We start from the raw sequence: 57,671 nt of genomic DNA on the forward strand, positions 1-57,671 counted from the left end.
TGGGCGTCGGAGATCGGGATGCCGATCACCTGCACCGGCGCGAGCCAGGGAGGGAACGCCCCGGCGTAGTGCTCGACCAGCACGCCGAAGAACCGTTCGATCGACCCGAACAGCGCCCTGTGGATCATGACCGGGCGCTGGCGCGCCCCGTCCGCCCCCTGGTACTCCAGCTCGAACCGCTCGGGCAGGTTGAAGTCGAGCTGGATGGTGGACATCTGCCAGGAGCGGCCGATGGCGTCCCGCACCTGCACCGAGATCTTGGGGCCGTAGAAGGCGGCGCCCCCGGGGTCGAGCACCAGCTCGAGCTTCTCGGACTCGGCGACCTCGCGCAGCGTCTGGGTGGCCTCCTCCCAGTCTTCGTCGGTGCCGACGAACTTGACCGGGTCCTTGGTGGACAGCTCGAGGTAGAAGTCCTCCAGGCCGTAGTCGCGCAGCAGCTCGAGCACAAAACGCAGCAGCGAGGTCAGCTCGTCGCGCATCTGCTCGCGGGTGCAGTAGATGTGCGCGTCGTCCTGGGTCAGGCCGCGCACGCGGGTGAGGCCGTGCACCACGCCGGACTTCTCGTACCGGTAGACCGTGCCGAACTCGAACAGCCGCAGCGGCAGCTCGCGGTAGGACCGCCCGCGCGCCCTGAAGATCAGGTTGTGCATCGGGCAGTTCATCGGCTTGAGGTAGTAGCGCGCGCCCTCCAGCTCCATGGGAGGGAACATGCCGTCGGCGTACCAGTCGAGGTGGCCGGAGACCTGGTAGAGGTGCTCCTTGGTGATGTGCGGGGTGTTGACGAAGGAGTACCCGGCCTCCTCGTGCCGCTTGCGGGAGTAGTCCTCCATGAGCTTGCGGATCACCCCGCCCTTGGGGTGGAACACCGGCAGGCCCGAGCCGAGCTCGGGCGGGAAGGAGAACAGGTCGAGCTCGGCGCCGAGCTTGCGGTGGTCGCGCTTCTCGGCCTCCTCCAGCAGGCGGAGGTATTCATCCTGCCGGTCACGCGACTCCCAGGCGGTGCCGTAGATGCGCTGGAGCTGCGGGTTCTTCTCGCTGCCCCGCCAGTAGGCGCCGCCGGAGCGCATCAGCTTGAACGCCGGGATGGACCGGGTGGAGGGCACGTGCGGCCCGCGGCACAGGTCCTTCCAGCAGAGCTCGCCGGACTTGGGGTCGAGGTTGTCGTAGATGGTGAGCTGGCCGCCGCCCACCTCGACGCTCTCCTCCTCGCCGGCGCCGCCCTTGAGGCCGATGAGCTCGAGCTTGTAGGGCTCGGCGGCGAGCTCCTCGCGCGCGGCCTCGTCGCTGACGGCGCGCCTGGCGAAGGTCTGGCCCTGCTTGACGATCTCGCGCATGCGCTTCTCGACGCGCTTGAGGTCGTCGGGGGTGAAGGGCTGCTCGACGTCGAAGTCGTAGTAGAAGCCGTTCTCGACGGGCGGGCCGATGCCGAGCCGGGCGCCGGGGAAGATCTCCTGGACGGCCTGGGCCATGACGTGCGCGGTGGAGTGGCGCACGATCGCCCGGCCCTCCTCGCTGTCGATGGCGATGGGCTCGACGACGTCGCCGTCGGCGACCTCGGCGGCGAGGTCGCGCGGCTCGCCGTTGATCTTGGCGGCGACGACCGACCGGCCGTCGGCCGCGAGCGCCTCTCCGGCCGTCGTGCCGCCCGCCACCACACGCTCGGCTCCGGCGAGGGTGATGCGTATTTCGAGGGCGGCAGACACGGTTGCTCCAAGGAGATGGGTGGGCGCGGGCACTCCGCTTGTCGTGCCCGATGCTACCGGGAAACCGGTCGGCGTTATCGCGCTCCCTACGCCTTGCTGCGGCGGTCCTCGGCCGGTTGCAGGCCGAGCGCGGTGAGCTGCGCGCGGGTGCCGCGGAAGACGTTGCGGTCGATCGGGCCGTGCGCGTACTGGTGGATCGCCCAGCGGTCCCACGGCGGCGGCACGACGGGGTGGCCCTTGGGATGACTGGGCGCGGCGATCCACAGCGGGTAGTCCTCAAGACCCGCGCAGTAGCCCTTCTTGGCGAAGGACAGGAAGGTGTAGATGAGCGGCCGCACCCCGGTGACGATGTTCACCACGTGGCACCAGCGCCGGGCGAAGGCGGCCACCCGCTGGGGCGGCAGGTGCCCGGAGTGCTCCAGGTCCAGGGCGATCAGGTCGCCGCGCCGCAGGCCGCCCGCCGCGTCGACCACGTCCAGGAAGTGGCGCACCTGGTCCTCGGCGTCGCCCTTCGGGTGGGCGAAGTGGTAGGCGCCGCAGACCAGCCAGTTCTCCCGCATGGCCGCCCAGTTGCGGGCGAACCACTTGTCGGTGAAGCCGGTGCCCTCGGTCGCCTTGGCGAATCCGAAGTCGACGCCGTCGCCGGCGTGCCCCGCCCAGTTGACGGCGCCCTGCCAGTTGGACACATCGATGCCGTGCAGCATGAAGCCTTCCCACATCCCCCGAACTCGCCCCCGGGGGATTGTAGTGAGGACACCCCCGCGGAGGCGGCCGGACACGCCCGGGGCGGCGTCCCGGCGCGCGGGCGGGTGAGAGATGGTGGAGGTAGGACACTGGAAGGAGGCCCCCATGCAGGTCAAGCAGTGGACAGTGGAGATCTACATAACCGAGGACGACAACGACGACCGCACCGTCGCGCGGGCCGTCCTGATGAACCGCGCCGGTATGCGGCGCGAGGGAGTCGGGTACGCCCGGCGCAACCCGGTCGACCGGCCCGTCCCGGAGATCGGCGACGAGCTGGCCGTGGGGCGCGCTCTGGCGGACCTGTCGGCCAAGCTGACCGAGGACGCCGCCGAGGACGTCGCCCAGATGGCGGGGCAGTCCCGGCGCGTGTGAGCGCCACCACGGGTGGAGCGTGACGGTCCGCGACGCGGGGCGGAGGGGCGGCGCGTCGGCCGTCCGCCCCTCGCGAGGCGAACGTCACGCGCATTCGGGACCTACGACCGTGACCCCGGCGCGCTTCGGGGAGTCGGATGGAACTGATGGTCCCGCGAACTATCCAGGGAGGTTCTCATGTCCATACAGACGCGAAGCACGTCCAGGGGCCTGGTACCCGACCTGCTGGACTGGCTGGAGGCGCCCTTCACCGGAGGCGGCCGCCCCTACACCGCGGGCCAGATGGTCCGGTTCGAGGACACCGTGCGGGACGGCCACTACATCGTGCGCGCCGAGCTGCCCGGCATCGACCCCGAGCAGGACGTCGAGGTGGTGGTGTCCAACGGGATGCTGACCATCCACGGCGAGCGCAAGGAGGAGCGGTCCGAGCCGCACCGCACGGAGTTCCGGTACGGGGAGTTCAGCCGGTCGGTCCCGCTGCCGGCCAATGCCGGGGAGCAGGACGTCAAGGCCGTCTACCACGACGGCATCCTGGAGGTGGACATCCCGCTGGCGGAGGAGAGGCAGCAGAGCAAGCGCGTGCCGGTGGAGAAGGCCGACTAGCGCCGGACGCTCCGGACCCGGCCCGCGGGGACACGGGCCGGGCCCGGAGCGGTAGTCCGGGCCGCGCGCGGGAGAGGTCACTGGGGTCGCCTTATGATTCGCGTGTTCCTGCTGGACGACCATGAAGTGGTCCGCCGGGGGGTCGCCGCCCTGCTGTCGGCCGAGGGCGACATGGAGATCGTCGGAGAGGCCGGCACGGCGGAGCAGGCCGTGGCGCGCATCCCGGCGCTCAGGCCGGACGTGGCGGTGCTGGATGTGCGGCTGCCCGACGGCAACGGCGTGGAGGTCTGCCGCGAGGTGCGCGCGAGGACGCCCGGGCTGGCCTGCCTGATGCTGACCTCCTTCGCCGACGACGACGCCCTGTTCGACGCCGTCATGGCGGGCGCGGCCGGTTACGTGCTCAAGCAGATCCACGGGTCCGACCTGGTCGGCGCGGTGCGGACGGTGGCGGCCGGCCAGTCGCTGCTGGATCCGGAGAGCACCGCGTCGATGCTGCGCCGCCTGCGCGAGCAGGCCGCCAGGAAGAGCCCGCTGGCGGCGCTCACCGGCCAGGAGCGTCACATCCTGGAGCTCATCGGGGAGGGGCTGACCAACCGGCAGATCGGCGAGCGGCTGTTCCTGGCCGAGAAGACGGTCAAGAACTACGTCTCCAACCTGCTGGCCAAGCTGGACATGCAGCGGCGCACGCAGGCCGCGGCGCTCGCGGCGCAGCTCAAGGCCGGCCGCCGCGACTGACCCCGCCCCCGCCGTCCGGCAGGTCACGGGCGGCCGGGGCCGCCTGGGACGGAGTGGCGTGGCGCCAGGCCATGCGCGCGCCCGGCGGGGAGGCGCCGAGGACGGGAGGGCTCTGGAGGGCGAAGATGGCCGAGCGGATGCGCCGGATGGTGCCGTCCAGCTCGTCGATGGCGTGCCGCACCCTCGTGCGTGCCTCGGGCCGGTCGAGCAGGCGCATCGCGCCCATCAGCGTCATGGCCACCCCGAACAGCCGCTGGATGACGACGTCGTGCAGGTCCTTGGCGATCCGGTCGCGGTCCTCCAGCAGCAGCAGCCGCTCGGCGTCCGCGCGGGCCTCGGCCAGTTCCAGGGCGAGCGACGCCTGCCCGGCGAAGGAGTGCAGCATGCGCACGTGGGGCCCGCCGAAGGGCGGCCGGCCGGGGCGCCTGCCGAGCGACAGCACCCCGCGCACCGCGCCGGCGGCGCCCAGCGGCACGGCGACGGCCGGGCCCGCGCGCGAGCGCTCGCACACCAGGGCGGGGATCGCCGTCTCCGCCAGGTCGGCGACGACGACCGGCTCGCCGGAGGTGTAGGCGCGGCCCGGCAGCGAGTCGGCGACCGCGACCTCCGCGGGGCTGACCCGCCCGGCCGGCACGCCGTCGGCGACGGTGACGCGCAGCCGTTCCCCGCCGGCGCAGGGCAGCAGCACCACCGCGACGTCGGCGCCGGACATCTCCCGCGCCCGCCGGGCCACCAGCGCGAGCACCTCGGCCGAGCCGGCCCCCGACAGCAGGCGGGTGGTGACCTCCGAGGACGCCTGGAGCCAGATCTCGCGGCCGCGGGTCTCCTCGTACAGGCGGGCGTTCTCGATGGCGACGCCCGCCGCGGCGGCGAGGGCGACCACGACCGCCTCGTCGTCCTCCCCGAAGTCGCCTCCCCCGCGCTTCTCGGTCAGGTAGAGGTTGCCGAAGACCTTCTCGCGCACCCTGATCGGCACGCCGAGGAAACCGCCCATGGGCGGGTGGCCGGGCGGGAAGCCGGAGGACTCGGGGTGCTCGGCGATGCGGTGCAGCCGGAGCGTGCGCGGCTCCTTGATCAGCAGGCCGAGCAGGCCCAGCCCGTGCGGCCAGTGCTCGACGCGGGCGATCTCCTCCTCGCTCAGCCCGACCGGGATGAACTGCACCAAGGTGTTCTCCTCGCCGATCACGCCGAGGGCGCCGTAGGTGGCGTCCACCAGGGTCGTGGCCGTCTCGACGATGCGACGCAGGACGGTCTGCAGGTCCAGGTCGCCGCCCACGGAGACGACCGCGTCCAGCAGCGCGTGGACCCGGTCACGGGTGGCGAGCACGGTCTCCAGCCGGGCCCGCAGCTCCGACAGCACCTCGTCCAGCCGCGTGTGCGGCATGAGGGAGCGCGGTGGGACGTCCGCCATACCAGGAGTGTCCCCATCGCGACCGCTCCGCGAATCCGGATAAAAGGGATATTCGACATATTTACCTATTAATGACGCCTCCGCCCGGCCGTGATCCGGCCGTCTCCCGGGGATGGACCACGGCGACCGGGCAGCGGGCGTGCCGCAGCACCTCGTAGCCGACCGAGTAGCCCGCCGAGCCGCCGAAGCCCGCGCCCGTCGCGTCGCCGTGCGCGCCGGAGCCCACGACCACCAGATCGGCCCGCCGGGAGGCGTCCGACAGCGCCGTGACCGGATGCCCCCGCATGGGGCGCAACCGGGCGGTGACCCCCGGGCACCGCTCCCGCCACATCGCCAGGCGCAGCCGCACCTCCCGCGTCACCTCGCCCATCGCCTCGGCCAGGCCGCCGGCGCAGGCGGTCGCGTACGGGGAGAACGGCGGCGCGCTCCAGGCGTAGAGCACGCACACGCGCGCGCACCGCCGGGCCGCCTCGCCGAGCGCGTACTCCATGGCGGCCTCCGACACCGGCGACCCGTCGTAGCCGACGACGATCTCGCCATGACGCCGCCCGGGCGAGCGGTTGACCACGACCACCGGCGCCATGGCGTGCCAGGCGACATCGCGGCCCACCGAGCCGAGCACCGCCCCCACGAAGCCGCCGGGCCCCCCGCCGCCCAGGATCAGCTCGTCGGCGTCCTCGGCCTCGGTGCACAGCCGCTCGGCGGCGGCGCCGGTGAGCAGGGTCGCGCTCACCTGCAGGCCGGGCGCGTAGCCGCGCACCCAGTCGACGGTGGCCGCCAGCACGGCCCGCCAGTACGCCGTCAGCGCGTCGGGCAGCCACGGCGCGGACCGGTAGGGGTAGTCCATCGACCAGGGCTCGCGCACGTGCACGACGCGCAGCCGGGCTCCTCTGCGCACCGCGTCGTCCGCCGCCCATTCCACCGCGGCCGCCGCGGAGTGGGAACCGTCGACGCCGACCACGATCTGTCCCGCCATGGCGCACCTCCCCCTCGCCTACCACCCTCACACGGCGGACCACCCCACCGGCGCGCGCCCTCCCCCGGGGCACGCGCAGGCTCGACCGGCCGTCGCGACGACGCGCCTTCCCGAGCACGGCACCCCTCACAAGCTCGGCGAGACCTCGCGGGGGGAGTCCGCTCACAGGTACAGCGGGGGCACGGTGATCAGGTCGTCGCCGGCGAAGGCGAGCCGGTCGTCGACCTCGATCACGCCGTCCACCGCGTGCACGGCCTGCACCACCAGCGGGATCTGCGAGCGCCTCGGGACCGTCCCCGTCAGCGCCACCAGCCCGTGCTCGACGAGGATCGACAGGGTTCGCGGCTCGACGCCGGCCTCGCGCACGGCCTCCTCGACGTCGTCGAGCACCTCCGCGGGCGGCCGGACGAAGATCTTGAGCAGGTCGGCCTGGTGCACGGTGCCGACGATCTTGCCGGTGACGCGGTCCACGACGGGAAGCTGCCTGATCCGGTGCTCGTGCATGAGGCGGGCCGCCTCCCGGACCGGCGTCACCTCGGTCACGGTGATCGCGGGCGTGCTCATCACCTGGGCCGCCGTGCCTCCGGCGGCCTTCGGGCGCTCGCGGCCCCGCCCGCGGCCCTCGAGGACCGCTTCGACGCGCTCGGCGCCGATCTCCCGCAGCAGCAGATCGTCCGCCGACACCACTCCGACCGGCCGGCGCCCGGAGTCGACGACGGCCACGGCGCCGACCTTGAAGCGGCGCATCGTCTCCACCAGGTCGGCGAAGCAGGTGTCCGGCCTCACCGCGATGGCGACCCTGCCCATGACGTCGCCGACATTCACGACCATGACCGCCTCCCCTGTCCAGCGCCCTGATATCGATCGTCCCGCCGGCCGTGAAGAGCTGTCAGCGGCGAAGGTCCCCAGGTCAGCGGGACCTTCGGCTCGCCCGCGCCCGCGAAGGCAAGGCCACGGTCCGGCACGGGCTCAGCGGGGTCGCAGGGGGAGGACGGCGTGGACGCGGAAGCCGCCGCCGGGGCGGGGACCGGCGGCAAGGGTGCCGCGGAACAGCCCCACCCGCTCGCGGACGCCGGCCAGCCCCCGGCCCTCGGACGCCTCCGCCGCGTCAGGCGGGCGTGGGCGTCCTTCGGGCGGGCCCTGGTCGGAGATCTCCACCGACAGCTCGCCCGGCCGGTAGGCGAGCACGACCACCGCGCGGGTGGGCCCGGCGTGCTTGATCGCGTTGGTCAGCGCCTCCTGGACGATGCGGTACGCGGAGACCTCCAGCCCGGCCGGCAGGGGCACCGGCTCGCCCTCGGTGGCGACGGTCACGGCCAGCCCCCCGGCCCGCGCGCGCTCGGCGAGCTCCTCCAGACCGGCGAGGCTCGGCTGCGGGACCAGGCCGGGCGCCTCGCCCGCTCCCAGCAGCCGCAGCATGCGCTGCAGTTCCTCGACGGCGCCGCGGCCGATCCGCTCGACGAGCGCGAGCGCCTCGGACGCCCGCGGGTGCGTCCCCCGGAGCGTCATCCGCACGCCGCCGGCCTGCATGACCATGACGCTGACGCTGTGGGCGACCGGGTCGTGCAGTTCCAGGGCCATGCGGGCCCGCTCCCGCGCGGCCGCCTCCCCGGGGACGGCGTCCTGCGGGAGGGGCTCCTGACAGATGCGGGGGCTCGGGACACCGGAGTCGCCGATGCGGGCGAGCGGGGCTTGGCGCCGGGACATGGCCGCAGCGTACGGGGCGCCTGTACGGGCGCCATCCTCCGATCACCCGACCCCGTCTCCCCCGCGAGGCGGACGCGCCGCACACCCAACGCACGACCACCGCACACCAACAGCTATCGCGGCATGTCGTCGGACCCAGGGCATCAAGGGAGCCACACTTGGCGATGACGCTTGCTTCCAACGGGGAATCGAGCTAACCTACAACTCAAGTCAGAGGTTTCACTCGACGCCGGTATTCAGAGGAGGTTCCGGAGATGCTGTTGACGTCGATCGATCCCTTCGTTCAGGAAGTAGAGCGCCAGTTCGACCACCTGACCCGCGGCAGCCTCGGCTGGGGGGAGGGAAGCGCCCGCGGAGTCATGCCCCTCGACGGCATCCGCCGCAAGGATGACGTGCTGCTCCGCTTCGACCTGCCCGGCATCGACCCCGACTCCATCGAGGTCACCGTCGACCGCGGCGTGCTGAGCGTCAGCGCCGGCCGCGCGGAGGAGCTCTCCGAGGACGACCGCCCGTTCGTCCGCGAACGCCCGATGGGCACCTTCACCCGCCGCGTGTACCTGTCCGAGCACCTCGACAGCGAGGCCGTGGATGCCGCCTACCACAACGGCGTGCTGCAGGTCCGCATCCCCGTCCTGGAGCGGGCCAGGCCGCGGAAGGTCGAGATCCAGCACGGGGACGCCAAGGCGATCCGCGCCTGATCCGTCACCCCCGAGAGACGATGGGCCGGTGCCGCGAGAGCGGCGCCGGCCCGACGCGCCTGGAGGCGCCCATGACCCGGCTTCCCATCGACGACCACCACGCGCCGCTGTACTCCTTGGGGCAGGTGGCCGACATGCTCGAGGTCCAGCAGTCCTTCCTGCGCCGCCTGGACGAGTTCGAGGTCGTCCGCCCCCAGCGCTCCTCCGGCGGCCAGCGCCGCTACTCGCGCGCCGACATCAACCGCGTGCAGTACGTGGCCGAGCTGTCCGGCGAGGGCATGACCCTGGTCGCGATCCGCCGGATCCTGGAGCTCGAACACCAGGTGAAGGCGCTCAAGGCCGAGCTCGCGGCCACCCGCCGCCTGCTGCCCCCGGCCACCGGCGATTAGGCCCATGGGCGGAAGACCGCGCGCACGCACCCGTCCTTCTTGTTCTTGAACAGGTCGTAGCCGTGCGGCCCGTGCTCCAGCGGCATGGTGTGGGTCGCCATGTGGGCCGTGCGCAACTCGCCGTTGCTCACCATGTCGAGCAGTCTCGGGATGTAGCGCTGTCCGTGCTGCTGGGCGCCCCTGACGGTCAGGCCCTTGTTCATCATCGCGCCGAGCGGGAACTTGTCGACCAGGCCCGCGAAGACGCCGAGCACGAACACCGAGCCGCCCTTGCGGCAGGCGTAGATGGCCTCGCGCACCGCGGCCGGACGGTCCAGCGTGAGGCCCGCGCGCTGCTTCACCCGGTCGTACAGGCGTTTCGGCCCGGCGCTGTCGGCCTCCAGCCCGACGGCCTCGATGCAGACGTCCGGGCCCCTGCCGCCGGAGCGCTCCTTGAGCTCGGCGATCACGTCGGTGCGGGTGTAGTCCAGGGTCTCGGCGCCCACGTGGCGCTCGGTCATGGTCATGCGCTCGGGGTGGCGGTCGATGGCGATCACCCGCTCGGCGCCCAGGAGCATCGCCGCGCGGGCCGCCATCTGGCCGACGGCGCCGCAGCCCCACACCGCGACCACGTCGCCGGGCTTGACCCCGCCGAGGTCGGCGCCCATCCAGCCCGTGGGCGCCGCGTCCGAGCAGAACAGGGCGTCCATGTCGCTCACGCCGTCGGGCACGGCGAAGGCGCCGTGGTCGGCGAAGGGGACGCGGACGTACTGGGCGTGGCTGCCCTTGAACCCGCCGGTGGCGTGGGAGTAGCCGTAGATGCCCGCGGACGGCTGCCCCCACAGCATGTCGGTCAGGCCGGGATCGGGGTTGGAGTTGTCGCAGGCCGACCACAGACCGTTCTCGCAGTTCCAGCAGCGGCCGCAGCCGATGATCGAACACACCACGACCCGGTCGCCGACCTTGTGCCGGCGCACCTCGGTGCCGACCTCGACGACCTCGCCGAGGAACTCGTGCCCGATCACGTCGCCCGCGCGCATCGCCGGGATGTAGCCGCCCAGCAGGTGCAGGTCGGAACCGCAGGTCGTGGTGAGGCCGACCTTGACGATGGCGTCCTGGGCGTTGAGGATCCTGGGGTCGGGGACGCGCTCCACCGACAGCTCGTTCACGCCCTGCCAGCACAGTGCCTTCACAGCCGCCCCTCCCCGCCCGCGCGCTGCACGGCGAGATCCAGAATCTTCCCTGCGGGAGTGGGCCGCGTGCTCGGCGGCGCGTCCGGCAGCAGCACCTCCCCCGTCTCCATCAGGCACTTGGACTCCCGCAGCGCCCTTCGCACCGCCTGGCGCGGATCCTCGCCGCCGAGCCGGGCGAGCACCTGCGTGGCGCCGGTGGGCACCCCCGCGAGCGGGCGGGCGCCGAGTTCGGTGCCGCGGCCTCCGGGCGCCTCGCGCACCCGCACCTCCACGGTGTCGCCCAACCTCGCCAGCGGCTCGGGGAGCCGGCCCTCCGCCAGCACCTCCTCCGGCCGGCGGTTGATGGTGACCATCAGCCAGCGGGCGGCCTCCCGCCGCGTCCTGGCCCTGCTCCGGCGCGAGGAGCGCCACCGCATCACGCCCAGACCGATGCCGCCGAGCGACACCGCCCCCAGAACCGCACGTTTCATTGCCCTCTCCCCCTTGATGGACAACTGCTCCCATGGCTACCCGCTCGCACCGGGCGCTATCTCGGCGCCGGCGGCACTTGGGGAGGAGTTGACGACCCGCTGATCGCGTCGTGGCCCCGCGTGCATCGCGTCGTGGCCCCGCGTGCGGGCGGCCCTCGGCCACCATGCCCTCGGCCACCATGCCCCCGTTCAGCGCGTCCGGCGGGCGGTCCAGGGGCGCGGAGGCCATGCTCCTATGACTTATAGGAGCGGAAAGGTACGACAAACCGCCATACGCGGGTACGTGGAGCCGCTAAGCATCCACGGGCATTCACCGGCACGACGACCGGTCAATAGGCTCGCCGGAGGGCATTGCATATCGCGATCGCATGTAACGCGGCGGATTGGGCGCGGGACGGCGGCGAATGTCCGGAAGCGGACAGCGGACGCCGCCGGGCCGCCGCGATAGGCTCCGCGCCGGAAAATGCCCGGGCAATCGCCCCGGCCGCGGCGGGCATTCCCATTACGGCCGGTGAGACGGCATGCGGTCGGACAGGACCCTCCCGGCGGGTTCGGGCCGGCCGCGGAGTAGGCGGGTGAGAGCGTCGTGACGGCAGACGCTATCGCAAGATGGTGACGTCGGTAAGGCGGATGCGTCAAGTCGTCATGTCCCGGCCGGATCGGTTCGGATTGACATGGCCGAGGGCCGGCATACCCGGCGCCCGGGCGCGGCAAGGCGCACACGGCGGTTGTCGCGCGGCGATCCCGCGACCTCTCGCACCTGTTAAGCGTCGGTTACGGGTGGAAAGCCGCCTTGCCGGCGGCGTGCTGCCTGCCCATGATTTCCGGGGACTCCTCCAGAGCCGGGCGGCGGCACGGGTAACACGTAACGACGGTAAGGAATAGTGCTCATTGTGACAAAGTGACTGAAGTCAGCACTACCCTTCCGCGAATGGCGACCCGAGCACGCTCGGCGGGGCCGCCCCTGGACGCGCACCGACCAGCGCCGCGGATCCGCAGGTCAACCCCGTCGTCCACGAGGACGGCGGAGGCCGGGCGGGGCCGTCCTCCCCACTGGGACGGCCTCTGCCCGCTGCGAGCACGGCGGCCGCAAACGCGGTCCGCGTGCGGCGACCCGCGCGGCGGATCACATGCTCGCCGGGCGACTAAACCGGGCGGGACGGCTTAATCAATCACTGAGCCTGTTCGTACTGTGCCACGATGTGCGAGGCGATGCGGCCACGCTCGCTGACGTTCAGGCCATGCGCCTTGGCCCAAGCGCGGATCTCGGAGCTTTTGTCGCGAGAGGGACGCTGAGAGCCGCCACGCTTGCGCCCCCGGGCGGGAGCGCTCTCAGCCCGGCGCGCGCTGGACACGAAAGGCGAAAGAGCCTCGCGGAGATTCCTGGCGTTTTTGTCGTTCAGATCGATCTCGTAGCTGGTGCCGTCAATCGCGAAGGACACCGTCTCTTTTGCTTCGCCACCTTCCAGGTCGTCGATGAGAAGCGTCTGGATCTGTGTCGCCATCTTCCACTCCTTTCACAGGGCATAGTTTGACCCCTCAAGAATATACCCGATTTCCGCCGCCTCCCACGTGTGGAACAGGGCGGCGCATTGGCCGGCTCTTGGGGCTAAGTTAGCGCGGTTTCCGGCCCGCCCTCGGTTTACCACGTCGATCAGCGCGTCATCGGCCCGGAACGACGCCACATCGGCCACCAAACTGGTGTCAGCACCACTTAATTAGGCGATGGTAGATAGTGTCGACTACACAATCACCCGGGCCGCCTCCCGCGTCCGGCGCGGTGGCCTCCCGCGTCGTCCCGGCGTCGTCCCGCGTCGTCGTGCGTCGTAGTGCGTCGTCCCGGTCGCCACGCGGCCCGCGAAGGCCGCGGCCGGCGGGCCACCGTGCGGGCCACCATGGCGGGGACACCGGCGTCCGCAGGAGGCGAGCGGCCGTACAGTTGCCTGCATGGGCATGGTCAAGACCGTAGGATTGGTGCTGCACCCGCAGCGGGACTCCAAAGAGGCCATCGACACCATCATCGAGTGGGCCCGCACCAGGAGCGTCACCGTGCTCGGCCTGCCCGACGAGGTGGGCCGCATCGACTGCAGTGCCGTGCGGGTCGACGCCGCCACGCTCGTCGAGCGCGCCGACCTGCTGGTGAGCCTGGGCGGCGACGGCACGATGCTGCGCACCATGCGGCTGGCCTCTGAGCGCATCACCCCGGTCCTCGGCGTCAACCTGGGCAAGCTGGGCTTCCTCGCCGAGATCGACGTCGAGGAGCTGCCGCCGGCGCTGTCGGCCATCGACAACCACCGCTTCACCGTCGAGCCGCGCATGGCCGTCCGGGCGTCCATGCCCGACGGCGAGACGGTCACCGCGTTCAACGACATCGCCCTGGTGCGCATCCCCGGCGAGGGGCTGTCGGCGGTGTCGATCTCGGTTGGGGGCCAGCCCTTCGTCCGGTACGCCTCCGACGCCGTCATCGTGGCCACCTCGACCGGTTCGACGGCCTACAACTTCTCCGCCGGCGGCCCGCTGGTCTCGCCTCTGGTCGAGGGGTTCCTCGTGGTCCCGGCCGCGGCCCACTCCTCATTCAACCGGGCCCTGGTGCTGTCGGCCGACGAGGAGGTCACCCTGGAGCTGCTGCCCTCCAGCGGGCAGCTCGCCGTCGAGGTGGACGGCTCGGTCGGCGCGCGGCTGTCTCCCGGCGACCGCCTCACCGTGACGGCGGTGCGCTGCGCGGGCCGCGTGGTCCGCCTCGGCACCACCACCTTCTACGAGCGGGCCCGCCGCAAGCTGCGGGTCAGCGGCAGCGCCGAGGTCGACTGACGCACCGGCGGGCCGTCAGTAGGCGGCGTGGTCGGCGATGTCGACCTTCGAGCGGTCGGGAAGCAGCAGAGTCGCGGTGAATCCGACGACCGCCCCCGCGATCATGAACAGCGCGATCGCCTGCCAGCCGAAGTCGTGCAGCAGCCAGGTCGCCACCAGCGGCGCCGGGCCTCCCGCGATGAGCGAGGAGAGCTGGTACCCCAGACCGGCGCCGCCGTACCGCAGGCCGGTCGGGAAGCTCTCGGCGATCATCGCGGCCTGCGGGCCGTACTCCATGGAGTGCTGGATCTGCACGATCATGATGGTCAGGAACACCACGACCGGGATGGCCGTGTTGAGCGCCATGAAGTACGGGAACGCCACGACCGCGAGCACCACCGCCCCCGTCGCGTACACCTTGCGCCGGCCGACCCGGTCGCTCAGGTGGCCGAAGGCGGGGATGGCCGCCAGCTCCAGCGCCGCCGCGCAGGTCACCGCCGCCAGCGCGAACCCGCTGGACAGGCCGACCTCCTTGACGACATAGGTGAGCGCGAAGGTGGTGAAGATGTAGAACGGCAACTGCTCGGAGGCCCGGGCGAGCGCGCTCAGCACGACCTCCTTGGGGTGCCGGGTCAGCACCTCGGCGATCGGCAGCCGCGCCACCTGGCGCCGCTCGATCACCTGGGCGAACAGCGGCGTCTCCATGACGCGCAGGCGCACCCACAGGCCGACGGCGACCAGCAGGATGCTCGCCAGGAAGGGCACCCGCCAGCCCCACTCGACGAAGGCGTCGCCGGCGGTGGTCGCCAGCAGGGACATCATGCCCGTTCCGAGGATGAGGCCGATCGGGACGCCGGTCTGCGGCCAGCTCGCCATCAGCCCGCGGCGCCTCTGATCGCCCCATTCCATGGACAGCAGCACCGAGCCGCTCCACTCGCCGCCGACCGCGATGCCCTGCAGGACGCGCAGCACCACCAGCAGCACCGGCGCCGCGACGCCGATGGACGCGGTGCCGGGGAGCACGCCGATCAGGGCGCTGGACACCCCCATCAGGGCGAGGGTGACGATGAGCGTCGCCTTGCGGCCGATGCGGTCGCCCCAGTGCCCGAAGATCGCCGCTCCGACGGGCCGGGCGGCGAAGCCCACCGCGTAGGTGGCGAAGGAGGAGAGTGTCCCGGCGTACTCGCTGGACTGGGGGAAGAAGACCTGCGGGAAGACCACCGCGGCGGCCGTCCCGTACAGGAAGAAGTCGTACCACTCGATGGCGGTGCCGACGACGCCGGCGAAGGCGGCCTTGCGCCGCTGTGACCGCATGTCCTCGGCGTGGAGATCGCTGTCCAGGGGCACCTGATCCTCCTCAGGAGCGGAGATGGTGACTGCGATCTTCACTCCGCGCCGCCGCCGTCCGCAAGGGCCCCTGTGATGTGGTTCACATCCGGTCCGCTCACCTGGCCCGGCGATCCGGCCGTCCGGCTCCCGCCGATAGGGTCGGTGCCATGGACGGCTCGCCGGTCCCCTGGGACACCCTCGGCGTGATCTCCGCGGGCGGGGTGATCGGCGCGCTCGCCCGGTTCGGGCTCGGCGCCGCCTTCCCGCGACCGCCCGGCGGGTTCCCGTGGACGACCTTCGCCATCAATGTGGCCGGATGCCTGCTGATCGGCGTGCTGATGACCACGATCGCCGAGGCGGGCCAGGTGCACCGCCTGCTGCGCCCCTTCCTCGGGGTCGGCGTCCTCGGCGGGTTCACCACCTTCTCGGGGTACATCGTGGACATCGGCCGCGCGACCGCCGCCGGAGCGCCCGGCGTCGCGCTCGCCTACCTGGCGGGGACGGTGCTGTGCGCCGTGCCCGCCGTGTACGCGGGCGCCGTGCTCACCCGCGCGGCGCTGCGGCTGCTCCGCACGGGGCGGTCATGACCAGAGACGGGGCCGGCATGGCGGACATGGTGAAGACGGCGAAGCTCCAGGGCCCCGCCCTCCGGCTGTCGGTCTTCGTCGGCGAGTCCGACCAGTGGCACCACCGGCCGCTGTACCACGAGATCGTCCGCCGCGCCCACGAGGCGGGGCTCGCCGGGGCGAGCGTCGTGCGCGGCATCGAGGGCTTCGGCGCGACCTCGCGCATCCACACCTCCCGCATCCTGTCGCTGTCGGAGGACCTGCCCGTCGTGGTCATCATCGTGGACGCCGAGGAGCGCGTCCGCGCCTTCTTGCCCCGCCTGGACGAGCTGGTGACCGAGGGGCTGGTCGTCCTGGACCAGGTCGAGGTGATCCGCTCCACCGCCCGGCCCGGCGGGACCGCGCCGTGAGTGTGCTGCTGGTGATCCTCGGCGCGGCGCTGGGCGCCCCGCTGCGCTACCTGACCGACCGCTTCGTGCAGGCACGGCACGACGCGGCCTTCCCCTGGGGCACCTTCACCGTGAACGTCTGCGGCTCGGCGCTGCTCGGCTTCCTCGTGGCGCTGCCCGCGGGCGACGGGGTGATGGCGTTGCTGGGCACCGGGTTCTGCGGCGCGCTGACCACGTACTCGACCTTCGGCTACGAGACGCTCCGCCTGGTCCAGAACGGCGCACGGCTGCTGTCGGCGCTGAACGTCGCCCTGAGCGTGGCGGCCGGGCTGGCCTCCGCCGGCTGCGGCGCGCTGCTGGCCCGCCTCATCGCCGGCTGACCGCCGCGCCGCCCGCCCGCCGCGAGCGCCCCGAGCGCGGCGGGCACGGTGGGCACGGTGGGCACGCGTTTCAACGGGCGAGGGCGCGGCGCAGGGCGGCGGAGCGTCCGGCGACGGCTCTGCGGCTCAGCTCGGCGCCCGGCACCAGCGCGTCGAACCCGTGGAAGGCGCCCGGGTACATGTGGAACTCGGTGGACACCTCCGCCTGGACGAGCCGGCGGGCGTAGTCGGCGCACTCGTCGCGGAAGACCTCCAGCTCGCCGACGTCGATGTAGGCGGGCGGCAGCCCGGACAGGTCCTCGGCCCTGGCCGGCGCCGCGTACGGCGGCACGCCGGCGGACCCGGCCGCCTCGCCCAGCAGCGCCCGCCAGCCGAAGGCGTTGGCGGCGCTGTTCCACGCCACCGCATCCTCCGACCGCAGGGACGAGGGGGTGGTTCCCCGATCGTCGAGCATGGGCTCCAGCAGCAACTGGAAGGCGACGGCTGGGGTGCCGCGGTCGCGGGCCAGCAGGACGGTGCCCGCGGCGAGCCCTCCGCCGGCGCTCGATCCGCCGACGGCGATGCGCGCGGGGTCGACGCCGAGGTCGCCGGCGTTCTTCGCGGTCCACACCAGGCCGGCGTAGCAGTCCTCGACCGGGGCGGGGTACGGGTGCTCGGGGGCCAGGCGGTACTCCACCGAGACCGCCACGCAACCCACGTCGCGCACGAAGGTCGCCACCCGGGCGTCGTCCATCTCCACCAGGCCGAGGATCATCCCGCCGCCGTGGATCCAGTACAGGCACGGCAGCGGCGTCGGGCCGCGGCGCTCGGCGGGCCGGTAGACGCGAAGCCTCAGGTCGGGCGCGCCGTCCGGGCCGGGCACACGCTGGTCCTCGACCGTGACGCCCGGGCCGGTCAGCGGCGGCATGGCCGCGAACGCGCCGGCCATCCGCCGTCGCAGGGCCGGCAGGTCCTCGGGGGACATCCGGGCGAAGTCGATCGGCGGGATGAAGGCGTGCTCCAGCCCCGCGGCCAGCTCGGGGTCCATGTTGGGATGCGGCGGCATGCGGTTCCCCTCGTGCGAAGTGCGCCGCGCCCTGCGCGGCGGAGCGGACGGGGGGATGGCGGACGGGCCGTCGAACGGGCGGTCGGCGGCGAAGCGGACGACGGTGCTACGCGGACGGCGCCTGACGGCGCCTGACGAGCATCCGCCGCCGCTTCGGCGCCGACAACCGCGACATGCCCCCCATGACCCACCGTTTCCCAACCGATCGACATGACGAGAAGACCACCCGCGCGCACCGCGCCTCCGCCGCCTGCCGCGCCCATTCCACGCGGGCCGTACGCCACGCCTCCGCCCTGCCGTACCCCACGCCTCCGGCGCGCCCGTTCCCCGCGGGCCGTACACGGCGCCGGGCGCCGCGTACGGGCCGCACGCCGTGCCGGCGCCGGGCGCCGCTTCGCCGTGGCGCCCCCATGGTGCCGGCGGGGCGGGGTCGAGCGCGGCGGGATGGTCAGGTGCGGCGGGACAGCATGCGGTCGCGGGCTTGACGGGCCGCGTGCCACGCCTCGTGGGCGGTGCTGGGACGGGCGCGCCGCTGCGCCCAGGCGAGCAGCCCCGCCCCGGCCACGGTGGCGGCGCCAGCCGCGATGATCACACCAGGACGTCGGCGCGCTTGGGTGGAAACCTGCTCCGCCACACTTCTGAGCCGCTCGGGAACAGGCTCACGGGCCGTCTCTCCCGTGCCCGGGCCGAGGCCCAGGCCGGTGTCCATCTCGGTGTCCATGCCGGTGGCCCCCTCGCCGGTCCGGGTGTGGGTGACGCCGCGCAGGCGGTCGGCCATCTCGGCGGCCTTCTCCTTCGCGGCGGCGGTGGTGCCGGTCACCTTGTCCCTGGCCGCGGCCGTGGTCTCGGTCACCTTCTCCTTGGCGGCGGCCTTGGTCTCGGCCACCTTGCGCTGGGCGCGGGACTTCACGTCGACCTTGTGCGCGAGCGCCTCGACCGTGCGGCCGAGCTCCTCGCGGGTGCGCACGATGTCGTCGCGCAGCCGGTCGGCCTCCGAGACGCGCGTGCCGCCGTGCCCGCCGTCGGGCGAACCGTGGCCGTCGGGCGAACCGTGGCCGGGCTCGGCGGCCGGCGTCGATTCGGCGGCGCGGACGGGCGTCTCGGACAGCCCGGCGAGCGGGTCGCCCCTGCCGTGGCTGACCACGGGCTTCACGTACGGCTTGGGCGGCGCGTGGACCTCGGGCACGTTGAGCGAGGGGCCGGCGGACTCAGGCGTCGCGGTGCCCGGCTCCTGTCTGCGCAGGCCCACTTCGCCCGCGGTGGGGCGGTGGTCCGCGCCGATCGGGTCGTTCTCGGTCATCGGTGTGCACTCTCCTTCACGGCGTCGACATCGGCCTTGATGCTGCGGATGGCCTCCTGCGGCAAGGGCGGCGTGGCCCTGGCGACCTGCCGCTTGCCCACGAGCGCGAGCACGGCGGCGACGATCAGCAGCACCACGCCCACGATCAGAGCGGAGATCCAGGGCGCGAGCGCCTGGGCCACCAGCAGGATCAGCGCGGCGACCAGCGCCCCGCCGCCGTACAGGGCGACCACTCCGGCGCCGCCGAACAGGCCGGCGCCGAGGCCGGCCTTGCGGCCCTTGCCGGTGAGCTCGATGGCGGCCAGCCGGATCTCGTCCTTGACCAGCCGGGATACGTCCTCCGACAGGTGCCGGACCAGCTCGGCGGTCGACAGGGAGGCGTACGGGTTAGCGGCGGGCCGGCCGTCTCCCAGGTCCGTGGCGGCCGCGCGGCCGTCCTTCAGGTCGGTCATGGCTGTTCCCCTTCCTTTCCCCGGCGCCGGCAGCGCGGCGCCGGCCGGGAGCGGCTATGAACGGCGGAGCAGGCTGATCACCGCCCGTTCGACGCCGCCGTGCGTCGCGAGCTGGCCGAACCCGGCGTCGGCGCCGAGCTCGACCAGCGCCCGCTCGATCGTGCGGCCCTTGTCGAAGGCGTCGATCACCCGGGGGTCGACGTAGGAGGCCCGCGCCACGGCCGGGGTGTTGCCGAGGTAGTCGGCCACCTCGTTCATCACACGGCTGACGGCGCGCTTCCTGCCGGTCCTGTTGCGCGCCCGGGCGGAGACGGCCAGGCCGACCGCCGCCAGCACGGTGGCGTGCCAGGTACGGAAGTCCTTGGCCGTCACCTCGAAGTCCATGGTCTCGCGCAGGTAGGCGTTGATGTCCTCGCTGCGCACGTCCACCCAGACCGAGCCCTCCTGGTAGCGCAGCAGCTCTCCGTCGCCGCCGTCGCGGTGCAGCGCGGCGACGACCTTGCAGACCTCGGCGTCGATGAGCCGAACCTCCCTGGGCTTGCCGCCCTTGGCCGGGTAGGAACAGGTGACCATGCCGTTTCCGCAGGTCACATGCTCGGTTCGCAGGGTGGCGAGCCCGTAGGAATCGTAGGACTCGCCGCCGACGCGGAAGAAGCCGATGTCGAGCATGCGGGCCGCGGCGGCGAGCACGCGCTCGCGGCTGAGGCCGCGCCGCTCCAGGTCCTTGCCGACGCGTTCACGGAAGGCGGGGAGCCTGCGCGCCATCTCGCACACGCGGTCGAACTTGACGCGATCTTGCTCCTCCCGCCACACGTCGTGGTAGCGGTACTGCCGCCGGCCGGCGGTGTCGGTTCCCACGGCCTGGATGTGGCCGTCGGCGTCCCGGCAGATCCATACTTCGCGCCACGCCGGCGGGACGGCGAGGGCTTTGAGCCTCTCCAGCGTCCGCCGGTTCTTCACCGGCCGGCCGTCCGGCCAGTGATAGCTGAACCCGCGTCCCCGGCGCCTGCGGCGGATGCCCGGTTCGGCGGGATTGCTCTGTCGCAGCTCCACGAGGACCCCATACCCGTGCTGAGCGCGGCAAACGGCCGGGCCGTCCAGGATGCCGCCCGGCCGCCGGCGGGAGCGCGCAGCGGGTGTGGCGAGGCGTGCCCGCCACACCCGGCCGGGCACTCCGTTACTGCCGCATCGGCATCTTGCGGTTTCCCACCGCCATGGCGCCGAGGCCGAGCAGCAGGATGACGATGCCGGTGATGACGTTGTTCCAGATCGACCCGGTCGTGTGGGACCGGATGATCCACGGGGACAGGATCGTCCATACCCCGAGGATCGGCGCGATCCACGTCAGCCCGTACGTCCGGCCGAACGCCGACGCGAATCCCAGGGCGAGGGCGGCCAGGGCCAGCCCGGTGACCATGTTGCTCACCGACAGCCGCGACAGGCCGTTGAACCCCACCACCCACGGGGATATCGCGAGATAGAGCCCCGCCAGGAGCGTCAGCCCGTCTATCACCTGCGCCGCCATGCTGGAGCTCGCCCGCTCGTACTTGGCTCTCATGGCCACGATGTCGGGGTGCGCCTCCAGGCCGGTCGGTCTAGTCATGACCTCACCGCCTCCCGTTTTGCTTCTCGGAACGGATCAATTTCGGCATACCCGAGATGGAGGCCGGGATCACGGCGACCTGGGCAAATAATTCCAATCGTCATGACTGATCATGAGATTGAACGCCATGGAACGCCATTTCGGCCGCGGACCGCGCGCGTCCGAGACACCACGGCGTACGCGCGGTCCGTCCGGCGGCGGGGCCGCCCAATCCCGGCCGAAACCCCTAGCGGCCCCGTCCGACCCCACCTGGCCTCTATCGCCCCCGCTCGACTCCGCCCCGAGCTTGACAGCCATGCGCACGGGATGGTTACTTAGGGCTGCCTTACCTTATTTAGGTTAGGCATACCTAATAATTATCTCGTCCAGCCCTTCCCGGCATCGCCCCCATCGCATGAAGGACCAGACCGTATGAAGGAGCGGACGCCGTGACCCGCGTCTATGATCTCGTCGGCATCGGCTTCGGCCCGTCCAACCTCGCCCTCGCCGTCGCCCTCGCCGAGCGCGGGGACAGCCCTCTGGACGCCGTGTTCCTGGAGAAGCAGAAGGCGTTCGGCTGGCACCGCGACATGCTCCTCGACGGCGCGACGATGCAGGTGTCCTTCCTGAAGGACCTGGTCACCATGCGCAACCCGGTCAGCCGCCACAGCTTCGTCAATTACCTGCACGCGAAGGGCAGGCTGGCCGACTTCATCAACCTCAAGACGATGTACCCGACCCGGCTGGAGTTCCACGACTACCTGTCCTGGGTGGCCGCCGACTTCGACGACCGGGTGCGGTACGGCGCCGAGGTCGTCACCGTGCGGCCGGTCGAGGACGCGGACGGGCGGGTGGAGCTGCTCGACGTCGTCGTCCAGCGCGGCGGGCCGGACGGCGAGCTCGCGACCTACCGCGCCCGCAATCTGGTGGTCGCGGCCGGCCTGCGGCCCACGCTGCCGGACGGGATGGTGACCGACGGCCGGGTGTGGCACAGCCAGGAGCTGCTCACCCGACTGGACGGCCTGACCTCCCCGCCGCGCCGGTTCGTCGTCGTGGGCGCCGGGCAGAGCGGCGCCGAGGTCACCGAACACCTGCACCGCAGGTTTCCCGGCGCCGAGATCTGCGCCGTGTTCGCCCGCTACGGGTACAGCCCCGCCGACGACAGCCCCTTCGCCAACCGGATCTTCGACCCGGCCGCCGTGGACGACTTCTACGCCTCCCCCGAACCGGTGAAGCGCATGCTGCTGGACTACCACGCCAACACCAACTACGCCGTCGTCGACCTCGACCTGCTGCGGGAGCTCTACCGGCGGGTGTACGAGGAACGGGCGGCCGGGACCGAGCGCCTTCGCGTCATGAACATGTCCCGGGTCACCGGGCTGAGCGACGAGGGCACGCATGTGGAGGTGACCGTGCGGTCGCTGGCCGACGGCGAGGTGGAGAGGCTGCGGGCGGACGCCGTGGTCTACGCCACCGGGTACCGGCCGGTCGACCCGCTGGACCTGCTCGGCGCGGCCGGCGCGTACTGCCTGCGCGACGAGCACGGCGGCCTGCGGGTGGGCCGCGACCACCGCCTGGAGACCACCGGGGGCATGGACTGCGGCATCTACCTGCAAGGCGCGACCGAGCACACCCACGGCCTCACCTCCACGCTGCTGTCGACCACCGCCGTGCGGGCCGGAGAGATCCTCGGCTCCATCCTGGGCCCGGCCGGACGCCCGCACGTGCCCTCCGCCTCCTCCCCCAGGGCCACAGGGTGACCGGCGACCCCGCGACCGACGCCCCCGCAACCGGTGACCCTGGTGCCGGCGGCGCCGCGAACAGCGGCCCCGCTACCGGCGGCGCCGCGCCCGGCGTTGATGCCGGCGGTCTCGGGACCGGCGCTGATGCCGACGGTCTCGGGACCGGCGGCTCCTCGCGGGTGCGGACGGGTGCGCCGGGGCGGGCGGTGCTGCTGCGCGCCATCCGGGGGCAGCGGCGCGACCTGGCGCTCGGGTCGGTGCTCGGAGCCGGCCACCAGGCCGGCGAGGCCCTGGTCCCCGTCCTGATCGGCGTGGTGATCGACCAGGCCGTCGCCGACGGCGACGCCGGGGCGCTGCTGGGGTGGCTCGCGGTGCTCGCCGTCGTGTACGTGGGGCTGTCGTTCGGTTTCCGCTTCGGCGCCCGCGCCGGGGAGCGAGCCGCCGAACGGAGCGCCCACGCGCTCCGCGTCGAACTCGTACGCCGCGTGCTGGATCCCGGCGGCGGGGCGGAGAACGGCAGGCTGCCGGGCACCCTGGCCACCATCGCGACCGAGGACGCCAAGCGCGTCGGCGCCGTCGCCATGGCCGTGATGATCGGCATCTCGGCGCTGACGGGGCTCCTGGTCGGCGCCGTGGTGCTGCTGCGGATCTCCGTGCCGCTCGGCCTGACGGTGCTGGCCGGGACGCCCGTGCTGCTCTGGCTCGGGCATCTGCTCGGCAGGCCCCTGGAACGCCGCAGTGAAGCCGAGCAGGAGCGCGCCGCGCACGCCTCCGGTGTCGCCACCGACCTGGTGACCGGGCTCCGCGTGCTCAAGGGCATCGGCGCCGAGTCGGCGGCCGTCGCCCGCTACCGGCGCACCAGCCACGACTCGCTGGCGGCCACGCTGCGGGCGGCCCGGGCGGAGGCACTGCAGAACGGCATGGTGCTGACCCTCACGGGATGCCTCATCGCCGTCGTCGCACTCACCGGCGGCCGACTCGCCCTCCAGGGCGACATCAGCCTGGGCCAGCTCGTCTCCGCGGTCGGTCTCGCCCTGTTCCTGCTGGGACCGCTGGAGGTGTTCTCCTACGTCAACGCCGACCTCGCCCAGGGCCGGGCCTCGGCGGCGCGCATCGCCGAGGTGCTGTCCGCGCCGCCGCGGGTGACCTCCGGCGACGCGCGGCCGGCGCGGCCCGTGCGGGGCGCGGTACGGCTGCGCGGCGTCAGCCACGGCGGGCTCCGCCAGGTGGACCTCGACGTCGCCCCCGGCGAGGTGCTCGGCGTGGCCGCCACCGATCCGGCGGACGCCGCGGCGCTGCTGCGCTGCCTCGGCCGCCGGTGCGACCCCGACTCCGGGGTGGTCGAGCTGGACGGCGTACCGCTGAACGCGTTGGACCCGGCCGACCTGCGCATGGCGGTGCTGGTCGCCGACCACGACGCGGAGCTGTTCGAGGGCACCCTGCACGACAACGTCGGGGCCGCGGCGCCCGGCGACGCCGGCTCCGGCCGGATCGCCCGCGCGCTGGCGGCGGCCGGGGCCGACGAGATCGTCCGGGCCCTGCCGCTCGGCGGCGACACGGCGGTGGGCGAGCGCGGAAGCTCGCTGTCCGGCGGGCAGCGCCAGCGCGTGGCCCTGGCCCGGGCCCTGGCCGCCGAGCGGCCCGTGCTGGTGCTCCACGACCCGACCACCGCGGTGGACGCGGTCACCGAGGCGCGCGTCGCCGCCGGCGTCCGCGAGTTCCGCCGCGGCCGCACCACGATCCTGGTCACCACCAGCCCCGCGCTGCTCGCGGTCACCGACCGGGTGATCCTGCTCGACGACGGCCAGGTCACCGACACCGCTCCGCACGCCGAACTGGTGCGACGTCACGCCGCCTACCGCACGGCGGTGCTGGCATGACGCGCGACACCGGCACACCCGACGGCACCGGCATGACACGCGACACCGGCGTGACAGGCGACCCCGGCGTGAGCGTGACAGGCGACACCGGCGTGACAGGCGACACCGACACGCCCGACCGCCCCGACATGCCTGGCAGTACCGACATAGGCCGCGGTACCGACATGGGCCGCGGTACCGACATGGGCGGCGTTACCGATTCGGGCCGCGATACCGGCATGAGCGGCGGCGCCGGCATGGGCGGCGGTGCGGCGGGGACGGGCGTCGCCGGGGATCGCCTGACGCCGGCCACGTCCGCGCGCGTCTCCGCTGACGGGGGACGGGCGCTGCTGCCCACGGCGAACCCGGCACGGACCTGGGCTGCCGCGCGGGAACTGCTGCGACCGCACCGGGGCCTGGCGTTCGGCGGGTTCGCGGTGATGGTCGCCGCCACGGCCGCCGGCCTGCTCATCCAGCCACTGCTGGGGCACATCGTCGACCTGGTCGCCGGACGGCGCCCCGCGCAGGCCCTCACCGCGCCCGCGGCGCTGCTGGTGCTGGTCGCCGTCGTCCAGGGGGCCGGAACCGCGCTCGGGCTGTCCCTGATATCGCGGCTCGGGGAGACCGCGCTCGCCCGGCTGCGCGAGCGGTTCGTCGAACGCGCCCTTCGGCTTCCCCTCGCGCAGGTGGAGCAGGCCGGGTCCGGCGACCTGACCGCCCGGGTCACCGGTGACGTCTCGCGCGTGGCCGAGGCCGTGCGGACCGCCCTTCCCGAACTGGCCCGCTCACTGCTGGCCATCGTGCTCACTTTCGGGGCGCTGGCCGTGCTCGACTGGCGGTTCCTGCTCGCGGCACTGCTGGTGGTGCCGATCCAGGCGCACACCGCGCGCTGGTACGTGCGCAACGCCGTGCCGTTGTACGCGCGGCAGCGCGTCGCCGACGGGGCGCAGCGGCAGCAACTCCTGGACAGCATCAGCGGCGCCTCCACCGTCCGGGCGTTCCGGCTGGAGGCCGAGCACGAAGAGCGGGTGACCCTGCGGTCGTGGTCGGCGGTGGAGCTGACCATGCGCGGGGTACGGCTGGTGCTGCGGTTCTACAGCCGCCTGCACGTGGCGGAGTACATCGGCCTGGCGGCGGTCCTGGTCGCCGGTTTCCTCCTCGTGCGCGGCGGCGCGGTGTCCGTCGGCACCGCGACGGCCGCGGCGCTGTACTTCCATAGCCTGTTCGCGCCGATCAACTCCGCGCTGGTCCTGGCCGACGACGCCCAGTCGGCCGCCGCGAGCCTCGCCCGGCTGGTCGGCGTCGCCGACCAGCCGGCACCCGAGGACCCCGCACCCGGCCGGGCACCCGGCCTGCCGGCACCCGGGCGGCCGGCACCCGGGCGGCCGGCATTGGATGGGCAGTCATCCGAGGGGGCGACGGAGGAGCCGTCGTCCGAGGGGCCGCCGTCGGAGGGGGGATCGTCGGAGGGGGCGGAGCGCGCGGAGGATGCCGGAGGCTCGCTGCTTGCGGGGGACCCCGTGGTGACGGTCAGCGGGGTCGGGCACGCGTACGAGGCCGGGCGGTTCGTCCTGCACGATGTCGATCTCGTCATCCGCCGCGGCGAGCGTGTCGCGCTGGTCGGCGCCAGCGGGGCGGGCAAGACGACGCTCGCCAAGCTCATCGCCGGCGTCCACCGCCCGACGCAGGGCTCGGTACGGCTGGCCGTCCCCGAGCGGGGCCGGCCGGGCCCCGCGGTGGCACTGATCACCCAGGAGACGCACGTCTTCGCCGGGCCGCTCGCCGAGGACCTGCGGCTGGCCCGCCCGGAGGCGACCGACGGCGACCTGCGCGAGGCCCTGGCCCGCGTGGAGGCCCTGACCTGGGTGGAAGCGCTGCCGGAGGGCCTTTGGACGGTCGTCGGCGACGGCGGTCACCGCCTCACCGCCATGCGGACACAGCAACTTGCCCTCGCCCGGCTCGTCCTGGCCGACCCGCCGGTGGCGGTGCTCGACGAGGCCACGGCCGAGGCGGGCAGCACCGGGGCCCGCGCCCTGGAGCAGGCCGCCCTGCGGGCGATCGAGGGCCGTACAGCCCTGGTGGTGGCGCACCGCCTCACCCAGGCCGCGACCGCCGACCGCGTCGTCGTCATGGACGGCGGCCGGGTCGTGGAGAGCGGCCTCCACGACGAACTGCTCGCCGCCGGAGGACCCTACGCCGCGCTCTGGGAGTCCTGGTCGGACGCCCGTTCCGGCGCACTCCAAGCTCCCCCCACGCACAACGCACCGATCATCTGACGAAAGCCGAAGGAAATCTCGATGTCCCGTTCCACCAGAGGCACCCGGCTCGCCGCGGTGCTCGCCTCCGTCCTGCTGCTCTGCGGCACCGTCGCCGCCTGCGGCTCCGGCACCGGATCCGGCGGCGGCTCCGCCCCCAGCGCCGCCGACCCCTCCGGCGCCCCGGGCGGCGGCGCCTTCCCGGTGACCATCGAGCACAAATACGGCAGCACCACCATCGCCGCCGCGCCCAAGCGGATCGTCACGGTCGGGCTGACCGACCAGGACTCCGTGCTGGCTCTCGGATCGGTGCCGGTCGGCACCACCGAATGGCTGGGCGGCTACAAGGGCGCCATCGGCCCCTGGGCCACCGACCGGCTGGGCGCCGCCGCCGCGCCCGTCGTGCTCAAGGACACCGGCACGGGACCGCAGGTGGAGAAGATCGCCTCGCTGGCCCCCGACCTGATCTTCGCTCTGTACTCGGGGCTGACCAAGGAGCAGTACGCGACCCTGTCGAAGATCGCCCCCGTGGTGGCCCAGCCCAAGGACTACGCCGACTACGGCGTCCCGTGGCAGCGGCAGACCGAGATCATCGGCAGGGCGCTGGGCAAGGAGGCGGAGGCCAAGAAGCTCGTCGCGGGCGTCGAGGCCGAGTTCACCGCCGCCAAGCAGGCGCACCCGGAGTTCGACGGCGCCACCGCGGTGATCGCCACCCCGTACCAGGGGATCTTCGTGTACGGACCGCAGGACAACCGCTCGCGCATCCTGAGCTCGCTGGGCTTCACCCTGCCCTCCGGCCTGCAGCAGGCCGTGGGCGACCAGTTCGGCGCCAACATCAGCAAGGAGCGCACCGACCTGCTGGACACCGGCGCGATCGTGTGGATCGTCGCCGACCCCGCGGCGGACGCGGCCAAGCTCCACAAGGACAAGTTGTACGGCGACCTGAAGGTCGTCCGGCAGGGCCGCGAGGTCTTCGTCAAGGAGACCGGCGACTACGGCAACGCCTTCTCGTTCGTCTCGGTGCTGAGCCTGCCGTACACGCTCGACCGGCTGGCGCCGCAGCTCGCGGCCGCCGTCGACGGCTCCCCCGCCACCGAGGTCACCGAACCGGCCTCCTGACCCGCCCCGGCACACGGGACCGCCCGCAGAGAAGGGCCGGGCCGCGACTCCCATCGCGGCCCGGCCCTTCCCGCGTACGCGCGCCCCACCTTCTGCTGTACGTGCCCGCCCTCTCCGGGGACCCCTTCTTTCGCGGGGGCACGCCCTCTCCGGGGACCCCTTCTTTCGCGGGGGCACGCCCTCCTACCTCCCCCTGCGGGGACACGCCTTCCACGCGGGAACTCGGCCTCCCAAGGGGGGCACGCCCTCCGGCAGGGGCCGCCCTCGCGAGGGGCACGCTCGCCCGCAAGGACGCTTTCTCCCTTCCTCAGGCCATGCCCTCCCGTACAAGGACCGCCCTTTCGCGGGGGGCGCGAGCTTCTCGCGTGCGCCGTGCGCCCCCCCGGGGGGTCAGCCGTCCTGGTCCACCAGGCTCTTCGGGCGCATGTCGGTCCAGTTGGCCTCGATGTAGGCGAGGCACTCCTGGCGGGCGGCGGGCCCGTGGACGGTGGTCCACCCGGCGGGGACCTCGGCGAAGTCCGGCCACAGGCTGTGCTGCCCCTCGGCGTTGACCAGCACCGAGTAGACGCCGTCGGGGTTGTCGAAGGGGTTGCTCATCTCGGGTTCTCTCTCCTCAGGATCGGCGGAACGGTTGTCGGGGGTCGTCAGGATCGGCGGAACGGTTGTCGGGGGTCGTCGTGGTGATCAGCGGTCGCCGCCCAGCGCCTCGGCGCGGTCGACCATGGCTCGCAGCACGCGGAACCACGTCTCGGCGAGGTCCCGCACCGCCTCCTCCGGCAGCAGCCGCGAGGCGTAGGACCAGTGGGCGGCGAGCTCCGGCCCGCCGGGGTGGTCCTCGGTCAGGGCGTTGACCGTGAGCGCGTGCGACATCGGCATACCGGGGTCGGCATCGAGGTCGGCGGCGTCGTCCTCCGGCGCGTAGGACCAGTCGGCCGCGTCGGGCCGGCCGAAACGGCCCATGTAGTTGAACTCGATACCCGGCTCGCCGAGACGGGAGAGTTCCGGCCCCGTCGCAGGGTTCAGGTGCCGCAGCAGGCCGTGTCCGATTCCGGCGGCGGGGAGCGAGGACAGGTGCTCCCTGATCCGGCCCACCGCCTCGTCGAGCGCCGGCCCACCGGCGAGCGCCTCGTCCAGGTCCACAGGTCCTGGATCAAGGCGGACCGGGACGACGCTGGTGAACCAGCCGACCGTGCGCGACAGGTCCGCGCCGCCGGCCAGTTGCTCATCGCGGCCGTGGCCTTCCAGGTCCACCAGGACCGCGTTGCCGGAGCCGCGCCCGCCCGTCCGGCGGTGCCGGTGGGCGACGGCCAGCGCCAGGGCGGTCAGCAGCACGTCGTTGACGGTCGCGCCGAAGGCGGCGGGCACCCGGCCGAGCAGCGGAGCGGTCCGGTCGGGGGGCAGGGTGAGTGACAGGTGACGCGTGGTGGCGACCACATCACGCCCGGGGTCGAGCGGCGCGGCCACGGCGATGGTGCCGCCGCCCGACAGAATCGAGGTCCACAGCGGGAGCTCGTCCTCGCGGGCGGGGTCGACGGCGCGGGCGCCCAGCATTCGCGACCAGCGGCGGAACGACACGTCGACGGGCGCGAGCGCCGGGGGGCGCCCGGCGGTGACCTCCCGCCAGGCGGCGGCCAGGTCGGGCAGCAGGATCCGCCAGGACACGCCGTCCACCACCAGGTGATGGACCAGCAGCAGCAACCGCCCGGGCGTGCCCCGGCCGGCGTCGAACCACACCGCCTGCACCATGGCACCGGCGTCCGGGTCGAGGCGGGAGCGTGCGGCGTGGGCGTGCTCGGCGATCGCCGCGCGGAGCGCCGTCCCGTCGGCCCCCGCCGTGTCCACCCGAACGAGCCAAGCCGCCACACCGGCCGCGCCGCCCGCGCCCGCCACACCGTGGATGCCATTCGTGCCGGGGGCTCCACTCGTACCGGGGGCTCCACTCGTACCGACGGCTCCGGTCGTGCCGGAGGCTTCAGTCGTGCCGGAGGCTTCGGTCGTGCCGGGGGTGGGGACGTGCAAGGACCACTGCTCGGTCCCCGACGGGTGCGCCGCACCGGAGGCCGGCGCCTGCTCCCCCGCGTGGCCGGCGGCGGGCCGGGTCCGCACCAGGCGGGCCTTGAGCATGCCGTGCCGGTCCACGACGGCTTGGAGCACCGACGCGAGCGTGGGCTCGTCCAGGTCCGGCGGGGTCCGCAGCAGCGCCGCCTGGTGGTATCCCTTGATCGGGCCGCCGCGCTCCCGCATGGCGTGCATGATCGGAGTGAGCGGCACCATGCCGGCGCCTTCGTCGTGCGCGCCGCCGCCGGCGTCCGGGCCGAGCGTGACGGCGACGGTGGCCAGCGCCGCGACCGTACGGTGCTGGAACACCTGGCGCGGGGTGATCCTCAAGCCCGCCGCCCGCGCCCGGCCGACCAGTTGCATCGCGACGATGCTGTCGCCGCCGAGGGCGAAGAAGTCGTCGTCGGCGCCGGCACGCGGCAGTCCGAGCACCTCGGCGACGACGGCCGCGAGGGTGCGCTCCGGTTCGCCGACCGGCTCGCGCCCGGTGCGCGTGGTGAAGTCCGGCGCGGGGAGCGCCTTGCGGTCGAGCTTGCCGTTGGGCAGCAGCGGCAGCTCCGGAACGACGACCACCGCGGCCGGCACCATGTACTCCGGCAGACGGGCCGCAACGTAGGCACGCAGCGCGGCCGGCTCGGCGGGCCCGGATGGGGCGGCCGGGGCCGCGCAGTCGGCTGGGTTGACCGGCCCGGAATGATCGGCGGAGTCGGCGGGCACGGAATGATCGGCGGAGTCGGCGGGCACGGAACGGTCGGCAAGGTCGGCGGGCCCGGAAGGGTCGACAGGGTCGGCGGGCACGGAAGGGTCGACAGGGTCGGCGGGCACGGAAGGGTCGACAGGGTCGGCGGGCGTGGACGGGACCACGTAGGCGACCAGTTGTCTGACCCGGGGGCGGTCCTCGCGGGCGACGACCACGACCTGGGCGACGGACTCGTGCCGGTCCAGCACGGCCTCGATCTCGGCCGGCTCGACGCGGAAGCCGCGGATCTTCACCTGGTCGTCGGCCCTGCCGCCGTAGTCGAGCCGGCCGTCGGCGGTCCAGCGGGCCAGGTCGCCGGTGCGGTACATGCGGGCGCCGGCCTGGTCGAACAGCCCGGCGAACGGGTCGGCGACGAACCGCTCGGCCGACAGGCCCGGGCGGCCGAGGTACCCCCGGGCCAGGCCCGCGCCCGCGAGGTACAGCTCGCCGGTGACGCCGGGCGGGACGGGCCGCAGCGCGGCGTCGAGCACGTAGGTGCGGGTGCCGTCCACCGGGCGGCCGACCAGCGGGGACGCGCTGTCCCCGACGCGGGCGACCAGGGCGTCCACGGTGGACTCGGTGGGGCCGTAGAGGTTGAACGCCTCCGTGGAGCGCAGGGCGGCCAGGTCGGCCCAGAGCGCGTCCGGCACCGCCTCGCCGCCGACCCCGACCACGGCGAGCGGGCACTCCCCGTCCCTGATCAGACCGGCCGCGGCCATCTGCGCGAGGAAGGAAGGAGTGACCTCGATGAAGTCCAGGCCGTGCTCGCGGATGGCCTCGGCGGTCAGTTCGGGGTCGCGGCGCGTCTCGTCGGAAAGGATGTACAGCGCGTGCCCGTCCAGCAGCCACAGCTGCGGCTGCCAGGAGGCGTCGAAGGAGAACGACCAGGCGTGGCCGACGCGCAGATGACGGCGGCCGGTGGCACGCCTGGCCGGCTCGTGCAGCGTCCGGCGGTGGCTGTGGAAGAGGGCGACGAGGCCGCCGTGACAGACCACCACTCCCTTGGGCCGGCCGGTGGACCCGGAGGTGTAGATCACATAGGCCGGGTGGCGCGGGTCGGGGGTGGTGGCGAGGTCGTCTCCGCGCCGCGCGGCGAGGCGGCGATCGGTCTCGGGCGCGTCGAGCCGGAGGAGCGGGACGCCGCCGTCCGGCAGGACGGCCGCGAGGTCCTCGCCGGTCACCAGCAGGACGGGCCGGGCGTCGTCGAGCATGCCGAGCACCCGCTCGGCGGGTAGGTCCGCGTCCACCGGCAGGTAGGCCGCGCCGGACTTCAGCACGGCGAGGACGGCCAGGATGAAGTCCGCTGAGCGCGGTAGTGCGAGGGCGACGATGCGCTCGGGTCCCGCGCCGTGCTCGGCGAGCAGCCGCGCGAGCCGGTTGGCGCGCTCGTTGAGCTCACGGAAGGTCCAGCGGACCGGCCCGGCGACCACGGCCACGGCCTCGGGAGTGGCGGCCGCCTGCGCCTCGAACAGTCCTGGGACCGCCAGGGACCGCGGATCTCGTGCGGCGGTGGGGAGGGCGTCCGGGATGCCGTTCCAGGTCATGAGCATGGTGTGGCGGTCGGCGGGGGTGAGGACGTCGACGCGGCCGACGAGCCGGTCGGCGCCGGCCGCCATGGTCTGGAGGATGTGCGCCATCGAGGCCGCCATCCGCGCGGCCGTCGCACGGTCGAACAGGTCGGGCCGGTACTCGGCGGTGAGGGCCAGGCGTTCACCCGGCTCGACCGCCCAGGTGAAGGGGTAGTGCGTCGAGTCCTGGTGGTCGAGCACGGCGGGACGCAGGCCGTCCGCGGTCCCGGACGCGGGCTCCTCGGAGTCAGGGTAGGACTCGAAGACGACCAGCGTGTCGAACAGGTCGCCGAGGCCGGCCCGTCGCTGGATGTCGGCCAGGCCGACGTGCTGGTGGGCGATGAGCCGAGACTGCTCGTCCTGGAGGCGGCCGAGGAACGCCGCCAGGCTCTCGCCGTCGCGGACCCGTACGCGGACGGGGATCGTGTTGATGAACAGGCCGATCATCGACTCGACGCCGTCGAGCTCCGGGGGCCGCCCGGAGACGGTCGCGCCGAAGACCACGTCGTCGCGGCCGGTCAGCCGGGAGAGCAGGATGCCCCAGGCGCCCTGCACCAGGGTGTTGACCGTCAGGCCGCGTGAACGGGCGAGGGCCGACAGGGCCTCGGTCGCCTCCCGGGTGAGACGCGTGGTGTACATCTCGGGCACGATCGGCGCCCGGTCGGGGTCGGCGGGCGCGAGACGGGTGGGTTCGGCCAGACCGTCCAGCGCCTCCGCCCAGGCGCCGGCGGAGACGGCGGCGTCCTGGCGCGCCAGCCACGCGAGGTACTCCCGGTACGGCGGGGCCGCCGGCGAGCCGTGATGGTCGGCCCCGTCCACCCCGTGCGCGTACAGGTCGGCGAGTTCGCGCATGAGCCGGGGGATCGACCACCCGTCCAGCAGGAGGTGCTGGTGGGACAGAACCAGGCGGTGGCGGCCCGGGCCGATGCGCACCAGTGCCATCCGCAGCAGCGGCGGCTCCGCCGGGGTGAACCGGCGCCGCTCCTGCGCGAGCAGACGGGTCCACCGGGCCTCCCGGCCGAGCCCGCCGAGCTCGCCCGGCCCGGAAAGATCCACCTCGCGCCAGGGCAGGGCGACCGTGCGCGGCACGACGGCCACCGGGCGGCCGGAGGACAGGTACCGGAAGCCGGCGCGGAGGTTGTCGTGCCGGTCCAGCAGCGCCTGTCCGGCCGCGCGCAGCCGGGCGGCGTCCAGCGGGCCGTCCACCTCGTAGGTCACCTGGACGGTGTAGACGTCCGGCCCGTCCTCGCCGGAGTCGAAGGACGAGTGGAACAGCAGGCCCGCCTGGAGCGGGGTGAGCGGCAGGACGCCGGCGACGCCGGTGACCGGCAGCTCGGCGCGCTCGGCCTCGCTGAGGGCGACCAGCCCGGCGGACGCCCCGGCGCCGTCCATGCCGTGCGCCCCGGTCCTGCCGTACGCCTCGGTCAAGTCGTACGCCCTGGTCACGTCGGCCGCGCTGTTCACGCCGTTCGCCCTGTTCACGGCGTACGTCCCGTTCATGTCGGCCGCCCCGGTCAGGCCTTCCGCGCCGTCCAGACCGCCCACGGCGGCCGACCGGCCCGTGCCGTCCGGGTGAGTCGCGTCGTCCTGGACGCCGGCGATGGCGGCCAGGGCCGTCGCGGTTCTGTGCAGGAAGACGTCCCGGGGACTGATCACCAACCCGGCGGCACGTGCCCGGCCGACCAACTGGATGGCGACGATGCTGTCGCCGCCGAGGGCGAAGAAGTCGTCCCCGGCTCCGACGCGCGGCAGGCCGAGCACGCCGGCGAACAGTTCGCACAGCAGTTCCTCGCGCGGGGTGCGCGGCAGGGCGCCGGTCACCTCGGCCGCGAAGTCGAAGGCGGGCAGCGCCCTTCGGTCGAGCTTGCCGTTCGGGGTGAGCGGCAGGGCCTCCAGCGTGACGAATCCCGCCGGGACCATGTAGTCGGGCAAGGCGGCCCCGGCGTGGTCCCGCAGCGCGGCAGCGCTCGGCGCCGTCGCTCCGGGGGCCGGCACCACATAGGCGATGAGGCGCTGGTCCTGAACGGCCACCACGGCGTGGGCCACCCTCTGGTGGCGGGCCAGCACCGCCTCGACCTCGCCCGGCTCGACGCGGAAGCCGCGGATCTTGACCTGGTCGTCTGCCCTGCCCAGGAACTCCAGCTCCCCCGCACGGTTCCAGCGCGCCAGGTCGCCCGTCCGGTACATGCGCGTTCCGGGTGGCCCGCAGGGGTCGGCCACGAAGCGCTCGCCGGTCAGGCCGGGACGGCCGAGGTACCCCCGGGCGAGCTGGACGCCCGCCAGGTACAGCTCGCCGGCCACCCCCGGCGGCACCGGGCGCAGCGCGGCGTCGAGGACGTGAGCCCGCGTGTTCCACACCGGCCGGCCGATCGGCACCGGGTCGGCGCCGGGCGGAACCCGGGTGGCCGTCACGTCGACGGACGCCTCGGTGGGCCCGTACAGGTTGTGCAGCTCGGCGGGCAGCACGGCTCCGCATCGGGCGGCGAGGCCCGCGGGCAGCGCCTCGCCGCTGCACATCACCCGGCGCAGTCCCGAGCACCGCGCGGCGCCCGGGTCTGCGAGGAACGCCCGCAGCATCGACGGCACGAAATGCACGGTGGTGACGTGCTCGTCCTGGATCAGCCCGGCGAGGTAGGCCGGGTCCCTGTGGCCCTCGGGCCGCGCCACCACCAGCACCGCCCCGGTGATCAGCGGCCAGAAGAACTCCCACACCGACACGTCGAAGCCGGACGGCGTCTTCTGCAGCACGCGGTCCGACGCGGTCAGCGCGTACTCGTCCTGCATCCACAGCAGCCGGTTGACGATGCCCTCGTGCGGCACCACCACGCCCTTTGGCCGGCCGGTGGACCCGGAGGTGTAGATCACGTACGCCGGGTGCCGGGGGTCGTAGGACGCGGGCAGCTCTCCCTGAGGACCATCGGGCAGCCCTTCGCGGAGCACGCACACCGGGCGGGCTTCCTCGATCATGAGCTCGGCGCGCTCGCGCGGGTGGTCCGCGTCCAGCGGCAGGTACGCCGCGCCCGCCCGGTGTACCGCGAGCAGGGCGACGACCAGGTCGGCCGAGCGCGGCAGCGCGACCGCCACCGTGCGCTCGGGGCCGGCGCCCATCGCGGCCAGCGTCCGCGCCGTGCGCTCGACCCGGGCGTCCAGCTCGGCGTAGGTCAGGCGCTCCTCCCCGCAGACCAGGGCGAGCGCGCCGGGGGTGCGCGCCACCTGCGCGCGGAACAGTTCGGGCAGGGTGGTGGCGGGCACTTCTCGCGCGGTGGCGTTCCACGCGCCGGCGACGAGCCCGCGCTCCTCCTCGTCCATGATCTCCAGGTGCCGCACCTGGACGCCGGGGTCGGCGACGATCTGCTCCAGCAGCCGGACCAGCCGCCGGGCGATGCGCTCGACCGTCTCGTGGTCGAACAGGTCGGCGCTGTACTCGATCCAGCCCTGGATGCCCTCGCCGTCGCCCTGTTCGGCGAAGTCGAAGCTCAGGTCGAACTTCGCGGTCTCCTGGCCGAGCGGCTCGGGCTCGGCGTCGAGCCCCGCCAGATCGGGGGCGCCGCCCTGGTCGGCCAGGTAGACGACCATCACCTGGAACAGCGGGTGCCTGGCCAGGGAGCGGGCGGGGTTGATCGCCTCGACCAGCCGCTCGAACGGCAGGTCCTGGTGTTCGTAGGCGGCCAGGTCGCTCTCGCGCACCCGCCTCAGCAGCTCGCCGAAGGTCGGCGCGCCGGACAGGTCGGTGCGCAGCACGAGCGTGTTGACGAAGAAGCCGACCAGGTCCTCCAGGCGCTCGTCGGTGCGACCTGAGATCGGCGCGCCGAGAGGGATGTCCTCACCGGCGCCGAGCCGGTGCAGCAGCGCGGCGACGGCCGCCTGGGCCACCATGAACATGCTGACGCCGTGGCCGCGGGCGAGCCCGCGAAGACCTCGCTCCAGCTCGGCGGGGATCGACAGGCCGACCGCCCCGCCGCGGTGGCCGCTCTCCAGGGGACGCGGCCGGTCCGCGGGAAGCGGCAGCTCCTCCGGCAGCCCGGCCAGCGCCCGGCGCCAGAAGCCGAGCTGGCGTGCCTCCAGGCTGCCGGGGTCGCCGCCGTCCCCGAGCACGTCGCGGTGCCAGAGGGTGTAGTCGGCGTACTGGACGGGCAGCGGAGCCCACCGCGGCGCCGTTCCTTCGCGGCGGGCACGGTAGGCAGTGGACAGGTCGCGCCACAGCGGCCGGTCCGACCACTCGTCGCCGGCGATGTGGTGGACCACCAGGAGCAGCACGTGCTCGCGCGGCGCCACCTCGAACACCCAGGCGCGCAGCGGCGGCTCGCGGTCCAGGTCGAAGCCGTGCCCGGCGGTCTCGGCCAGCCGCCCGGCGAGCGCGTCCGGCGCGACCCGCTCGAAGCGGACGACGGCGGGGACCTCTTCGGGGCGCAGGACACGCTGATGGGCGCGCCCGTCCCGCTCGGGGAACACCGTGCGAAGGCTCTCGTGCCGGGTCATCAGGTCGCGCACGGCGTCGCGGAGCGCGCCGAGGTCCAGTTCGCCCGACAGGCGCCAGGCCGCCGGAATGGTGTAGGTGGCGCTCGGGCCCTCCAGCCGGTGCAGCACCCACAGGCGCTGCTGTGCGAAGGACAGCGGCAGGAACCCGGGGCGCGGCGCTGGGGCCAGAGCGGGCCCGCCTCCCGGCGCCTCGCGCAGCCGTCCCGCGAGCCGGGCGACGGTGGGCGCCTCGAAGACCGCGCGCAGGCTCACCTCGGCGCCGAGCGACGCGCGAACCCGGCTGACCAGCCGCATCGCCAGCAGTGAGTGGCCGCCGAGCGCGAAGAAGTCGTCGTCCACGCCGACCCGTCCGGCCCCCAGCACGGCGGCGAACAGCTCGCACAGGATCTCCTCCCGGGCGTCGCGAGGACGCCGCCCGGAGGCGGGGGCCGCCGCCGCGTCGGGGACGGGAAGGGCGAGCCGGTCCAGCTTGCCGCTGATCGACCTGGGCAGGGCGGGCAGTTCCATGAACGCGGCGGGGACCATGTGGCCGGGCAGCGCCGCGGCGAGGTGCGCCCGCAGCGCGACGGGGTCGGCGCCCCGCCCGGAGGAGGGGACCGCGTAGGCGACCAGCCGCCGCTCGCCGGGGACGTCCTCGCGGACCGTCACCGCGGCCTGCGCCACGTCGGGGTGGGCGCGGAGCACGGCCTCGATCTCGCCGAGCTCGATGCGGAACCCGCGCAGCTTCACCTGGTCGTCGGCCCGGCCGAGGAACGAGAGCGTGCCGTCGGCGCGGCGCCGCACCAGGTCGCCGGTACGGTACATGCGCTCGCCCGGCCCGCCGAAGGGGTCGGCGACGAACCGCCCGGCGGTCAGCCCGGGCCGGCCGAGGTATCCCAGGGCCATTCCCTCACCCGCCAGGTACAGCTCGCCCGGCACCCCGGCGGGCACCGGCCGCAGCATCGCGTCCAGCACGTGGGCGCGCGTGTTGGCGAGCGGCGCGGCCCACGGCTCAGGGCGTTCCGGGCTCGGTCCGTGCCACCCGTAGGCGTCGACGGCGCACTCGGTCGGCCCGTACAGATCGTGGACCACCGTCCCCGGCAGCGCGCGCAGCCGGTCCCACAGCGGGGGCGGTGTGGCCTCGCCGCCGACCGCGATGACGCTCGGACGGGGACGGCCGGGGTCCAGGAAGCCGTGGTGGATCAGCTCCCGCAGGTAGGTCGGGGTGAGGTCGGCGAAGTCGACGCGCTGGTCGGCGAGGTAGGCCAGCAGCGCGGCCGGGTCGGTCATGGTGTCCTCGCCGACGACGTGCAGCTCGTGCCCGGCGAGCAGCCAGAGCATCGGCTCCCAGGAGCCGTCGAAGCTGAACGACGCGGCGTGCGCCGCGCGGAGCCTGCGGCCTCCGGCGGCGCGCACGGCCGGGTCGATGAGGTCCGCGCGGTGCGAGCCGAACAGGTTGCCGAGACCGCGGTGGGTGCCGAGCACGCCCTTGGGCCGGCCGGTGGACCCGGAGGTGTAGATCACATACGCCACCGCGCCCGGCGGCACGGCGACCCTCGGCCCCGGCACCTCGCCCTCAGGCACCGTGACCCTCGGCCTCGGCACCTCGCCCCCCGGCAGCGCGACCCCTGGCAGCGCGCCCCTCGGCCCCGGCACCTCGACCCCCGGCAGCGCGCCCCTCGGCCCCGGCACCTCGACCCCCGGCACCTCGACCTCCGGCACCTCGACCTCCGGCACCTCGACCTCCGGCAGCGGCTCCGGCACCGGCACACCCGGCACCGGCATCGCGCCGAGGGGACGGCCGTGCGGCCGGGCGGCGCCGTGCCGGGCGTCGTCCAGCAGCAGGACGCCGCCTCGCGCGGCGGGCAGGCCGGGCGCGATGGCCGCCGTGGTGAGCACGCGGGCCGGCGCGGCGTCGTCCAGCATGTACGCGAGGCGTTCGGCCGGGTAGGCAGGGTCGAGCGGAAGGTAGGCGGCGCCCGCGCCGAGCACGCCGAGAATGGCCGGCACCATCTCGGCCCGGGGCAGGGCCAGCCCCACCACATCCCCCGTCCTCACTCCGTGCCGCAGCAGCAGCCCGGCGACGCGGTCGGCCTCGGCGGCCAGCTCACCGAAGGTCAGCGTCCGGCCGCCGGTGACCAGGGCGACGCGGTCACGGTGCGCGCGGGCGGCCTCGGCGAACAGTTCGGGGACGGTACGCCGTTCGACCGGCCGCGCGGTGTCGTTCCAGGCGCCCAGCGACGCGCGGCGCTCCTCCTCGGTCAGCACGGACAGCCGGCCGACCGGCACGTCCGGTCCGGCGGCGAGCAGGCCCAGCAGCGCGACGGCGCGGCCGGCCATGGCACGGGCCGTACCGTGGTCGGCCAGGTCCTCGGCGTACTCCAGCAGCAGGGTCAGGCCATCCTCGCCGGCGTGGTCGACGAAGGTGAAGTCCAGGTCGAACTTGGCGGTGCGCACGCGGGCCGGCCACCACTCGGTGGGCAGGTCCAGCATCCGCGGATCGCCGCCGGGACGGTGGTGGTAGCCGAGCATCACCTGGAACAGCGGGTTGCGTCCCGGCACGCGCGGCGGGTTGAGCGCCTCGACGACCTGCTCGAACGGCAGGTCCTGGTGCTCGAAGGCGGCCAGGTCTGCGTCCTTGACCCGGGCCAGCAGTTGCCTGAACGTCGGGTCGCCGGACAGGTCGGCGCGCAGCACCAAGGTGTTGACGAAGAAGCCGACGAGGTCGTCCAGGGCGCTGTCCGTGCGCCCGGCGATGGGGGCGCCCAGCGGGATGTCGGTGCCCGCGCCCATCCGGTGCAGCAGGGTGGCGACCGCGGCCTGGAGCAGCATGAACATGCTGGTGCCCGTCTCGGCGCACAGGGCGCGCAGGGCGCGGGCGGTTGCCGCGGGCAGCTCCGCGCGCACCTGGCCGCCGCGGCCGGTCGGCTCGGCCGGGCGGGGCCGGTCGAGCGGCAGGGGGATCTCCTCCGGCAGCCCGGCCAGCGTCCCGGTCCAGAACGCGAGCTGCCGCACGCCCTCGCCACCCGAGTCGGCCGGATCCGTCAGGGCCGTCAGGGCCGTCAGGGCCGTCGGCTCTGTCGGCTCTGTCGGGTCTGTCGGGTCTGTCGGGTCTGTCGAGTCGGCCCGGTGCTCCGAGTCGGCCGGGTACGCCGGTCGGGCCGGGCGGGCCGGGCGGGCCGGGTGGGCCGGGTCGGCCGGGTCCGGCGGGTCGCCGAGCAGCCGCCGCTGCCAGAGCGTGTAGTCGGCGTACTGCACCGGCAGCGGCGCCCATTCGGGCGCCCGGCCCTCGCGGCGGGCACGGTAGGCGGCGTCGAGGTCGGTGAGGAACGGCCGGTCGGACCACTCGTCGGTCGCGATGTGGTGCAGCACGATCGCCACCACGTGGTCCAGCGGGCCGGCCCTGAGCACCTCGGCCCGCAGCGGGATCTGGACGGCGAGGTCGAACGGCCGGGCCACCGCCGCCGCGATCCTGCCCTCCAGCCGCTCTGGCGGGCAGTCCTCGACATGGAAGAACGACCCGATCTCCTCGATGTTCAGAATGAACTGGTACGGTCCCGCCTCGTCCACGGGTGGGTGCACCCCGCGCGGCCCGGCCTCCTTCGCAGGAAGGCGCACTCCTGGCCGGGACTCGTCCAGGGACGGGGCAACCCCGTCCTGCGCGGCCTCCTCCACGGACCGCGGCGCCCCGTACGGGCCGGCCGGGTCGGGCGCGGGCATGGCGGGCGCGGGCATGGCGGGCAGGGGCGCGGACGTTGCGGGCGGAAGCGTGGTGGGCGGGGGGCCGGCCTCGGGGAAGACGGTGCGCAGGGCCTCGTGGCGGGCGACCACGTCGCGCAGGGCCTGGTGGAGTGCGCCGGTGTCCAGCGCGCCGCGCACGCGGAAGACCAGCGGGAAGTGGTAGGCGTCGCCGCCGCTGAGCCGTTCGGCCAGCCACAGCCTCCGCTGAGCGGGCGACACCGGGACGCGCCGGGGACGGTCGGCCACGGGCTCGACGGCCGGGCGGGCCGGGCGGGCGGCGCTCGCGCGACCGGCCAGCAGGGCGGGCGCCGGGGCCTCGAACAGGTCGCGGATGGCCAGTTCGGCGCCCAGCTCCGCGCGAGCCCGGCTGATGAGCCGGGTGGCGAGCAGCGAGTGGCCGCCGAGTTCGAAGAAGTCGTCTTCGGCGCCCACGGCCGGCAGGCCCAGCACCTCGGCGAACAGGCGGCAGAGCACCTCTTCCTCCGGTGTCGCCGGCCCCCGTCCGCCGGCGAGCGGCGCCGCCGGTTCGGCCGCGGGCAGCGCGCGCACGTCGAGCTTGCCGTTGTCGTTCATGGGCAGCCGGTCGAGGGTGACGAACGCGGCCGGGACCATGTAGTCGGGAAGCCGGCGCCGCAGATCCTCCCGGAGGCGGCGCGGCAGGCCGCTCGCGCCGGCCGCCGAGGCCGGGGTGTTGCCGTACGGGGGCGTGCCGCCGCCCGGCAGGTAGAGGCCCGCGGTGAGGCGGAAGTCCCCCCGCACGAAGACCGCGTCGTAGGCGCCCGGCTCGCGCGACCAGGTGGTGAGGACGCGGTAGCCCTCCCGTGCCCCGACCGCGTGCAGGTCCTCGGGCTCGACTCCCCCGTCCACCGTGGCGCCGTGCTCGCTGCCCGCGCGGGCGTCGGGGACGCCCGTCACCCGCAGCCGCCCGGTCCGCGTCTCCCGCAGGCGGCGGGCCAGCCCCCCTGCCTCTCTCGGCGGATGCTCGCCGGAGGCGGGTCCGGCGGTCGCGGGCGCGTCGTCCTGCCGGCCGGTGAGCGCGTCGGTCCAGGGCAGCACCGGTTCGTCGCCGAGGCGGACGTCGGGCTCGCCGTCGTAGAGGACGGCGTCGTAGCGGTAGCGGGTCAGCTCGTTGTGGTGGTGCCCGCGCTTGGTGCGCAGGTCGACGCCGAAGCCCAGGGTGGAGAAGTAGTCGGGATCGACGAGCAGTTCCTTCTCCAGCGCGATCCCCCGTTCGACGGCCGCGTGGAGGCGCTCGGCGGCCTCGCGCCCGTCCGGGCCGTCCGGGCCGCCGGTGTCGCCGGTGTCGCCGGTGTCGCCGGCCGAGCGGGCCAGCTGGACGCCGGTGTGGAAGGCGCGGGCGAGCCGGAGATTGCGCACGTCGCCGACGAACAGGGCGCCGCCCGGCGCCAGCAGCCCCATGGCGCCGCGGATGACCCCCGTCAGGTGGGCGATGTCCGGAAGGTACTGGATGACGGAGTTGATGATGATCGTGTCGAAGTAGCCGGCCAGTAGCCCTTCGGTGTCATGCGCGGCCTGGCAGCGCAGCTCGACCTTGGCCGCCAGCGCGGGGTCCCGGCGCAGGTCCTCGCCGATCTTGCGGATCACGGGCGCGGCGAAGTCCGTCGCCCAGTACGCCTCCGCCTCGGGCGCCAAGCGCGACAGCAGCAGCCCCGAGCCGACGCCGATCTCCAGGACGCGGCGCGGGCGCAGCTCGCGGATGCGGGCGACGGTCTCCTCGCGCCACTCGCGCATGTGCTCCAGCGCGATGGGCTCCCCGTCGTAGCTGCTGTCCCAGCCCGCGAAGTCCTCGGTGAACACGGCGGTGCCGATGCGCTCGTACTCGTCGGAGTAGATCTCCCGCCATTCGCCGATCCAGTCCCGTTCCGCCGACTCCCGCCGTTCGCCGGTGGGCTCGGCGGGCACGACGTACCCGACCAGGCGCCGGGCGCCGGGGGTGGAGGGGTCGTCGGCGGCGACCACGGCGGCCTGGGCCACCTCCGGGTGCCGGGCGAGGGCGGTCTCGATCTCTCCCAGCTCGACCCGGTGACCGCGGATCTTCACCTGGTCGTCGGTGCGGCCCAGGAAGTCGATGTTCCCGTCGGCGCGGCGCCGCACCAGGTCGCCCGTGCGGTACATGCGCTCCCCCGGCTCGCCATGAGGGTCGGCGACGAACCGTTTGGCGCTCAGCCCGGGACGGTCGAGGTAGCCGCGGGCCAGGCCGACGCCCGCGATGTACAGCTCGCCGGGGACGCCGGGGGGAACCGGGCGCAGCCAGGCGTCCAGGATGTGGGCGCGGGTGCCGCGGATGGGACGCCCGACGGTGGGGGTGGGACTGTCGCCCGTGCCGCCGCCGAGGGTGTTGATCGTGTACTCGGTGGGCCCGTAGAGGTTGTAGCCGTAGGTGCCCTCGGTGTCGCGGAGCCGGTTCCAGACCGTCTCGGACACCGCCTCCCCGCCGAGCAGCACCAGCGGCGGGCGGTGCCCGTCGAGCAGCCCCTGCTCGATCAGCAGGTGCGCGTAGGTCGGGGTGAGGTTGACGACGTCCACGCGGTGGTGCTCGCAGTAGGCGACCAGGGCCTCGGCGTCGCGCCTCAGCTCCTCGTCGCACACGTGCACCTCGTGCCCCTCGACCAGCCACAGGAGCTCCTCCCACGACATGTCGAAGGCGAAGGACACCGTGTGGGCGACGCGCAGCCGGCGGCCTCCGGCGGAGGCGACGGCCGGGTCGAAGATCTCCTTCTGGTGGTTGAGGTGCATGTTCGTCAGCCCGCGGTACGGGGTGACGACGCCCTTGGGACGGCCGGTGGAGCCGGAGGTGTAGATGACGTACGCCGGGTGCTCCAGGCTGAATCGGGGACGGTCGGCCTCGGTGACCGGGCCGCCGGACAGCCCCGCCAGCTCCCCGGCCACCGCCGGGTCGTCGAGCCGCACGCGGGGGACGCCGGGCACGCCGCCCTCCAGCCGCGGCGCGACGGCGCCGGTGGTCAGCAGCAGGGCCGGACGGGCGTCCTCCAGCGTCATCGTGAGCCGGTCGTCGGGGTGGTCCAGCTCCAGCGGCAGGTAGGCCGCGCCCGTGCGCAGCACGGCGAACAGCGCGGCCACCATGTCGACGGAGCGGGGCAGGGCCAGCGCCACGATCTTCTCGGGCGCCGCGCCCCGCGCCAGCAGCAGCCGCGCCATGCGGTTGACGCGGGCGTCCAGGGCGGCGTAGGTGACGCTCAGGCCGCCGAAGACCAGGGCCGTGGCCTCAGGAGTGCGGGCGGCCTGGGCGGCGAGCAGGTCGGCGATGGTCTCCTCCGGGACGGGCACCCGGCCGGCGGCCCGTTCCCGTTCCAGTTCGGCGCGTTCGGCGGGCAGCGTGTGGCCCAGGCGGCCGACGGGCGCGTCCAGGTCGTCCACCAGCCGCTCCAGCAGCAGGGCGAAGCGGTCCAGCAGTTCCTGGGCTCGCGGAGGGCCGATGACGTCGGGCCGGTGCGCGAGGGTGACCCGGATGCGCTCCCCCGGCGTCACGACGAGGTTGACGGGATAGTGGGTGGCGTCCACGTTGGCCACGGCGGTGGCGCCGTACCGGTCGGCGAGCGCCGCGAGCCGCTCCTCGGTGTCGTTGTCGCGCATCACGAAGAGCGTGTCGAACAGCCGCCGATGGCCGGTCTCGGCCTGCAGGACGCCGAGGCCCAGATACTCGTGCGGCATGAGGGCCAGGCGCTCGCCCTGGACGCGCCGCAGCAGGTCCAGCACGGGCTCGGCCGGGTCGAAGGCGATGCGGGCGGGAACGGTGTTCAGGAACATGCCGATGACGTTCTCGACGTCCGGCACCTCGCTCGGACGGCCGGCGACCGTCGTGCCGAAGACGACGTCGAAGCGACCGGTCGCGGCGGCCAGCACCAGACCCCAGACGGTGGTGAGCAGCGTGTTGAGCGTCAGTCCCCGGCGGCGGACGGCGTCGCGCATCCGGTCGCCGAGATCCTTGGGCAGGACGGTCTCCCGGCTCTCGGGGATGACCGCCCCCATGTCACCGCCCGCGGTGGGCGCGAGCAGCGTGGGCTCGTCCAGGCCCGCCAGCGCGGCCCGCCAGGCGCGGGCGGCCGTCGCCGGGTCCTGTGACTCCAGCCAGGTCAGGTAGTCGCGGTAGGAGCCGGGGCGCGGCAGCCCGCGCTCGTCGCCACCGGTCTCGTAGAGGGCGAACAGCTGGGCGAGGAAGATCCAGGCCGACCAGCCGTCCCACAGCAGCAGGTGCCGGCCGATGACCAGCCGGTCACCCCGGGCCTCGCCGAGCCGGATCAGCAGCATCCGGAACAGCGGCGGCCGGGCCAGGTCGAACCGGCGGGTGCGCTCGGCGTCCATCAGCTCGCGCAACCGCGCGTCCTGCTCGGCGGCGGGCAGGTCCGACAGGTCGGCCTCTTCGAGCGGTATCCCGGGGTCGGCGACGATGAACTGCACAGGCCGGCGCAGCCCGGCGCTGGTGAACCCGGCGCGCAGGCCGGGGTTGCGGGCCAGCAGCACCCTGGTCGCCTGGCGCAGGCGGCCGGCGTCCAGGCGGGTGGCGAAGTCGAACGACTCGTGAACGGTGTAGACGTCGAGGGCGCCGTCGTCGTAGGTCGAGTGGAAGAACAGTCCTTCCTGGAGCGGCGCCAGCGGCCAGACGTCGGTCACGTCACCACCGCCGAGCCGCCGCACCCGCTCGTACTCGTCAGCGGTGAGCTCGAACCCGGCGCCCCGCTCACCCTTACCGTTACCCGCACCCGCACCGGTGCCGGTGCCGGTGCGGGTATCCGCAGCGTCACCGGCACTGGCAGCAGCAAAGGCGGCGGCAACGTGATCGGCGGCGGCAGCGGCGGCGTCGCGAGTAGGAGTGACGGCGATGGCGTAGGCGGCAGCGTCGGAGGCCGCGCCGTCGGAGGCCGCCGCGCCGTCGGAGGCCACGCCGCCGCCGAGGGCGGCGGCCAGGGCGGCGGGGGTGCGGTGTTCGAAGACGTCGCGCGGACTCAGGGTCAGGCCCGCCCGGCGGGCGCGGCTGGAGACGCCGATCGAGCTGATGCTGTCGCCGCCGAGCATGAAGAAGTCGTCGTCGACGCCGGCCTCGCCGAGCTTCAGCACGGCCGCGAAGATCTCGGTGAGGACGCGCTCACGCTCGTCGCGCGGGGTGCGCGCCGTCGCGCGTACCGCCCGCGGGGCGGGCAGGGCGTCGCGGTCGAGCTTGCCGCTGGGGGTCAGCGGCAGGGCGTCCAGCTCGACGTACGCCCCGGGCAGCATGGACGCGGGCAGCGTCCCGGCCAGGGCGGCGCCCAGCGCGGCCACGTCGACCCCGCCCTCTCCCCTTCCCACCACAGCGGCGCCATCTCCGGCCGGGCCGGGGGGCTTCGCCGGGACGATGTAGGCGACCAGGGTGGATCCGCGAACGGTCACCGCCGCCCGGGCCACGGCGGGCAGGGCGGTGAGAGCGGCCTCGACCTCGCCCAGTTCGATGCGGTTGCCCCGGAGCTTCACCTGCCGGTCGGTGCGGCCCAGGTACTCGACGACGCCGTCCTCGCGGCGGCGCACCAGATCTCCGGTGCGGTACATGCGGCCGCCGGCCGCGCCGTAGGGGTCGGCCACGAACCGCTCGGCGGTCAGGCCGGGGCGGGCGTGGTATCCCCGGGCAAGCTGGACGCCGGTCAGGTACAGCTCGCCGGGCACGCCGGCCGGTACCGCGCGCAGGCAGGAGTCCAGCACCCGCAGCCCGGTGTTCCACACCGGGCGGCCGATGGGCACGGTGGCGCCCACCGATCCGTCGTAGGCGTGGTAGGTCACGTCGACGGCCGCCTCGGTCGGGCCGTACAGGTTGTGCAGCGGCACTCCGGTGAGCGCGTGCCAGCGCGCGGCGGCGGCGCCCGGCAGGGCCTCGCCGCTGCTGAACACCCGTCGCAGGCTCGCCGCCCATGACAGGTCGGCGGTGACCTCGCCGGCGCTCAGGAAGGCTTCGAGCATCGACGGCACGAAGTGCATCGTCGTGACCCGCTGCTCGCCGATCAGCGCGGCCAGGTAGACGGGGTCGCGGTGCCCGTCGGGCTTGGCGAGCACCACGGCGGCGCCCTCGCACAGCGCCCAGAAGAACTCCCAGACGCTCACGTCGAAGCTGGACGGCGTCTTCTGCAGCACACGGTCGTCGGCGTGCAGCCCGTACTCTCCCTGCATCCAGGCGAGCCGGTTGACGATCGCCCTGTGGGTCACGACGACGCCCTTGGGGCGGCCGGTCGATCCCGACGTGTAGATCAGATACGCCGGGTCGTCCGGCCCGGCGCTCCCGAGCCGGGAATCCGCCCCCTGGACATCACCGGCCACCGAGCCGACCCCGTGGACGTCCTCCATCACAGAGCCGACCCCGTGAACCTCGCCCACCACAGGGCCCACCCCATGGATGTCACCCACCACAGAGCCCACCCCGTGGACGTCACCGGCCGGCCGGCCCGCAGCCGCCCCGGCCGTCGCGCCGGCCGGCCGCGCCACGGCCGAGCGCGGCGGCTCGGCCGGGGTGGCCGGGGGGTCGGCCGGGGTTGCCGGGGGGTCGGCCGGGGTTGCCGGGGGGTCGAGGAGGAGATGGGTGACGGCACTCGCATCGGGGAGCCGGCTGGAGGCGGCGGCGGTGGTCACCACCGTGTCCGTCCCCGAGTCGGCCAGCATGTGGGCGATGCGGTCGGCCGGGTAGTCGATGTCCAGCGGCAGGTAGGCCGCGCCCGACTTCAGCACGCCGAGCAGGGCCACCATCAGCTCCGCCGAGCGCGGGACGGCGACCGCGACGACCCGCCCGGAGCCCGCGCCCAGCGCCCGCAGGCGGCGGGCGAGCATCTCGGCGCGCGCGTCCAGCTCCGCGTAGGTGAGGGACTCGCTCTCGCAGATCACGGCCGTGGCCTGCGGCGTCCGGGCGACCTGGGCCTCGAAGGCGGCGGCCAGAGTCGTCTCGGCGACCTGCCGTTCCTCGCCCGCGAGCCGGGCCCGCGCCGCCTCGCCGTCCGACAGCAGGCCGACGCGGGCGGCGTTCTGCGCGGGATCGTCGGCCACGGCGCGCAGGATGCGGGTGAGCCGGTCGGCGATCCGCAGAACGGCCTCGTCGTCGAGGCGCTGGGCGTGGTACTTCAGCCGCAGGTCCAGCCGGCGTCCCGGCTTGACGATCAGGGCTAGCGGGTAGTGGACGGCGTCGCGGAACTCGTGGCCGGTGATCCTCAGCGTTCCCGAGGGGTCGGCCGCACCGGTCTCCGCGGGGTAGTTCTCGAAGACCACGAGGGTGTCGAACAGCTCGCCACGGCCGGCGAGCCCGGCGGCGCGCTGGAGTTCCGCGAGGCCGAGGTGCTGATGGTCCAGCAGGCTGGTCTGCTCGGCCTGGAGCCGCCCTGCCAGCTCGGCCAGGCTGTCGGCGGGCCGCCAACGGAAACGGGTCGGCAGGGTGTTGATGAACAGGCCGACCATGGACTCGATGCCGTCCACCTCGGCGTCCCGGCCGGAGACGGTGGTGCCGAAGACGACGTCCTGGCTGCCGGTCAGGCGTCCGAGGAGAAGACCCCACGCGCTCTGGACGACCGCGCCCAGGGTCACCCCGTGCCCTCTCGCCCGTGCCGCGAGCCGCGCGGTGACGTTTTCGGGCAGCTCGACGCGCACCTGCCCTGGCCTCAGCCGCCCGTCGCCCGCCGGGGCGCCCACCAGGCGGGTCGGCTCGTCGAGCCCCGCGAGCGCGGCCCGCCAGGCGGCGCGTGCGGCGTCCCGGTCCGCAGAGGCCAGGCGGCGCAGGTACTCGCGGTACGGAGCCACCGGCGGCAACCCGGCCACCTCGGCCCCCGCGTCCGGTGCCTGCGACGAAGCCTCCTCGGAGACGGCGGAGTACAGGGCCATCAGTTCGCGGTGGAGGATCGGCAGCGACCACCCGTCGGCCACGATGTGGTGGAAGGTCAGTACCAGGACGCTCCGGTCGCGCCCGAGCCGGACCAGCGCGCACCGCACCAGGGGCGGGCGGGCCAGGTCGAAGCGGCGCTCGCGTTCCTCGGCCGCGACGGAGTCCGCGACGGCCCGGCGCTGCTCGTCGTCCCCGGACGGGTCTACCTCGCGCCAGGGCAGCTCCAGCCGGTCGGCGATGATCTGTACCGGCCGTCCGGACGGACGCCGGCGGAAGCAGGCCCGCAGCGGAGCGTGCCGGTCCAGCAGCCCCTGGGCGGCTCGGCGCAGGGACTCGCCGTCGACCGGACCGGCCAGTTCGATGATCTGCTGGACCACGTAGGCGTCGCCGTCCGTGCCGTCCAGCAGGGAGTGGAAGTAGAACCCCTCCTGGAGCGGGCTGAGCGGCAGCACCTCCTCGACGGCGACCGGGTGGTCACCCTGCACCTCGGCGAGCTCGTCCTCCGCGAGCCGCAGAAGCGGCGCGTCCGCCACCGCTCCGGCAGCGCCCGCCCCGTCGTAGGCGGTCCCGCCGCCACCGCCATCCATGTCGATGACGACGCTCGTACCGATGTGAAAACCCGTACCGGCGCCTGGACCCATGTCGGCGCCCGTACCGGTGCCGGCGCCCGTAGCTGTGCCCGTGCCCGTGCCCGAACCCGAGCCCGTGCCCGTACCTGTGCCCGAACCCGAACCCGAGCCCGAGCCCGAGCCTGTACCCGAACCCGCGCCCGAGCCCGAGCCCGTACCTGTGCCCGAACCCGAGCCCGAGCCCGCGCCGGTGCCGGTGCCGGTGCCTGTACCCGAACCCGTGCCCGTACCTGAACCCGAGCCCGTGCCCGTACCTGTGCCGGTTCCGGTGCCCGTGCCCGTGCCCGAGCCCGTGCCCGAGCCCGTGCCCTTGCCTGTGCCGCCCGGTCCGGTGGGTCCGCCGGCCGTGCGATCCACCGCTACCTTGGCGAGCGCGGCGGCGGTGCGGTGGCGGAACACGTCGCGGGAGGTGAGCCGCAGCCCCGCCTCGCGCGCGCGGACGAGCAGCCGGATGGCGACGATGCTGTCGCCGCCGAAGGCGAAGAAGTCGTCTTCGGCGGAGACGGACGGAAGGCCCAGCACCTCGGCGTACAGGGCGCACAGCAGCTCCTCGCGGGCGCCGCGCGGGGCGCGTCCGGAGCTGAGGGCGGTGTATTCGGGCGCAGGGAGCGCGGAGCCGTCGAGCTTGCCGCTCGGGGTGACCGGGAGCCGGTCCAGGGGGACGAAGGCCGACGGGATCATGTACTCGGGCAGCAGTTCGGCCGCGTACGAGCGCAGGGTCCTCATCAGGGCGGCGACATCGCGGAACGGCGCGGGACGGTTGGCGTGCGGAAAGGCGGCGGCCGGACGGTAAAGGGCGCCGAGGGGCGCGTCCCCGGCGGCGAAGACCACGTCGAGGCCGCCGTCGTCGGCGTGGCCGTTCCAGGTCACGGCCACCTGGTAGCCGTGGCGGGCCCCGAGCGCGTGCAGGGTCTCGGGGTCGGCGGCCTCCACCGGCGGGGCGGGACGGCCGCCGTCCTCGATGGCGGACAGTGCGGCGAGGTCCTCGGCGAGCCGCGCATTGGGCACCGCGCCGACCCGGAGCCGGGCGGGGCCCGCCGCCAGGCGCGCCTCCAGCCCGTGCATCCCTCCGAGCTCGGCCCACCCGATCTCCTCCTCGCGAAGCTCGGCCCGCTGGGACTCCCCTTCGCGAAGCTCGGCCCGTCCGGATTTCTCCTCGCGAAGCTCGGCCTGCCGAGACTCCCCCTTGTGAAGCTCGGCCCGTTCGGACTTCTCCGCGCCGGGCCGGGTTTCTCCGGTCCCGGATCCGGATTCGGCCGGGGCGGGCCTTGCGGCGGCCGGCTGGGGCTCGTGCTTGCGCAGGACGACGTCGTAGCGGTAGCGGGTCAGTTCGTTGTGGACGGCGCCGCGCTTGAGGCGGATGTCGGGGGTGAAGCCAGGGAGGGCCGCGAAGAAGTCCGGGTCGAGCAGCAGTTCACCCTCCCAGTTCGCCGAGCGGTCGACGACGGAGAGCAGGGCCTTCTTGTCCTGCGGGTACGCGCCGCGACGGGTCTCGACCGCGGCTCGCAGGCAGCGCAGGAGCCGCAGGTTGCGCACGTCGCCGACGAAGACGCTGCCGCCCGGGGCCAGAAGCGTCCCGGCCTGGCGCAGCACGTCGGACAGGTACTCCGCGCTCGGGAAGTACTGGGCGACGGAGTTGACGACCACGGTGTCGAACAGGCCCTCGGGCAGCCCGGTGACGTCGTGCGCGGGCTGGGCGCGCAGTTCGACGCGGCCGGTGAGCTCCGGCTCGGCGGCGACCCGGGCGCGCAGCGTCCGCACGGCCTCCTGCGACAGGTCCGTGCCCCAGTAGACCTCGCAGCCGGGGGCGAGGCGCGAGAGGATGAGCCCGCTGCCGACGCCGATCTCCAGCACCCGGCGGGGCCGCAGCTCCCTGATGCGGGCGACCGTGGTGTCCCGCCATTCCCGCATCTCGGCGAGCGGGATGGGCAGGCCGTCGTACATGCTGTTCCAGCCGGCGAAGTTCTCCCCGAAGCCCTCCGAGCCCGCGGCCGAGTAGAGCAGCTCGTGCAGGTCCTTCCACTTCTCGACCTGTTCGCTCTCCTCGCGGCCCGGCCCGGCGGTGAGGGAGGGGACGACGTAGGCGGCCAGCCGCCGCTCACCCGGGCGGTCCTCGCGGGCCACCACCGCGACCTGGTCCACGGCCTGGTGCCCCCGCAGCACGGACTCGATCTCACCGGGTTCGACGCGGAAGCCGCGGATCTTCACCTGCGAGTCGGCGCGGCCGAGGAACTCAAGCCGTCCGTCGGACTTCCATCGCACCAGGTCGCCCGTGCGGTACAGCCGCTCGCCCGGCGGGCCGAAGGGGTCGGCGACGAACCGTTCGGCGGTCAGGTCCGCGCGTCCGAGGTAGCCGCGGGCCAGGCCGGCCCCGCCGAGGTACAGCTCGCCGGCGACCCCGGCGGGCACCGGGCGCAGGCGGGCGTCCAGCACGTAGGCCCGGGTGCCGGGGTCGGGGACGCCGATGGGCACGATGGCGCCGGAGGGGATGTCAGGGTCGCACAGGCCGAGGGTGGAGTTGGTGGTCGCCTCGGTCGGGCCGTAGGCGTTGAACATCATCCGGCCGCGCGCATAGCGGCCGACCAGCTCGGGCGACACCCGCTCGGTGCCTGCCAGCAATGTGGCGGCGGGCGGCAGCCGTACGTCCTGCGGCATGGCGGCGAGCAGGGCCGGGGGGAGGATCATGAACGTGACGCCGTTGGCGTCGGCGTAGTCGGCGAGCGGCGCGCCGGGCACCCGCAGCTCCGACGGCACGACGACCAGGCGGCCTCCGGAGAGCAGGCCGAGGCACAGGTCCCAGAAGGCCACGTCGAAGCTGGGCGAGGAGAACTGCAGGACCCGGCTGTCCGGGCCGACGCCGAACCGCTCGCTCTGGGTGGCGACCAGCTTGGCAACGCCCGCGTGCGACAGCACCACGCCTTTGGGACGTCCTGTGGAGCCGGAGGTGTAGATGACGTAGGCCGCGTTGAGCACCGACAGCCGTCCCCTGTCGGCCTCGGAGGGGTCGTGGGCCGGGCGGGCCGCCAGCTCGCGCGCGGTCTCCGGCGCGTCGAGGACCAGCACGCCGACGCCATCGGACGGCGGGATCCCGTCCAAGGCGCCGCCGGTGGTGACAAGACAGTCGGCGGTGGTGACCAGGCAGACGGGCGCGGCGTCGGCCAGCATGTAGGCGATGCGGCCGGCCGGGTAGTCGGTGTCCAGGGGCAGGTAGGCGGCGCCGGCCTTCAGGACGGCCACCTCGGCGACGATCAGCTCGGCCGACCGGGGCAGGGCGAGGCCGACGACGCGCTCGGGTCCGGCCCCGCGCGCGATCAGCGCGTGGGCGAGCCGGTTCGCGCGCTCGTTCAGTTCGGCGTAGGTGAGGGCGAGGTCCTCGAAGACGAGGGCGACGGCGTCCGGCCGGCGGCGGACCTGCTCGGCGAACATCTCGGGCCAGGTGAGCGACGGGACCTCGTGGGCGGTGTCGTTCCACTCGGCAAGGACGCGGCGGCGCTCCTCGGCGGTGAGCAGTTCCAGCTCGGCGACCGGGACCTGCGGCCGGGCGAGCCCGTCGGCGAGCAGCGTCTCGTAGTGGCCGAGCATCCGGTCGGCGGTCGCGCCGTGGAACAGGTCGGGGCGGTAGGTCAGGCGCGCCTCGTAGGTTGCGGCGGCTTCGCGCGGTTCCGCGCTCGCCACCGTCACGATCTCCAGTGACACATCCAGCGGTCCTGCCGCCTCAAGTGACATGTCCAGCGGTCCCGCAGCCTTCAGTGACAGGTCCAGCGGTCCCGCGGCCTCCGGTGACGCGTCCAGCGGTCCTGCGGCGGCGAGCGCCGCCCGGACGCCGCCGATCGCCACGGCCGTGGTGAAGAACAGGCCGCCGCCGCGCGTCGGCTCGGGCCGCAGGTCCGATATGAGGCGGGAGAGCGGGACGCGGTGCGCGCGGGCCTCCTCGCGGGCGGCGGCCACCCGCCGGACCAGCTCGCCGAAGCCCGTGCCGCCGTCGAGTCCGACCCGCAGCGGCAACCCGTCGTATCCGACGCAGACATCGCCCGTGCCGCCGTAGCGGTACAGCAGCGCGACGTAGGCGGCGAGCAGGCGGTCCTCGGTGCCGGCGTCTTCACGCGGATCGGCCGCCGAAGCGACGGCAGGACAGGCCAGCGTGCGGACGCGCGTCTCGCGGCCCGCGGCGGGTGCCGGCGGGTGCGGGAAGTCGATCGGGAGGACCGTCTCCTGCGGAAGCGGGGCGAGCCGCCGGTGCCAGTACGCCATCACTTCGTCAGTAGCCGACACAGGTGACCGAGCCTCCAAAACCGGACGAAAACCGCCAAAGCGACCTCAAGCGAGCTTCATACTAAGGTAAGCATTACCTAAGTTGATAGATCAGCGCCAGAGGAAACCGCCCAACTCTGGGGCTACAGTTAAGGCGTGCCTTACCTAAGTTGGGGAAGACGGAACGTGAGAGCGGCCCGGTGACGCGCCGGTGGCGTCCCGCCGTCCTGGTGGCGCTGCTCGGCGCGGTCCTGGTCGCGCTCTGCCTGCTCTCGATCGCGCTGGGCGCCCGCGCCCTCCCCCTCGACCAGGTCGTCCGGACGCTGCTCGGGCACGCGCCCGACCAGACGGCCGGCAACGTCGTCTGGTCGGTGCGCGTCCCCCGCACCGCGCTGGGCTTGGCGGCGGGCGCGGCCCTCGGGCTGTCCGGCGCGCTCATGCAGGCCCTGACGCGCAACCCGCTCGCCGACCCCGGCCTGCTCGGCATCAGCGCCGGCGCCGCGTTCGCGATCGTGGTGTCGGTCGCGGTGCTCGGCGTCGGGTCGCTGTACGGATACATCTGGTTCGCCTTCGCGGGCGCGCTCGCCGCGAGCGTCGTGGTGTACCTGCTCGGCGGCCTGGGACGCTCGGGCCTGACCCCGGTCAAGCTCGCCCTGTCCGGAGTCGCCGTGAGCTCGCTGCTGTTCTCGCTCACCAACGCCGTCGTCCTGACCGACCCGGACGCGCTGAACCGCTACCGCTTCTGGTCGGCCGGCTCGCTCGCCGACCAGGACGGTGACACCGTGCTGCGCATCCTGCCGTTCATCGCCCTCGGCACGGCGCTGGCGCTGGCCTGCGCGCCCGCGCTCAACAGCCTGGCACTCGGCGACGACGTGGCGGCCTCGCTGGGCAGGCGGCTCGGGCTGGTCCGGCTTCAGGGGGCGGTCGCCGTCACGCTGCTCACGGGCGCGGCGGTGGCGGTCATCGGCCCGGTGGTCTTCGTCGGGCTCGTGGTGCCGCACGCCGCCCGGATCCTCGCCCAGCACTCGGGGTTCGGCCCCGACCACCGCCTGCTGCTGCCGCTGTCGGCGGTGCTGGCGCCCTGCCTGGTGCTGGCGGCCGACATCGTCGGACGGGTCGCCGCGCGGCCCACCGAGATCCAGGCGGGCGTCCTCATCGCCTTCATCGGCGGCCCGTTCTTCATCGCCCTGGTCCGCCGGCGCCGGCTCGCGGAGGTCTGAGCATGGCCTTCCCTACCCCCGCTCCCCCGGCCGGCACCGCCGCGGTCACCTCGCGCCGCCCGTTCCGGCTGGCCGTGCCGCCCGTCTCCGGGTTCCTGCGCCCTCGCCTGGTCGCCGTGTGCGTGGCGCTCGCCGTCGTCACCTTCCTGGTCCTGTGCTGGGGCGTCTCGGTCGGCGACTACCCGATCGGCCTCACCTCGGTCGTCAGGGCGCTGGCCGGGCAGGGGGACCCCGGGACGCTGCTGGTCGTGCGCGAGCTGCGGCTGCCGCGCGCCCTGGTCGGGCTGCTGACCGGCATCGGCTTCGGCGTCTCCGGCTCGATCTTCCAGACCATGACCCGCAACCCGCTGGCCAGCCCGGACATGATCGGGCTCACCCAGGGCGCCGGCGCAGCCGTCGTCGCGGGCATCGTGCTGGGGTGGGACGGCGGGCTCGGGCCGCAGGCGCTCGGGCTGCTCGGCGCGCTGGTCACCGGCCTGCTCGTCTACCTGCTGGCGTGGAGCCGCGGCACCACCGGCTACCGGATCATCCTGGTCGGCATCGGGCTGTCGTGGATCTTCACCAGCGCCACCGACTACCTGGTCGCCAAGGGCGGCCGGTTCCAGGCGCAGGCCGCGCTCGGCTGGCTGGTGGGCAACCTCAACGGCCGCGGTTGGGACCAGGTCACCCCGCTCGCCCTGGCCATGGCGGTGCTGGTGCCGCTCGCGCTGACGCTGGGCCGCCTGAACCGGACGCTCCAGCTCGGGGACGACGTCGCCGCGGGCCTCGGCACCCCGGTGCAGCGGGTCAGGTTCACGCTGCTGCTCACCGGGGTCGGGCTGGTCGCCTTCGGCACCGCGGCGGCCGGGCCGATCGCCTTCGTGGCCCTGGCCGCGCCGCAGATCGCGCAGCGGCTCGCCGGCACCGCTTGGCCGCCGCCGGTGGCCTCGGGGCTGGCCGGGGCTCTGGTCGTGCTCTCCTCCGACCTCGCCGCGCGCGAGCTGCTCCCCGCCACGGAGCTGCCGGTCGGAATCGTCACCGGTGTGCTGGGCGCGCCGATCCTGCTCTGGCTGCTCATCCGCGCCAACCGCGCGGGCTCAGGAGGCTGAACGCATGTCGACCATCCACCCGGACCTGCGGGCGAGCGACCTGCACCTGGCCTACGACGACCGGCCGGTCGTCGAGGGCCTCGACCTGGTCGTCCCGCCGGGGCGCGTCACCGCCATCGTCGGCGCCAACGCCTGCGGCAAGTCCACGCTGCTGCGGGCGCTGGCGCGGCTGCTGGCGCCGCGCCGGGGAGCCGTCCAGCTGGACGGCCGCGCCCTGCACTCGATCCCGACCAGGGAGCTGGCGCAGCGCCTCGGCATCCTGCCGCAGTCACCGGTCGCGCCGGAGGGTCTCACGGTCATCGACCTGGTCACGCGGGGCCGCTCGCCGCACCAGACCTGGTGGCGGCAGTGGTCGGCGGCCGACGAGCAGGCCGTCCACGGCGCGCTGGCCGCCACCGGCATGACCGACCTGGCCGGGCGCGCGGTCGACGAGCTGTCCGGCGGCCAGCGCCAGCGCGCGTGGATCGCGATGGCCGTCGCGCAGGGCACCGAGGTGCTCCTGCTCGACGAGCCGACGACCTACCTGGACCTGGCGCACCAGATCGACGTCCTCGACCTGATCACCGACCTCAACCGGCGCGAGAACCGCACGATCGTGATGGTCCTGCACGACCTCAACCAGGCGTGCCGGTACGCCGACCACGTCATCGCCATGAAGTCGGGCCGTGTCGTCGCCGAGGGCGCGCCCGCCGAGGTCATCACCGCGCGGACCGTGCGGGACATCTTCGACCTGCGCTGCCAGGTCACGACGGACCCGGTCAGCGGCACCCCGTTGATCATCCCGATGAGCCGCCACCACGACACCGGGCGCGCGGAGGCGGCCCACTAGCGCGCCGCGGTCAGGGCCGGGCGGTGAGATAGCCGCCCATGGTGCGGAAGTAGTCGGTGGCCGCGTGTTCGGCGCCGTCCTCGGTGCGCAGCCGCCGCAGGACCAGGCCGTGCCGCCGCCCACCGCGCGCGTCGGCGCCGCTGACGACGACCACCCCGTCCCCCTCGCGGATGAAGACGCGGCCGGGGGTGCCGCCGTAACGCGCCTGCGACACGGCCGCCGACACGACGCGGACGCGCTCGCCGCGGTAGTAGGTGAAGGCGTTGGGATAGGGGTCCGACTGCGCTCGCACCAGCCGCTCCAGGTCCTGCGCCGGCCAGGTCCAGTCGATGCGGCCGTCCTCGATGGACCGCTTGTGGAAGAAGCTCGCCTTGGTGCGGTCCTGGGGCACCCACGTGGCCCGGCCCGAGGCGATGAGCTCCAGAGCGTCGCGTACGATGGGGCCGATCAGATCGACCGTCTTGTGGAACAGGTCGGTGGCGGTGTCGCAAGGTCCCACCGCTACGGCCCGTTGCAGCACGATGTCGCCCGCGTCGAGTTCGGCGTTCATGCGGTGGGCGGTGACGCCGACCTGCTCCTCGCCGTTGATGAGGGCCCAGATCAGCGGGGAGAAGCCCGCGTACGACGGCAGCAGCGAGTCGTGGACGTTCAGCGTGCCGTGCCGGGGAAGGTCGAACACCTCCGGCGGCAGCCACGTGCGCCAGTTGTTGGCGACGATGATGTCGGGTGCCGCGTCGCGCAGCGCCTGGAGCAGAGCGGGATCGTCGGGGCGGTTGCGCAGGAGCGCGGGGACGTCGTGCTCGGCGGCCAGCTCCGCCACCGAGTCGTCCCAGATCTTCTCGTAGGCGTGGTCGCTCTTGGGGTGGGTGACCACCAGCGCGACCTCGTGACCCGCGTCCAGCAGGGCTTGCAGGGTGCGATGGCCCCACGTCTGGTAGCCGAACATGACGACCCGCATGAACGATCCTCTCCTCAGCGATCTGGTGAATCGGCCGTCCCCACCGGCAAGGGGAGACGGCCGTCCGGGCCGGCGGTTCACTCGCCGCCGGGGCGGCCGTGGCGCCAGTAGCCCATGAAGGCGACGGTCCGGCGGTCGACGCCCAGCTCTCCGACCAGGTGGCGGCGCAGTCCCGTGACCACCCCGGCCTCGCCGGCCAGCCAGGCGTAGAAGCCGCCCTGGACGGCGGTTCCGGGGTCGGGGACCTCCCAGAGGTCGTCGTCCTCCTCCTGCTCCTGCGGCGCCGCCGCGGGTGCCCGCCGTTCCAGCGCCACCGCGGACTCTTGCGGCTCCGGCGCCGGCGCCGGCGCGGATCCCTGTTCCCGGCCGCCGGCCGCGCCGGCGACGGCCCTGGCCGGGGGCGGTGCGGCGGGCGCGAGGCGGGCCGCGGCCGCGCGGACGGCGGCGGACAGCCGCTCGCCGTGGGCGTGGCCGTGCCCG

At 74.0% G+C, this 57,671-nt stretch carries 35 protein-coding genes (2 of these 35 cut by a window edge); 16 read left to right on the forward strand and 19 right to left on the reverse strand.

What is annotated here, in order from left to right; genetic code table 11:
* Together thrS and ABZU32_RS18595 are read right to left on the reverse strand one after the other, a co-directional pair.
* On the reverse strand, window positions 1-1,703 hold the 5' portion of the coding sequence (thrS, locus tag ABZU32_RS18590; protein WP_354923704.1) for a threonine--tRNA ligase. The gene continues 265 nt to the left of window position 1, outside the view; only the first 1,703 of its 1,968 coding nucleotides appear in the window; the start codon lies at window positions 1,701-1,703; its stop codon lies off the left edge, out of view.
* Between the two features lie 86 nt (window positions 1,704-1,789).
* Window positions 1,790-2,407 (reverse strand): glycoside hydrolase family 25 protein, encoded by a 618-nt coding sequence (locus ABZU32_RS18595; protein ID WP_354847773.1) that lies wholly within the window; start codon window positions 2,405-2,407, stop codon window positions 1,790-1,792.
* Between the two features lie 145 nt (window positions 2,408-2,552).
* Here ABZU32_RS18595 and ABZU32_RS18600 point away from each other — a divergent pair, with 145 nt between their 5' ends.
* From ABZU32_RS18600 to ABZU32_RS18610, 3 genes are all read left to right on the forward strand, one after another.
* Window positions 2,553-2,819, forward strand: a complete 267-nt coding sequence (locus ABZU32_RS18600) for a DUF1876 domain-containing protein (RefSeq protein ID WP_354923706.1) — start codon at window positions 2,553-2,555, stop codon at window positions 2,817-2,819.
* Window positions 2,820-2,996: 177 nt separating this feature from the next.
* The gene (locus tag ABZU32_RS18605) at window positions 2,997-3,422 is read left to right on the forward strand and encodes an Hsp20/alpha crystallin family protein (protein WP_354847767.1); all 426 of its coding nucleotides are present in this window, start codon (window positions 2,997-2,999) and stop codon (window positions 3,420-3,422) included.
* A gap of 93 nt (window positions 3,423-3,515) precedes the next feature.
* Entirely contained in the window at window positions 3,516-4,157 is a 642-nt protein-coding gene (locus ABZU32_RS18610; protein ID WP_354847764.1) for a response regulator transcription factor, read from the forward strand.
* Here the strand turns inward: ABZU32_RS18610 and ABZU32_RS18615 are convergent.
* From ABZU32_RS18615 to ABZU32_RS18630, 4 genes are all read right to left on the reverse strand, one after another.
* The gene (locus ABZU32_RS18615; RefSeq protein WP_354923708.1) at window positions 4,135-5,568 is read right to left on the reverse strand and encodes a GAF domain-containing protein; all 1,434 of its coding nucleotides are present in this window, start codon (window positions 5,566-5,568) and stop codon (window positions 4,135-4,137) included. The genes ABZU32_RS18610 and ABZU32_RS18615 overlap by 23 nt on opposite strands.
* 61 nt (window positions 5,569-5,629) lie before the next feature.
* Window positions 5,630-6,544 (reverse strand): universal stress protein, encoded by a 915-nt coding sequence (locus ABZU32_RS18620; protein ID WP_354923710.1) that lies wholly within the window; start codon window positions 6,542-6,544, stop codon window positions 5,630-5,632.
* A 162-nt stretch (window positions 6,545-6,706) separates the two neighbouring features.
* Complete coding sequence (locus tag ABZU32_RS18625) at window positions 6,707-7,375, reverse strand: CBS domain-containing protein (RefSeq protein WP_354923712.1); 669 nt, start codon at window positions 7,373-7,375, stop codon at window positions 6,707-6,709.
* Between the two features lie 138 nt (window positions 7,376-7,513).
* Window positions 7,514-8,251, reverse strand: coding sequence for a histidine kinase (locus ABZU32_RS18630; protein ID WP_354923714.1), 738 nt, complete (start codon window positions 8,249-8,251; stop codon window positions 7,514-7,516).
* 254 nt (window positions 8,252-8,505) lie between these two features.
* Between ABZU32_RS18630 and ABZU32_RS18635 the strand changes: the two genes are divergently transcribed.
* Both ABZU32_RS18635 and ABZU32_RS18640 read left to right on the forward strand, forming a co-directional pair.
* Entirely contained in the window at window positions 8,506-8,949 is a 444-nt protein-coding gene (locus ABZU32_RS18635; protein ID WP_354923716.1) for an Hsp20/alpha crystallin family protein, read from the forward strand.
* 71 nt (window positions 8,950-9,020) lie between these two features.
* The gene (locus ABZU32_RS18640; protein WP_354923717.1) at window positions 9,021-9,338 is read left to right on the forward strand and encodes a MerR family transcriptional regulator; all 318 of its coding nucleotides are present in this window, start codon (window positions 9,021-9,023) and stop codon (window positions 9,336-9,338) included.
* Here ABZU32_RS18640 and ABZU32_RS18645 read toward each other — a convergent pair.
* The 3 genes from ABZU32_RS18645 to ABZU32_RS18655 form a co-directional block, all read right to left on the reverse strand.
* On the reverse strand, window positions 9,335-10,510 hold the full coding sequence (locus ABZU32_RS18645; protein ID WP_354923719.1) for a zinc-dependent alcohol dehydrogenase: 1,176 nt from the start codon (window positions 10,508-10,510) through the stop codon (window positions 9,335-9,337). The genes ABZU32_RS18640 and ABZU32_RS18645 overlap by 4 nt on opposite strands.
* Window positions 10,507-10,980: a hypothetical protein gene (locus ABZU32_RS18650; protein ID WP_354923721.1), complete on the reverse strand. Its 474-nt coding sequence runs from the start codon at window positions 10,978-10,980 to the stop codon at window positions 10,507-10,509. The genes ABZU32_RS18645 and ABZU32_RS18650 overlap by 4 nt, the downstream gene beginning before the upstream one ends.
* Window positions 10,981-12,152: 1,172 nt before the next feature.
* On the reverse strand, window positions 12,153-12,485 hold the full coding sequence (locus ABZU32_RS18655) for an Lsr2 family protein (protein WP_354847746.1): 333 nt from the start codon (window positions 12,483-12,485) through the stop codon (window positions 12,153-12,155).
* A 442-nt stretch (window positions 12,486-12,927) separates the two neighbouring features.
* Between ABZU32_RS18655 and ABZU32_RS18660 the strand changes: the two genes are divergently transcribed.
* A complete protein-coding gene (locus ABZU32_RS18660; protein WP_354847743.1) occupies window positions 12,928-13,791 on the forward strand; it encodes an NAD(+)/NADH kinase in 864 nt (287 codons plus the stop codon).
* 15 nt (window positions 13,792-13,806) lie between these two features.
* Here ABZU32_RS18660 and ABZU32_RS18665 read toward each other — a convergent pair whose 3' ends face one another.
* Window positions 13,807-15,117 carry an MFS transporter gene (locus ABZU32_RS18665; RefSeq protein WP_354923723.1) on the reverse strand — a complete coding sequence of 437 codons (1,311 nt, stop codon included), beginning with the start codon at window positions 15,115-15,117 and terminating at the stop codon, window positions 13,807-13,809.
* A gap of 149 nt (window positions 15,118-15,266) precedes the next feature.
* On the opposite strand from ABZU32_RS18665, the gene ABZU32_RS18670 reads away from it, so the two are divergent.
* The 3 genes from ABZU32_RS18670 to crcB are packed head-to-tail and all read left to right on the forward strand — an operon-like array spanning window position 15,267 to window position 16,434.
* Window positions 15,267-15,686 (forward strand): CrcB family protein, encoded by a 420-nt coding sequence (locus ABZU32_RS18670; RefSeq protein WP_354923725.1) that lies wholly within the window; start codon window positions 15,267-15,269, stop codon window positions 15,684-15,686.
* Window positions 15,683-16,075: a DUF190 domain-containing protein gene (locus tag ABZU32_RS18675; protein WP_354923727.1), complete on the forward strand. Its 393-nt coding sequence runs from the start codon at window positions 15,683-15,685 to the stop codon at window positions 16,073-16,075. The genes ABZU32_RS18670 and ABZU32_RS18675 overlap by 4 nt, the downstream gene beginning before the upstream one ends.
* Window positions 16,072-16,434, forward strand: a complete 363-nt coding sequence (gene crcB, locus ABZU32_RS18680; RefSeq protein ID WP_354923729.1) for a fluoride efflux transporter CrcB — start codon at window positions 16,072-16,074, stop codon at window positions 16,432-16,434. Before ABZU32_RS18675 ends, crcB begins: the two co-directional genes overlap by 4 nt.
* A 70-nt stretch (window positions 16,435-16,504) precedes the next feature.
* Here the strand turns inward: crcB and ABZU32_RS18685 are convergent, their stop codons facing one another.
* The 5 genes from ABZU32_RS18685 to ABZU32_RS18705 form a co-directional block, all read right to left on the reverse strand.
* Window positions 16,505-17,479, reverse strand: a complete 975-nt coding sequence (locus ABZU32_RS18685; protein ID WP_354923731.1) for an alpha/beta hydrolase — start codon at window positions 17,477-17,479, stop codon at window positions 16,505-16,507.
* Window positions 17,480-17,927: 448 nt separating this feature from the next.
* Window positions 17,928-18,779 carry a DUF3618 domain-containing protein gene (locus tag ABZU32_RS18690; RefSeq protein ID WP_354923733.1) on the reverse strand — a complete coding sequence of 284 codons (852 nt, stop codon included), beginning with the start codon at window positions 18,777-18,779 and terminating at the stop codon, window positions 17,928-17,930.
* On the reverse strand, window positions 18,776-19,231 hold the full coding sequence (locus ABZU32_RS18695; RefSeq protein ID WP_354847725.1) for a phage holin family protein: 456 nt from the start codon (window positions 19,229-19,231) through the stop codon (window positions 18,776-18,778). Before ABZU32_RS18695 ends, ABZU32_RS18690 begins: the two co-directional genes overlap by 4 nt.
* A 54-nt stretch (window positions 19,232-19,285) precedes the next feature.
* On the reverse strand, window positions 19,286-20,284 hold the full coding sequence (locus tag ABZU32_RS18700; protein WP_354923735.1) for a DNA topoisomerase IB: 999 nt from the start codon (window positions 20,282-20,284) through the stop codon (window positions 19,286-19,288).
* A gap of 124 nt (window positions 20,285-20,408) precedes the next feature.
* Window positions 20,409-20,834 (reverse strand): SPW repeat protein, encoded by a 426-nt coding sequence (locus ABZU32_RS18705; protein ID WP_354847720.1) that lies wholly within the window; start codon window positions 20,832-20,834, stop codon window positions 20,409-20,411.
* 428 nt (window positions 20,835-21,262) lie between these two features.
* On the opposite strand from ABZU32_RS18705, the gene ABZU32_RS18710 reads away from it, so the two are divergent.
* The 4 genes from ABZU32_RS18710 (at window position 21,263) to ABZU32_RS18725 (ending at window position 27,788) form a co-directional block, all read left to right on the forward strand.
* Window positions 21,263-22,573, forward strand: a complete 1,311-nt coding sequence (locus tag ABZU32_RS18710; protein WP_354923737.1) for a lysine N(6)-hydroxylase/L-ornithine N(5)-oxygenase family protein — start codon at window positions 21,263-21,265, stop codon at window positions 22,571-22,573.
* Window positions 22,570-24,435 (forward strand): ABC transporter ATP-binding protein, encoded by a 1,866-nt coding sequence (locus ABZU32_RS18715; RefSeq protein ID WP_354923738.1) that lies wholly within the window; start codon window positions 22,570-22,572, stop codon window positions 24,433-24,435. Before ABZU32_RS18710 ends, ABZU32_RS18715 begins: the two co-directional genes overlap by 4 nt.
* Window positions 24,436-24,653: 218 nt before the next feature.
* On the forward strand, window positions 24,654-26,690 hold the full coding sequence (locus ABZU32_RS18720) for an ABC transporter ATP-binding protein (RefSeq protein ID WP_354923740.1): 2,037 nt from the start codon (window positions 24,654-24,656) through the stop codon (window positions 26,688-26,690).
* A gap of 21 nt (window positions 26,691-26,711) precedes the next feature.
* Entirely contained in the window at window positions 26,712-27,788 is a 1,077-nt protein-coding gene (locus ABZU32_RS18725; protein ID WP_354923742.1) for an iron-siderophore ABC transporter substrate-binding protein, read from the forward strand.
* A gap of 390 nt (window positions 27,789-28,178) precedes the next feature.
* Here the strand turns inward: ABZU32_RS18725 and ABZU32_RS18730 are convergent, their stop codons facing one another.
* Both ABZU32_RS18730 and ABZU32_RS18735 read right to left on the reverse strand, forming a co-directional pair.
* Entirely contained in the window at window positions 28,179-28,385 is a 207-nt protein-coding gene (locus tag ABZU32_RS18730) for an MbtH family protein (protein WP_354847706.1), read from the reverse strand.
* 87 nt (window positions 28,386-28,472) lie between these two features.
* A complete protein-coding gene (locus ABZU32_RS18735) occupies window positions 28,473-53,096 on the reverse strand; it encodes a non-ribosomal peptide synthase/polyketide synthase (protein WP_354923744.1) in 24,624 nt (8,207 codons plus the stop codon).
* Window positions 53,097-53,266: 170 nt separating this feature from the next.
* Between ABZU32_RS18735 and ABZU32_RS18740 the strand changes: the two genes are divergently transcribed.
* The 3 genes from ABZU32_RS18740 to ABZU32_RS18750 are packed head-to-tail and all read left to right on the forward strand — an operon-like array spanning window position 53,267 to window position 56,233.
* Entirely contained in the window at window positions 53,267-54,316 is a 1,050-nt protein-coding gene (locus ABZU32_RS18740; protein ID WP_354923746.1) for an iron chelate uptake ABC transporter family permease subunit, read from the forward strand.
* Window positions 54,317-54,318: 2 nt separating this feature from the next.
* Complete coding sequence (locus tag ABZU32_RS18745; RefSeq protein WP_354923747.1) at window positions 54,319-55,404, forward strand: iron chelate uptake ABC transporter family permease subunit; 1,086 nt, start codon at window positions 54,319-54,321, stop codon at window positions 55,402-55,404.
* Between the two features lie 4 nt (window positions 55,405-55,408).
* Window positions 55,409-56,233, forward strand: coding sequence for an ABC transporter ATP-binding protein (locus ABZU32_RS18750; protein ID WP_354923749.1), 825 nt, complete (start codon window positions 55,409-55,411; stop codon window positions 56,231-56,233).
* A 10-nt stretch (window positions 56,234-56,243) separates the two neighbouring features.
* On the opposite strand, the gene ABZU32_RS18755 is transcribed toward ABZU32_RS18750, so the two are convergent.
* On the reverse strand, window positions 56,244-57,191 hold the full coding sequence (locus ABZU32_RS18755; protein ID WP_354923751.1) for a methionyl-tRNA formyltransferase: 948 nt from the start codon (window positions 57,189-57,191) through the stop codon (window positions 56,244-56,246).
* A 77-nt stretch (window positions 57,192-57,268) separates the two neighbouring features.
* A protein-coding gene (locus tag ABZU32_RS18760) for a siderophore-interacting protein (RefSeq protein WP_354923752.1) crosses the window boundary here: on the reverse strand, window positions 57,269-57,671 show its 3' end. Its footprint extends 659 nt past the window's final position; only the last 403 of its 1,062 coding nucleotides appear in the window; its start codon lies beyond the right edge, outside the window; its stop codon occupies window positions 57,269-57,271.

The organism is Sphaerisporangium sp. NPDC005288, assembly GCF_040607475.1.
GTDB classification, from domain to species: domain Bacteria; phylum Actinomycetota; class Actinomycetes; order Streptosporangiales; family Streptosporangiaceae; genus Sphaerisporangium; species Sphaerisporangium rhizosphaerae.

What these genes read in the sequence shown, in the direction of transcription:
- ABZU32_RS18595 (WP_354847773.1), bottom strand. Translation starts at nt 2,407, where the DNA reads ATGCTGCACGGCATCGATGTGTCCAACTGGCAGGGCGCCGTCAACTGG.
- ABZU32_RS18600 (WP_354923706.1), top strand. Translation starts at nt 2,553, where the DNA reads ATGCAGGTCAAGCAGTGGACAGTGGAGATCTACATAACCGAGGACGAC.
- ABZU32_RS18605 (WP_354847767.1), top strand. Translation starts at nt 2,997, where the DNA reads ATGTCCATACAGACGCGAAGCACGTCCAGGGGCCTGGTACCCGACCTG.
- ABZU32_RS18610 (WP_354847764.1), top strand. Translation starts at nt 3,516, where the DNA reads ATGATTCGCGTGTTCCTGCTGGACGACCATGAAGTGGTCCGCCGGGGG.
- ABZU32_RS18615 (WP_354923708.1), bottom strand. Translation starts at nt 5,568, where the DNA reads ATGGCGGACGTCCCACCGCGCTCCCTCATGCCGCACACGCGGCTGGAC.
- ABZU32_RS18620 (WP_354923710.1), bottom strand. Translation starts at nt 6,544, where the DNA reads ATGGCGGGACAGATCGTGGTCGGCGTCGACGGTTCCCACTCCGCGGCG.
- ABZU32_RS18625 (WP_354923712.1), bottom strand. Translation starts at nt 7,375, where the DNA reads ATGGTCGTGAATGTCGGCGACGTCATGGGCAGGGTCGCCATCGCGGTG.
- ABZU32_RS18630 (WP_354923714.1), bottom strand. Translation starts at nt 8,251, where the DNA reads ATGTCCCGGCGCCAAGCCCCGCTCGCCCGCATCGGCGACTCCGGTGTC.
- ABZU32_RS18635 (WP_354923716.1), top strand. Translation starts at nt 8,506, where the DNA reads ATGCTGTTGACGTCGATCGATCCCTTCGTTCAGGAAGTAGAGCGCCAG.
- ABZU32_RS18640 (WP_354923717.1), top strand. Translation starts at nt 9,021, where the DNA reads ATGACCCGGCTTCCCATCGACGACCACCACGCGCCGCTGTACTCCTTG.
- ABZU32_RS18650 (WP_354923721.1), bottom strand. Translation starts at nt 10,980, where the DNA reads ATGAAACGTGCGGTTCTGGGGGCGGTGTCGCTCGGCGGCATCGGTCTG.
- ABZU32_RS18655 (WP_354847746.1), bottom strand. Translation starts at nt 12,485, where the DNA reads ATGGCGACACAGATCCAGACGCTTCTCATCGACGACCTGGAAGGTGGC.
- ABZU32_RS18660 (WP_354847743.1), top strand. Translation starts at nt 12,928, where the DNA reads ATGGGCATGGTCAAGACCGTAGGATTGGTGCTGCACCCGCAGCGGGAC.
- ABZU32_RS18670 (WP_354923725.1), top strand. Translation starts at nt 15,267, where the DNA reads ATGGACGGCTCGCCGGTCCCCTGGGACACCCTCGGCGTGATCTCCGCG.
- ABZU32_RS18675 (WP_354923727.1), top strand. Translation starts at nt 15,683, where the DNA reads ATGACCAGAGACGGGGCCGGCATGGCGGACATGGTGAAGACGGCGAAG.
- ABZU32_RS18685 (WP_354923731.1), bottom strand. Translation starts at nt 17,479, where the DNA reads ATGCCGCCGCATCCCAACATGGACCCCGAGCTGGCCGCGGGGCTGGAG.
- ABZU32_RS18690 (WP_354923733.1), bottom strand. Translation starts at nt 18,779, where the DNA reads ATGACCGAGAACGACCCGATCGGCGCGGACCACCGCCCCACCGCGGGC.
- ABZU32_RS18695 (WP_354847725.1), bottom strand. Translation starts at nt 19,231, where the DNA reads ATGACCGACCTGAAGGACGGCCGCGCGGCCGCCACGGACCTGGGAGAC.
- ABZU32_RS18705 (WP_354847720.1), bottom strand. Translation starts at nt 20,834, where the DNA reads ATGACTAGACCGACCGGCCTGGAGGCGCACCCCGACATCGTGGCCATG.
- ABZU32_RS18720 (WP_354923740.1), top strand. Translation starts at nt 24,654, where the DNA reads ATGAGCGGCGGCGCCGGCATGGGCGGCGGTGCGGCGGGGACGGGCGTC.
- ABZU32_RS18725 (WP_354923742.1), top strand. Translation starts at nt 26,712, where the DNA reads ATGTCCCGTTCCACCAGAGGCACCCGGCTCGCCGCGGTGCTCGCCTCC.
- ABZU32_RS18730 (WP_354847706.1), bottom strand. Translation starts at nt 28,385, where the DNA reads ATGAGCAACCCCTTCGACAACCCCGACGGCGTCTACTCGGTGCTGGTC.
- ABZU32_RS18735 (WP_354923744.1), bottom strand. Translation starts at nt 53,096, where the DNA reads ATGGCGTACTGGCACCGGCGGCTCGCCCCGCTTCCGCAGGAGACGGTC.
- ABZU32_RS18745 (WP_354923747.1), top strand. Translation starts at nt 54,319, where the DNA reads ATGGCCTTCCCTACCCCCGCTCCCCCGGCCGGCACCGCCGCGGTCACC.
- ABZU32_RS18750 (WP_354923749.1), top strand. Translation starts at nt 55,409, where the DNA reads ATGTCGACCATCCACCCGGACCTGCGGGCGAGCGACCTGCACCTGGCC.
- ABZU32_RS18755 (WP_354923751.1), bottom strand. Translation starts at nt 57,191, where the DNA reads ATGCGGGTCGTCATGTTCGGCTACCAGACGTGGGGCCATCGCACCCTG.